The 49,227-nt window shown below is 40.9% G+C and carries 52 protein-coding genes and 1 pseudogene; 40 read left to right on the forward strand and 13 right to left on the reverse strand.

Annotated elements, in window-relative coordinates:
- Window positions 1-147 precede the first annotated feature (147 nt).
- Entirely contained in the window at window positions 148-1,083 is a 936-nt protein-coding gene (locus B5F71_RS04885; protein ID WP_087208135.1) for a RagB/SusD family nutrient uptake outer membrane protein, read from the reverse strand.
- 752 nt (window positions 1,084-1,835) lie between these two features.
- Between B5F71_RS04885 and B5F71_RS04895 the strand changes: the two genes are divergently transcribed.
- The 3 genes from B5F71_RS04895 (at window position 1,836) to B5F71_RS04905 (ending at window position 3,019) form a co-directional block, all read left to right on the forward strand.
- Window positions 1,836-2,021, forward strand: coding sequence for a hypothetical protein (locus B5F71_RS04895; protein WP_087208140.1), 186 nt, complete (start codon window positions 1,836-1,838; stop codon window positions 2,019-2,021).
- A 26-nt stretch (window positions 2,022-2,047) separates the two neighbouring features.
- Window positions 2,048-2,422 (forward strand): LytTR family DNA-binding domain-containing protein, encoded by a 375-nt coding sequence (locus B5F71_RS04900; RefSeq protein WP_087208142.1) that lies wholly within the window; start codon window positions 2,048-2,050, stop codon window positions 2,420-2,422.
- Window positions 2,423-2,503: 81 nt separating this feature from the next.
- Window positions 2,504-3,019 (forward strand): methylated-DNA--[protein]-cysteine S-methyltransferase, encoded by a 516-nt coding sequence (locus B5F71_RS04905; protein ID WP_087208144.1) that lies wholly within the window; start codon window positions 2,504-2,506, stop codon window positions 3,017-3,019.
- A 109-nt stretch (window positions 3,020-3,128) separates the two neighbouring features.
- Here B5F71_RS04905 and B5F71_RS04910 read toward each other — a convergent pair whose 3' ends face one another.
- A complete protein-coding gene (locus tag B5F71_RS04910) occupies window positions 3,129-4,871 on the reverse strand; it encodes a phospho-sugar mutase (protein WP_087208221.1) in 1,743 nt (580 codons plus the stop codon).
- 407 nt (window positions 4,872-5,278) lie between these two features.
- Between B5F71_RS04910 and B5F71_RS04915 the strand changes: the two genes are divergently transcribed.
- Window positions 5,279-6,943, forward strand: coding sequence for an AMP-binding protein (locus B5F71_RS04915; protein WP_087208146.1), 1,665 nt, complete (start codon window positions 5,279-5,281; stop codon window positions 6,941-6,943).
- A gap of 105 nt (window positions 6,944-7,048) precedes the next feature.
- On the opposite strand, the gene B5F71_RS04920 is transcribed toward B5F71_RS04915, so the two are convergent.
- Window positions 7,049-7,423, reverse strand: a complete 375-nt coding sequence (locus B5F71_RS04920; protein WP_022040898.1) for a DMT family protein — start codon at window positions 7,421-7,423, stop codon at window positions 7,049-7,051.
- Window positions 7,424-7,618: 195 nt separating this feature from the next.
- Complete coding sequence (locus B5F71_RS04925) at window positions 7,619-8,386, reverse strand: ATP-binding protein (RefSeq protein WP_087208148.1); 768 nt, start codon at window positions 8,384-8,386, stop codon at window positions 7,619-7,621.
- 358 nt (window positions 8,387-8,744) lie between these two features.
- Between B5F71_RS04925 and B5F71_RS04930 the strand changes: the two genes are divergently transcribed.
- The 12 genes from B5F71_RS04930 to B5F71_RS04985 all read left to right on the forward strand — a co-directional run bounded on the left by B5F71_RS04930 (window position 8,745) and on the right by B5F71_RS04985 (window position 19,378).
- A complete protein-coding gene (locus tag B5F71_RS04930; RefSeq protein WP_087208150.1) occupies window positions 8,745-10,169 on the forward strand; it encodes a tetratricopeptide repeat protein in 1,425 nt (474 codons plus the stop codon).
- Between the two features lie 41 nt (window positions 10,170-10,210).
- A complete protein-coding gene (locus B5F71_RS04935; RefSeq protein WP_013616589.1) occupies window positions 10,211-10,681 on the forward strand; it encodes an NfeD family protein in 471 nt (156 codons plus the stop codon).
- 29 nt (window positions 10,682-10,710) lie between these two features.
- Window positions 10,711-11,715, forward strand: coding sequence for a flotillin-like protein FloA (gene floA / locus B5F71_RS04940; protein WP_087208222.1), 1,005 nt, complete (start codon window positions 10,711-10,713; stop codon window positions 11,713-11,715).
- 114 nt (window positions 11,716-11,829) lie between these two features.
- Window positions 11,830-12,714, forward strand: a complete 885-nt coding sequence (locus B5F71_RS04945) for a nucleoside phosphorylase (protein ID WP_087208152.1) — start codon at window positions 11,830-11,832, stop codon at window positions 12,712-12,714.
- 19 nt (window positions 12,715-12,733) lie between these two features.
- Entirely contained in the window at window positions 12,734-13,240 is a 507-nt protein-coding gene (locus B5F71_RS04950; protein ID WP_087208154.1) for a GAF domain-containing protein, read from the forward strand.
- Complete coding sequence (gene mnmE, locus B5F71_RS04955) at window positions 13,237-14,613, forward strand: tRNA uridine-5-carboxymethylaminomethyl(34) synthesis GTPase MnmE (protein ID WP_087208156.1); 1,377 nt, start codon at window positions 13,237-13,239, stop codon at window positions 14,611-14,613. Before B5F71_RS04950 ends, mnmE begins: the two co-directional genes overlap by 4 nt.
- Window positions 14,614-14,864: 251 nt before the next feature.
- Complete coding sequence (locus tag B5F71_RS04960; protein WP_087208157.1) at window positions 14,865-15,770, forward strand: helix-turn-helix domain-containing protein; 906 nt, start codon at window positions 14,865-14,867, stop codon at window positions 15,768-15,770.
- A gap of 99 nt (window positions 15,771-15,869) precedes the next feature.
- Window positions 15,870-16,976 carry a site-specific integrase gene (locus B5F71_RS04965; RefSeq protein WP_087208160.1) on the forward strand — a complete coding sequence of 369 codons (1,107 nt, stop codon included), beginning with the start codon at window positions 15,870-15,872 and terminating at the stop codon, window positions 16,974-16,976.
- A 133-nt stretch (window positions 16,977-17,109) separates the two neighbouring features.
- The gene (locus B5F71_RS04970) at window positions 17,110-17,409 is read left to right on the forward strand and encodes a glutaredoxin-related protein (protein WP_087208162.1); all 300 of its coding nucleotides are present in this window, start codon (window positions 17,110-17,112) and stop codon (window positions 17,407-17,409) included.
- A gap of 2 nt (window positions 17,410-17,411) precedes the next feature.
- A complete protein-coding gene (locus tag B5F71_RS04975) occupies window positions 17,412-18,002 on the forward strand; it encodes a YqiA/YcfP family alpha/beta fold hydrolase (RefSeq protein WP_087208164.1) in 591 nt (196 codons plus the stop codon).
- 257 nt (window positions 18,003-18,259) lie between these two features.
- Window positions 18,260-18,943, forward strand: a complete 684-nt coding sequence (locus B5F71_RS04980; protein WP_087208166.1) for a hypothetical protein — start codon at window positions 18,260-18,262, stop codon at window positions 18,941-18,943.
- A 66-nt stretch (window positions 18,944-19,009) separates the two neighbouring features.
- Window positions 19,010-19,378: a helix-turn-helix domain-containing protein gene (locus B5F71_RS04985; protein ID WP_087208168.1), complete on the forward strand. Its 369-nt coding sequence runs from the start codon at window positions 19,010-19,012 to the stop codon at window positions 19,376-19,378.
- A gap of 194 nt (window positions 19,379-19,572) precedes the next feature.
- Here the strand turns inward: B5F71_RS04985 and B5F71_RS04990 are convergent, their stop codons facing one another.
- From B5F71_RS04990 to B5F71_RS05010, 5 genes are all read right to left on the reverse strand, one after another.
- Window positions 19,573-20,388 (reverse strand): hypothetical protein, encoded by an 816-nt coding sequence (locus B5F71_RS04990; RefSeq protein ID WP_087208170.1) that lies wholly within the window; start codon window positions 20,386-20,388, stop codon window positions 19,573-19,575.
- A gap of 153 nt (window positions 20,389-20,541) precedes the next feature.
- Window positions 20,542-21,585 carry an N-6 DNA methylase gene (locus B5F71_RS04995; RefSeq protein WP_087208172.1) on the reverse strand — a complete coding sequence of 348 codons (1,044 nt, stop codon included), beginning with the start codon at window positions 21,583-21,585 and terminating at the stop codon, window positions 20,542-20,544.
- A gap of 1 nt (window position 21,586) precedes the next feature.
- A complete protein-coding gene (locus tag B5F71_RS05000) occupies window positions 21,587-22,531 on the reverse strand; it encodes a hypothetical protein (protein ID WP_087208174.1) in 945 nt (314 codons plus the stop codon).
- On the reverse strand, window positions 22,524-24,407 hold the full coding sequence (locus tag B5F71_RS05005; protein ID WP_143269849.1) for a hypothetical protein: 1,884 nt from the start codon (window positions 24,405-24,407) through the stop codon (window positions 22,524-22,526). Before B5F71_RS05005 ends, B5F71_RS05000 begins: the two co-directional genes overlap by 8 nt.
- Window positions 24,408-24,422: 15 nt before the next feature.
- Window positions 24,423-25,316, reverse strand: a complete 894-nt coding sequence (locus B5F71_RS05010; RefSeq protein ID WP_087208178.1) for a hypothetical protein — start codon at window positions 25,314-25,316, stop codon at window positions 24,423-24,425.
- 339 nt (window positions 25,317-25,655) lie between these two features.
- On the opposite strand from B5F71_RS05010, the gene B5F71_RS05015 reads away from it, so the two are divergent.
- The 18 genes and pseudogenes from B5F71_RS05015 (at window position 25,656) to B5F71_RS05095 (ending at window position 40,850) form a co-directional block, all read left to right on the forward strand.
- Window positions 25,656-26,885 (forward strand): site-specific integrase, encoded by a 1,230-nt coding sequence (locus B5F71_RS05015; protein ID WP_087208180.1) that lies wholly within the window; start codon window positions 25,656-25,658, stop codon window positions 26,883-26,885.
- The gene (locus B5F71_RS05020) at window positions 26,882-27,253 is read left to right on the forward strand and encodes a hypothetical protein (protein WP_087208182.1); all 372 of its coding nucleotides are present in this window, start codon (window positions 26,882-26,884) and stop codon (window positions 27,251-27,253) included. The genes B5F71_RS05015 and B5F71_RS05020 overlap by 4 nt, the downstream gene beginning before the upstream one ends.
- A 727-nt stretch (window positions 27,254-27,980) precedes the next feature.
- The gene (locus tag B5F71_RS20960; protein WP_241148557.1) at window positions 27,981-28,148 is read left to right on the forward strand and encodes a hypothetical protein; all 168 of its coding nucleotides are present in this window, start codon (window positions 27,981-27,983) and stop codon (window positions 28,146-28,148) included.
- A gap of 153 nt (window positions 28,149-28,301) precedes the next feature.
- Window positions 28,302-29,606: a MobV family relaxase gene (gene mobV / locus B5F71_RS05030; protein WP_087208184.1), complete on the forward strand. Its 1,305-nt coding sequence runs from the start codon at window positions 28,302-28,304 to the stop codon at window positions 29,604-29,606.
- A gap of 130 nt (window positions 29,607-29,736) precedes the next feature.
- Entirely contained in the window at window positions 29,737-31,059 is a 1,323-nt protein-coding gene (locus B5F71_RS05035) for a hypothetical protein (protein WP_087208186.1), read from the forward strand.
- On the forward strand, window positions 31,060-31,671 hold the full coding sequence (locus B5F71_RS05040) for a hypothetical protein (RefSeq protein ID WP_087208188.1): 612 nt from the start codon (window positions 31,060-31,062) through the stop codon (window positions 31,669-31,671). It begins immediately after the preceding gene.
- A 17-nt stretch (window positions 31,672-31,688) separates the two neighbouring features.
- The gene (locus B5F71_RS05045) at window positions 31,689-32,528 is read left to right on the forward strand and encodes an agmatine deiminase family protein (RefSeq protein WP_087208190.1); all 840 of its coding nucleotides are present in this window, start codon (window positions 31,689-31,691) and stop codon (window positions 32,526-32,528) included.
- A 465-nt stretch (window positions 32,529-32,993) separates the two neighbouring features.
- Window positions 32,994-34,163 carry a hypothetical protein gene (locus B5F71_RS05050; RefSeq protein ID WP_087208191.1) on the forward strand — a complete coding sequence of 390 codons (1,170 nt, stop codon included), beginning with the start codon at window positions 32,994-32,996 and terminating at the stop codon, window positions 34,161-34,163.
- A 3-nt stretch (window positions 34,164-34,166) separates the two neighbouring features.
- Window positions 34,167-35,048: a hypothetical protein gene (locus tag B5F71_RS05055; protein ID WP_087208193.1), complete on the forward strand. Its 882-nt coding sequence runs from the start codon at window positions 34,167-34,169 to the stop codon at window positions 35,046-35,048.
- Window positions 35,049-35,104: 56 nt separating this feature from the next.
- Complete coding sequence (locus tag B5F71_RS05060) at window positions 35,105-35,722, forward strand: DUF4313 domain-containing protein (protein ID WP_241148558.1); 618 nt, start codon at window positions 35,105-35,107, stop codon at window positions 35,720-35,722.
- A 15-nt stretch (window positions 35,723-35,737) separates the two neighbouring features.
- The gene (locus B5F71_RS20655; RefSeq protein ID WP_164488568.1) at window positions 35,738-35,893 is read left to right on the forward strand and encodes a hypothetical protein; all 156 of its coding nucleotides are present in this window, start codon (window positions 35,738-35,740) and stop codon (window positions 35,891-35,893) included.
- Window positions 35,894-35,908: 15 nt separating this feature from the next.
- The gene (locus B5F71_RS05065) at window positions 35,909-36,253 is read left to right on the forward strand and encodes a hypothetical protein (RefSeq protein ID WP_009121407.1); all 345 of its coding nucleotides are present in this window, start codon (window positions 35,909-35,911) and stop codon (window positions 36,251-36,253) included.
- 18 nt (window positions 36,254-36,271) lie between these two features.
- A complete protein-coding gene (locus B5F71_RS05070; RefSeq protein WP_087208196.1) occupies window positions 36,272-37,249 on the forward strand; it encodes a hypothetical protein in 978 nt (325 codons plus the stop codon).
- A gap of 33 nt (window positions 37,250-37,282) precedes the next feature.
- Window positions 37,283-37,576: pseudogene (locus B5F71_RS05075) on the forward strand (DUF4120 family protein).
- A 204-nt stretch (window positions 37,577-37,780) separates the two neighbouring features.
- Entirely contained in the window at window positions 37,781-38,164 is a 384-nt protein-coding gene (locus tag B5F71_RS05080; protein WP_087208198.1) for a helix-turn-helix domain-containing protein, read from the forward strand.
- Window positions 38,165-38,189: 25 nt separating this feature from the next.
- On the forward strand, window positions 38,190-39,191 hold the full coding sequence (locus B5F71_RS05085; protein WP_087208200.1) for an NADP-dependent oxidoreductase: 1,002 nt from the start codon (window positions 38,190-38,192) through the stop codon (window positions 39,189-39,191).
- A gap of 14 nt (window positions 39,192-39,205) precedes the next feature.
- Window positions 39,206-40,048: a nitroreductase family protein gene (locus B5F71_RS05090; protein ID WP_087208224.1), complete on the forward strand. Its 843-nt coding sequence runs from the start codon at window positions 39,206-39,208 to the stop codon at window positions 40,046-40,048.
- A gap of 40 nt (window positions 40,049-40,088) precedes the next feature.
- On the forward strand, window positions 40,089-40,850 hold the full coding sequence (locus B5F71_RS05095) for an EFR1 family ferrodoxin (protein WP_087208202.1): 762 nt from the start codon (window positions 40,089-40,091) through the stop codon (window positions 40,848-40,850).
- A gap of 125 nt (window positions 40,851-40,975) precedes the next feature.
- Here the strand turns inward: B5F71_RS05095 and B5F71_RS05100 are convergent, their stop codons facing one another.
- Window positions 40,976-41,386, reverse strand: a complete 411-nt coding sequence (locus B5F71_RS05100; RefSeq protein ID WP_087208204.1) for a cupin domain-containing protein — start codon at window positions 41,384-41,386, stop codon at window positions 40,976-40,978.
- A gap of 142 nt (window positions 41,387-41,528) precedes the next feature.
- Here B5F71_RS05100 and B5F71_RS05105 point away from each other — a divergent pair, with 142 nt between their 5' ends.
- A complete protein-coding gene (locus B5F71_RS05105) occupies window positions 41,529-41,900 on the forward strand; it encodes a helix-turn-helix domain-containing protein (RefSeq protein WP_087208226.1) in 372 nt (123 codons plus the stop codon).
- Window positions 41,901-42,026: 126 nt separating this feature from the next.
- On the opposite strand, the gene B5F71_RS05110 is transcribed toward B5F71_RS05105, so the two are convergent.
- Window positions 42,027-42,497: a GNAT family N-acetyltransferase gene (locus B5F71_RS05110; RefSeq protein WP_087208206.1), complete on the reverse strand. Its 471-nt coding sequence runs from the start codon at window positions 42,495-42,497 to the stop codon at window positions 42,027-42,029.
- Window positions 42,498-42,674: 177 nt separating this feature from the next.
- Entirely contained in the window at window positions 42,675-43,031 is a 357-nt protein-coding gene (locus B5F71_RS05115; RefSeq protein ID WP_087208208.1) for a TIGR04076 family protein, read from the reverse strand.
- Window positions 43,032-43,524: 493 nt separating this feature from the next.
- Here B5F71_RS05115 and B5F71_RS05125 point away from each other — a divergent pair, with 493 nt between their 5' ends.
- From B5F71_RS05125 to B5F71_RS05145, 5 genes are read left to right on the forward strand one after another with little or no spacing between them, the layout of a single operon-like run.
- Window positions 43,525-44,463, forward strand: a complete 939-nt coding sequence (locus tag B5F71_RS05125; protein WP_087208210.1) for a hypothetical protein — start codon at window positions 43,525-43,527, stop codon at window positions 44,461-44,463.
- Window positions 44,460-44,729, forward strand: coding sequence for a hypothetical protein (locus B5F71_RS05130; RefSeq protein ID WP_087208212.1), 270 nt, complete (start codon window positions 44,460-44,462; stop codon window positions 44,727-44,729). Before B5F71_RS05125 ends, B5F71_RS05130 begins: the two co-directional genes overlap by 4 nt.
- A complete protein-coding gene (locus B5F71_RS05135) occupies window positions 44,726-45,538 on the forward strand; it encodes a DUF4121 family protein (RefSeq protein WP_087208214.1) in 813 nt (270 codons plus the stop codon). The genes B5F71_RS05130 and B5F71_RS05135 overlap by 4 nt, the downstream gene beginning before the upstream one ends.
- A 21-nt stretch (window positions 45,539-45,559) precedes the next feature.
- On the forward strand, window positions 45,560-46,279 hold the full coding sequence (locus tag B5F71_RS05140) for an N-6 DNA methylase (protein ID WP_087208216.1): 720 nt from the start codon (window positions 45,560-45,562) through the stop codon (window positions 46,277-46,279).
- Window positions 46,280-46,305: 26 nt separating this feature from the next.
- The gene (locus B5F71_RS05145; RefSeq protein ID WP_087208217.1) at window positions 46,306-47,196 is read left to right on the forward strand and encodes a DUF932 domain-containing protein; all 891 of its coding nucleotides are present in this window, start codon (window positions 46,306-46,308) and stop codon (window positions 47,194-47,196) included.
- Window positions 47,197-47,373: 177 nt separating this feature from the next.
- Here B5F71_RS05145 and B5F71_RS05150 read toward each other — a convergent pair whose 3' ends face one another.
- On the reverse strand, window positions 47,374-49,071 hold the full coding sequence (locus tag B5F71_RS05150; protein WP_087208219.1) for an AIPR family protein: 1,698 nt from the start codon (window positions 49,069-49,071) through the stop codon (window positions 47,374-47,376).
- Window positions 49,072-49,227: the final 156 nt, after the last annotated feature.

The following is a 49,227-nucleotide window of genomic DNA, read 5'->3' on the forward strand; positions in this document are numbered from 1 at the left end:
CTGACGAAGAACAGGAGCGAAAAGGGCCAAAAAATCGCCCAAAGCACACACGAAAACGGATACATCAAGCCAAGAAAAACTTTTTGGAGAAATTCAAAACAGCTTCTTACTTTGTACATTCATGTTTTGGAATCTTTTTGATGTTTGTTACCAGCCTGGCAACTGCTCCAGATTAGGATTATTGTTCACATCATCTGTCGGCATGGGAACCCATGCACGGACACTGTTGAAATTGGTATAATATTTATATGAACGCTTCTTCACCCTTTGCAAGAAAGAATCATCACGTGAGATTCCCCAACGGCGTAAGTCAATCACCCGTTCACATTCGAAAGCGGTTTCTTTCATGTCTTCGATATCGAGAACAGCCATGAAGTCTTCGAGTGTCCCTATCTGGCTGTTTTCGAACGCAGCATATCCATAATCGTCATTGAAATCAACCGTCGAATTGTCTGTATCGGGGTTGGTATAGACAGATTCTACCTTATAATCTTGACGTTCGCCCAAATTACACAATCCGGCACGGTTACGCACTTCATTCAATACATTAACGGCTTCCGTTATGTCACCAGTCTGCGCAAGACATTCTGCATAATCCAGCATGATTTCCCCAAGACGGAAAATACGGTTATTAGTGCCTTCACTATTGTCGCTATTCACTTCCTGATAATCTTCATATTGAGCTGTGTATTTATTGATGTAAACACGGTCTTCTACCCAGTCGGCATAACTAAAACCCGGCTCGTCGGTAGTGACAGTCCCTCCGCTGGTACTGGTTCCTTCGGTAGCTGTCCATGTTTGCCACTGCACATGTTCGGGAAAGTCAGTGAAAATATCTGCATAAAAAAGTGATGCCGGTATACGTTCGTCCCATTCGCTGTCATTAATCGGATACTTAGCCTTCTCATTCTTGAAAGCATAAAGCAGCCACACTTCCGAATTGTAATCGCTCCACCCGAGTGGCCCTGCCGAATAAAACTTCCACCGCCACATGCTTTGCGAAGGAACAGTATACTCATTGTTGGTATAGTCGTAATAATTTTCCCATCCGTAAGTTGAAGCTTCATTTTGTATTTCGAAGATAGATTCGCTCTGCCACCGATAACAACCGTTTCATCCAACAGCACATTATCGTCTTCCAGTTTTACATTAACAACGTGCCGTCCGGATACAGCGACTTTTTGCGTTACCATACCGACATAAGAAAAAACAAGTACTGCGTCCGAAGGTACATTATTGATTACATAATTTCCGTCAAGATCTGTAATCATCCCAGACTCTGTACCTTCTACTAAAACCGAAGCACCGATAACCGGAGCATCATCAGCATCAGTCACACGGCCTTTGACCGTTATGCCCTGTCCCCATAGATGGGAAGCCACTATCAAAAACGCCAGCAATAAACCTAGCTTTCCAAAAGGAACCCGATACAGCAAATTCCTGAAACATCTGTTTTTATCCACATCTGTTTTCATGATAAATTAAAGGTTAAATAAAACGTCAAAAAAGATTGCAATACTTGCCTATAGCCCCGAATCTCAACAAGCAGGCTATACGCGGTTTCTGCCAAGCATCCAATACACAGCCGGACACATTGGAAGAATTTCACCACTACGAAATTAGATTACTTCAAACACTCGGCAAAAAACTATCAGCTAACCAAAGGATTCTCTCAATAAAAACATCGTTCTATACGCTAAAATGTCTATAAACCCCGATAGCTTGCAAAATTGGCTGAACAGTCTGTGAAATCGTCCAATTCGCCGATTATTTTTGCTGCAACATATCTTTTCTTTTATCTTTGTTTCATGCAATATTAAAAAGACGACAAGACTATGACTACTTTACAAAAACAACAATTTTTCGAGCATACAATTTACGCAACAATTGCCATACTGATTTTTGCTACTCCTATCATCAATGCCTTGTTGATGGCATATCAGACTAATGGAAAAACCGAGATTACCCGTCCTGCCATTGATATGTGGATTATTACCAGTCCCTTTTTTTCCTCTTCTTAATAAATAACTATGTACTGATTCCGGAGATGCAAAGCCTTTCACAAACCATTCCTGCAACTGCAGAAACAGAGAACGCCGAAACTCTTTTTGTAAAGAGCGATTACAAGGTTGTACGCATCAACATAGACAGCATCAACTACATTGAAAGCATGAGCGAATACATTCGAATCTATACCGACGAACGCGAGAAACCCGTTACTACCCTCTATAGCCTGCAACGGCTGGAGGCTCGTTTACTCGCTCATTTCATGCGAGTACATCGCTCATATATCGTCAATATGCAGAAAATCAAAGAAATTTCCAGATTCCGAATCTGCTTTTCACCCAAAGCACTGATTCCCGTAGGCGAGAATTACAAAGAAAAATTTATGGAGTACATCCGCAAGCATGGCATCTTATGATTCACTAAAAAACAGTCATAGCTTTCATTGGATGGTTGGGAAGAAAAACGTATCTTTGTTACAATAAAAAAACGATTTCGCATGAATGGATATCTATATAAATGCCTGTCTCCACTGGGTGACATAACCCTTGCCAGCAACGGTGAAGCGCTGACCGGATTATGGTTCGACGGACAAAAATATTTTGACCCTGCACTGACAGCTACCTACGTTGAAAAGGAGCTTCCTGTGTTTGTTGAGACTCTTGAATGGCTGGAACGATATTTCAACAGAGAACTTCCGGGTGTACCGCCTGCCCTTCAACCGCAAGGTTCCCCTTTCCGGCAAGCTGTGTGGAATATACTAAAAGAAATTCCTTACGGACAAACCGTCACTTACAAAGACATCGCACAAAAACTCGCCCGCCAAAAAGGTGTCGAGCATTTTTCGGAACAAGCTGTAGGTGGAGCTATCGGACATAATCCCATCAGCATTCTTATTCCCTGCCATCGGGTTATAGGAAGCAACGGAAATTTGACTGGTTACGCAGGCGGACTTTGGCGAAAAGAAAAATTACTGGAATTGGAAAGGGAACATTTCCTTTCCCGCAATGCCTGAGCCTGTTTCAGAAAGTGTTTTGAATTTTCAAGTAAATATCTGAAGACAAAAAAAACCAACTAATTCACACTTTAAATGTGAATTAGTTGGTAAGAATCTAAGCTACTGATCAGATATTCAACGATTTCTTCACAGCTTCTACTTTTTCAAGAGCAGCGGCTGTTTCGCGGGCATAACACTTCGGACAGCCCATTTCGCCCTTCACCTCCACGTAGAACTTAATTTTCGGTTCAGTGCCCGACGGACGAACAGATACCTTCGTACCATCTGCCGTGAAGAACTGAAGCACATTTGAGGTCTCAGGCATTTCAATATCGGTCACATTGCCCTTGTTATCGGTAGCCTTCAGCGTCTTGTAGTCTTTAGTCAAGGTCACTTCTGATCCACCCAATTCTTTCGGCGGACAAGCACGGAAGTTGTCCATCATCGCCTTGATTTCATCGGCACCGCTCTTACCCGGTTTCACTACATTTACGGTTACTTCTTTCGAGAATCCATATTCCAGATAAACTTCCATCAGGATGTCGTACAAAGTCTTTCCCTGGTCTTTTGCCCAAGCACAGATTTCAGCCAGTAACGAGCAGGCAGATACCGCGTCTTTATCGCGTACGAAATCTTCAGCAAGGAAACCGTAACTTTCTTCACCGCCACCGATGTATTGCTCTTTGCCTTCACGCAAACGAATTTCACGGGCAATCCATTTGAAACCGGTATAGCAATCTATCATCTTGATGTTATTCTTTTCTGCCACTTTACGGATAACTTCGGTAGTCACAATGGTCTTCACGATAAACTCGTTGCCTTTCATTTTGCCCATTGCGATACGGTTCTTGATGATGTAATACAAGAATATCAGGCAGGTCTGGTTACCGTTAATCAATACCCATTCACCTTTATCGTCCTTGCAAGCCATGCCTACACGGTCTGCGTCCGGATCGGAAGCCATCACGATATCGGCATCAATGCTCTTGGCAAGGTTAATGGCCATAGTCAAAGCTTCTGCATTTTCCGGATTCGGAGATACGACTGTCGGGAAATCGCCGCTCTTCACCATCTGTTCAGGAACACAATGCACGTTTTCGAAGCCCCACAGCTTTAATGATTGTGGAATCAGCATCATACCGGTTCCGTGCAACGGCGTATAAACAATCTTCAGGTCTTTCTGACGCTTGATTACTTCAGGATCGATAGATATGCCATGCACCTTTTCCAAATAAATATCATCGATGTCTTTGCCAATAATTTGAATCAGTTCTTTGTTGCCCTGGAACTTGATATCGGTTACCTTTACCTTGTTTACTTCATCGATAATGCCTGTATCGTGTGGAGCAAGCACTTGTGCACCGTCTTCCCAATATGCCTTGTAGCCATTATATTCTTTCGGATTGTGCGAAGCCGTAATATTGATACCGCTCTGACAACCCAAATGACGGATAGCAAACGATACTTCCGGCGTAGGACGCATATCATCAAAAAGATATACCTTAATGCCGTTTGCCGAGAAGATATCAGCTGAAATTTCGGCAAACTTACGGCTATTGTTGCGGCAATCGTGCCCCACTACTACTGCAATGTCTTTTTTCCCGGCAAAGCATTTGTTCAGGTAATTGGCCATACCTTGTGTAGCAGCACCTACTGTATAGATGTTCATACGATTTGAACCCGCACCCATGATGCCGCGCAGACCACCCGTACCGAATTCTAAATCTTTATAGAACGCATCGATAAGTCCGGTTTTGTCTGTGTCTTCAAGAATCCGTTTTACTTCGGCCTGTGTTTCTGCATCATAAGCAGGAGTCAACCAGCTCTGAGCCTTTTCTGTACAAAGTTTGATTAATGCTTCGTTTTCCATGATGTTATAAATATTATTAAAGTTAGTAATATGCATAATACATTTTGTACCCCAAAAATAAAAGATTCATTCTACATATCCTAATTTTAGGACATTTTTTTTAAAGCCATTTTTAACCAATCAATAGACTGTTGAAAAATAACCAATCTCCAATTGACCAAAAATCCTCCTCAAACGAACATAAGTGATACGACTGACTCACTTATGTGAAACGCCCGGGTTACTTATGTGAAACGGGGCACTCACTTATGTTCATCAAAAGGCATGCTTGACATCCAAATATAAACCAAAACAATGTGGAATGAGGCATTTATTTGGAAAAAGTTCGCAACACATACACTTATAAGCCTAATTTTTTATTACTTTTGCGCACAATTCACCAACTTCTGTGCAATTTTTTAAGAAAAATGGAGAACAAAGAAAGCTTGATACAATTAATAGAAGAAAGCATCCGCCGGAACTGGGACCGCGATGCAATGACCGACTACAAAGGTGCTACCTTGCAATACCGGGACGTGGCACGGAAAATAGAAAAGATGCACATCCTTTTCGAGTTTGCCGGCATTAAACCCTGCGACAAGATTGCCCTATGTGGACGAAACAGTGCCAATTGGACTGCTGTATTCCTGAGTATCATTACTTACGGTGCTGTGGCAGTACCTATCCTACACGAATTCAAGGCAGACAACGTACACAATATTGTCAACCATTCCGATGCCCGGATGATGTTCGTAGGCGACCAGGTGTGGGAAAATTTCAATGAGGCTGCTATGCCCAGGCTGGAAGGCATCATCGAATTGAAGAACTTTGACCTGGTGGTATCGCGCTCAAAACAATTGACCTACGCACGCGAGCATCTGAACGAAGAGTTCGGCAAGCGCTATCCATGCCGATTCCGTGCCGAGCACGTGTCTTACCGGCGTGAAGATCCGGAAGAACTGGCTGTCATCAACTATACTTCGGGTACTACCGGATACTCGAAAGGTGTGATGCTTCCATACCGGTGTTTTTTGTCGAATATTCAGCACATCCATCGCAAAGTGGGGCTGCAAGCCGGTGACAACGTTGTATCCATGCTCCCTTTAGGACACATCTTCGGACTTACCTTCGATTTCTTGTATGGAGTAACTGTCGGTGTGCACCTGTGGTTTCTTACCCGTATGCCCTCACCTAAAATCATAGCCGAGTCGTTTGCAGAAATACGTCCGCGTGTCATCGCCTGTGTACCCCTTATCGTAGAGAAAATATTTAAAAAGAACATCCTGCCCAAAGTAGACAACAAACTGGGCAAGTTGCTTTTGAAACTTCCCATCATCAGTGACAAGATAAAAGAACAGATACGCAATCAGGCAATGGAGGTATTTGGCAACAACTTCATCGAAATCGTTGTAGGAGGAGCTCCTTTCAATGCCGAAGTAGAAGCTTTCCTGCGCAAAATAAACTTCCCCTATACCATCGCCTATGGTATGACCGAAGCGGCACCGCTTATCTGTCATAGCCGGTGGGACGAAATCGAATACACTTCGTGTGGCAGGACTGTCAGCAATATGGAAACGAAAGTGCTCTCACCCGACCCCGGACACATTCCCGGAGAACTGGTATGTCGGGGACGCAATGTAATGTCCGGGTATTTCAAAAATCCTGAAGCCACCGCACAAACCATCGATGCCGAAGGCTGGTTGCACACAGGTGACATGGCAATAAAGGATGCCGAAGGAAATATCTTTATCAAAGGAAGATGTAAAAACATGCTGCTTACCGCTTCAGGACAAAACATCTACCCTGAAGAAATCGAAGCACGACTCAACAACATGCCTTATGTGGGTGAATCGCTGGTGCTTCTCTCGGGCGATAAGCTTATTGCGCTGGTCTATCCCGACCACGAAGATACTTTCGCACATGGGCTAAGCGCCATCCAACTGGAACAGCTGATGGAAGTGAACCGCAGCGAACTGAACAAGCAACTCCCCGCCTATTGCCAGATAACCCGCATCCGCCTCTATCCCGAAGAGTTCGAGAAAACGGCAAAAAAGAGTATCAAGCGATTCCTTTACCAAAACATCGAAAACTAATAAATAATTGCTTTTTTGTCTGGAAGGACCTTACACATATTCCCGACGCCATCTGTGTGCCTCAGAATGCATAGACAGATGGCGCCGGATACATACAAATACTCTCTACTTCTTGAACACAAAGTATACTGCAAGGATCAGACAGACAAAAGCAGCAAAATGGTTCCATTTCAACTCCATCTTAAAAGCTATCATCGAAAACACGGTGAATACGGAAAGCGTTATTACTTCCTGTATCACTTTAAGCTGCATAATGTCGAACGGTCCGCCACTATCGCGAAATCCTAAGCGATTGGCAGGTACCTGCAGGCAGTATTCGAAAAAAGCGATTGCCCAACTAAAAGCTATAACACCTATCAGCGGTAAAGAAGCAAACCAACTGAACTCTTCGCGCATCTTCAGATGCCCATACCAGGCAAATGTCATGAAGATGTTCGAAAAAACCAACAATACAATCGAATAAATTCCTTGTGTAAACATTTTGAACAATTAATAATTAACAATTAATAATTAATATCCGCATTTGCCTGATTGCCGTAGGGGCGTATTGCATACGCCCGGATGCATCAACTTATCCACGTGAACGCTTTCGGGCGTATGCGATACGCCCCTACAGTGGCTGTTTGCGGATTCAATAAAAATATCTCTGTGTCTCCGTGCCTCTGTGTTCAGATTTCAATTATTACTCCGCGTCTTTGCGCCTCTGCGTTCGGCATAAACCGGAAGCAAATCCGCTTGAACATTCGTCATGCTGTTCCAAAGACTATAACGGGCTTCGGGGTTCATACGCTCCAGTGTACGCAACACTTCCTTCATATTGGTACGGTGTGAATCTTTCTCATAAGGACAATTCTTCAACTGCTTATGATATTCACGGATGCGTGCCAACTCCGACAACTCTGCTTCGTGTACCAGACACAACGGACGAATAATCGTCATGTCAAACTTGCGCATCACCAGCCGCGGAGGCATTGTACTGAAAGCTCCCTGAAATGTCATATTCATTAAAAGAGTTTCCAGAATATCGTCCTGATGATGTCCTAGGGCAATTTTATTACACCCCTGTTCTTTTGCTATTGTAAACAAAGCTTTCCGCCTGTTCCACGAACAAAGGAAACAAGGTGACTTGCGAGTATCGGTCGAGGGGTCGAACGAAGTTTCATAGCTCACGAAAGGCACACCCAATCCTTCGGAGAATGTACGGAGGTAGTCCGTATCCGACTCATAGGCAATATTAGACATCACTACATGCGCCGCGATTACTGAAAAGCGAGGTTTATAGATGCGAGACCGCTTGGCTAGCAATTCCAGCAGAGCAAGCGAATCTTTTCCACCCGAAAGTCCCACCAGTATCTTATCGCCTTCATCTATCAACCCATATTCCACTACTCCTTTATTAAACCTCCGGTTGATGGTATGTATCAGTTTTTCTTCTTTTCCCATGTTTTTTTCATTCTTTGTGAACACAGAGGCACGGAGACACAGAGGGATATTTTATTTTTGAATATCCGCATTTCACCCAATTGCCATGTAGGGGCGTATCGCATACGCCCGAATACGTCAACTAATCCACGTGGGTGTCTTCAGGGCGTATGCGATACGCCCCTACATGGGATGTTTGCGGATATTCAAATTATTTTATGGTAAAACCGCAAATAAAATCTCCGTGCCTCTGCGCCTCTGTGTTCAAATCCGGGCACAAAAGTACATCAATTTAGCGACTCTAAAAAAAGAAATGGAAAATATGCTTCGAATTTCAAAGAAAGTTTGTACTTTTGAGAAAACAACACGAAGAATACACATGAACAGAAAAAAACATATGCTTGCCGCCCTGCTCCTTGCCCTGACGTGCGGAGGGACGGTGCACGCCCAAACTTTGAACCAGGCAAAAGAATGGTTTAACGAAGGCAAGTTTGCCGAAGCCAAGCCTGTATTCGAGAAACTGGTGAAACGTGCCCCTTCGAATGCCAATTACAATTTTTGGTACGGGGCATGTTGCTTCGAAACCGGAGAATTGGCGGAATCACAACCCTATCTTGAGAAAAGTGCAGCCCGGAAAGTGATTAACGCCTACCTCTATTTAGGCAAACTCTACTATACCCAATATCGCTTTGATGACGCGGTAGAGAACCTGGAAGAGCACATCATGTGGCTGGAAAAGAAAAAACAAGATACAGAAGAAGCTGAACGGATACTCTCGAAATGCCGGTTAGCGGCGCGTATGCTACGTGGTACGGGACGGGTGACCGTAATAGATAGTTTTGTTGTGGATAAAACCTCGTTTCTTTCTGCCTATAAACTGAGCAAAGCTTCGGGAAACATTGAAATGACCGATAACGGAGAGGGTGCCATCTATACCAATGAATGGGGAGACAAGACCCTCTTTCCGCAAACCGACGAGGAAGGAAAATTCCACCTCTATTCACGCATGAAACTTATTGACCGCTGGAGTGCCCCTCAGCCCTTGCAAGGGATAAACAAAAGCGGATACAGTCAGAATTTCCCGTTCCTCGATTCGGACGGCATCACCCTTTATTATGCAGCAGAGGACGAAGAAAGCCTGGGTGGCTACGACATTTTCATCACACGCTACGACTCGGACGACAACACGTACCTGCGCCCCGATAACATCGGCATGCCGTTCAACTCGCCGGCGAATGACTATATGTATGCCATCGACGAAGTGAACCGCCTCGGCTGGTTTGCTTCCGACCGCTACCAGCCCGAAGGTAAGGTATGCGTCTACGTGTTCGTCCCTAACGAATCGAAAGAAGTGTACGACTTTGAGACCTCCGCCCCTGAGGACATCATTGCCCTTGCCAGCCTGAAGGAAATAAAGAGAACGCAGACTAGCGATAATGTGGTGCGGAATGCCAGACAACGCCTGGCACAAGTGACGTATGCCGAAGATACGAAAAAGAAGAGTGGTGACTTTCGCTTTGTAGTGGATGACAATGCAGTCTATCACCGGCTTTCCGACTTCGTTTCGGAAGAAGCGCGCGAACAATTCCGCTCTTACCTCCAAAAGGAAAAAGACCTGAATGAGCTTCAGGCCTCGCTCGAAAACCTGCGCACCGCATATCATGAAAGCAACCAGGCGGGGAAAGACCAGCTTGCCCCCGGCATCCTGGACAAAGAGCGGCGCGTGAAAGAGCTGCAGGATGAAATCGCGGAACTGGAAACGGCTATACGGAATACGGAACTGGAGAAAACGAAAAGAAGGTGACAAGAGAACCCGTCACCTTGCCAACTAAAAAAACGACACTTATGGAAATACTTATCATCATCGCGCTTATCGTGGCAGGACTGATACTCTTCCTTATCGAAGTGTTCCTCGTGCCGGGCATTACCATCGCGGGCATCGCGTCGGCGTGCAGCCTGCTTTATGCCATTTATTACGCATTTAGCGGCATGGGCATGCAGGCAGGCTTTATCACCCTAGGCTGTACCGCGGCAGGCATCATCGGCATCACCGTATGGGTAATGCGCTCGAAAACGGTAGACCGGCTTTCGCTGAAGAAAGAGCTTGACTTCCGCCCCGAGCCATTGAAAGGGCTCGACATCCGCGTGGGCGACCGCGGGACGTCTGCCACGCGCCTCACGCTGATTGGGAACGCGGAAATCAACGGGCATCTCATCGAGGTACAATCCGCCGACGGGTTCATCGATGAAGGCACTTCCATCGAAGTGACCCGTATCGGTAACAATACGGTTTATGTAAAACGTGCCGGAAACTGATTTTTATTCACCTTTTAATATCTATGATTATGATTATCCCTCCCCTCTACTTGCAGATTATTGCCGTGATTGGAATTGTCATCATTTTGGCGATATTCTTTCATTACGTTCCCTTCTTCCTTTGGCTTTCCGCCAAAGTATCGGGCGTACGTGTATCATTGGTACAGCTTTTCCTGATGCGCATCCGTAACGTGCCTCCCCATGTCATCGTGCCCGCCATGATAGAAGCCCACAAGGCGGGGCTGAACACCATCACCCGTGACGAGCTGGAAGCCCACTACATGGCAGGCGGACACGTGGAGAAAGTGGTGCACGCGCTGGTATCGGCATCGAAAGCCAACATCGAGCTTTCCTTCCAGATGGCAACGGGCATCGACCTTGCCGGACGTGACGTATTCGAGGCGGTACAGATGTCGGTCAACCCGAAGGTGATTGACACGCCTCCTGTGACCGCCGTGGCAAAAGACGGCATCCAGCTCATCGCCAAAGCCCGCGTAACGGTGCGCGCCAACATCCGCCAGCTGGTGGGAGGCGCAGGCGAAGATACCGTCTTGGCACGCGTAGGCGAAGGCATCGTATCGAGCATCGGCTCGTCCGAGAATCATAAGTCGGTACTGGAAAACCCCGACTCTATCTCGAAGCTCGTGCTCCGCAAAGGGCTGGACGCCGGTACCGCTTTTGAAATCCTCTCTATTGATATAGCCGACATCGATATAGGCCGTAACATCGGGGCTGCCCTCCAAATGGACCAGGCAAACGCCGACAAGAACATCGCCCAAGCCAAAGCGGAAGAACGGCGTGCCATGGCGGTCGCGCTGGAGCAAGAAATGAAAGCCAAGGCGGAAGAGGCCCGTGCCAACGTGATTCAGGCAGAAGCCGAAGTGCCCAAGGCCATGGCAGACGCTTTCCGGAGCGGGAACCTCGGCATCATGGACTATTACCGCATGAAGAACATACAGGCGGATACCGACATGCGGAACAGCATCGCCCAGCCCGACCAGCATCCCGCGGGAGGCGAGCCGATAGGAAAATAGAATCTCACATTCTCACCACAGATTACACAGATTTTCAATTGATAAATGGAACGCAGAAACGCAAAAACGCGAAAGAAAAATCTGTGTAATCTGCGGTAAAAAAACACGACTACTATGCAAACGAAAACTTACTTTCCCCCATCCGAACTTATCATCAACGAAGACGGTTCGGTGTTTCATCTTCATGTGCGTCCCGAACAGATTGCCGACAAGGTGATACTGGTGGGCGATGCCGGACGGGTGAACCTGGTCGCTTCGCACTTCGACACGAAAGAGTGCGACATCCAGAGCCGCGAGTTTCATACCATCACCGGAACATACCAAGGCAAGCGTATCACCGTGGTCTCTACGGGTATCGGATGCGACAACATCGACATCGTGCTCAACGAACTGGACGCACTTGCCAACATCGACTTCGGGACACGTGAAGAGAAAGACAGCTTGCGCCAACTGGAACTGGTACGTATCGGCACGTGCGGAGGGCTTCAACCCTATACGCCCGCAGGTACTTTCGTCTGCTCGGAAATCTCCATCGGCTTCGATGGGCTGCTCAACTTTTACGAGGGGCGGAATGCCGTAAGCGACCTTCCCCTGGAACGCGCCTTGCTAAACCACCTGGGATGGACAGGAAACCTCTGCTCCCCCACTCCATACGCCGTGCATGCCAATCACGAATTAGTGGAACGCATCGCAAGAAACGATATGGTAAGAGGAATCACCGTGGCATGCGGCGGATTTTTCGGCCCTCAAGGCAGACGCTTGCGCATCCCTCTTGCCGACCCGCACCAGAACGAGAAAATAGAGAGTTTTGAGTACAAAGGACAGCATATTACCAACTACGAAATGGAAAGTTCCGCCATAGCCGGCCTCTCCCTTTTGCTTGGGCACAAAGCCACAACGGTATGCATGGTCATAGCCAACCGGGTAAAGCAAGAAGCCAATACGGGTTACAAGAACCAAATAGACGACCTTATCCGTGTCGTGCTTGAACGGATTTGATTTTTTATCCTTAATTACAATGGAAGCTAATTTCAAACAAGACCACATTACAGACAAAGCGGAACGCTACAAAACGTTTCTCCGCCAGTTTGCCCCCCTTATCGAGGGTGAAACACATGAAATAAGCGTACTCGCCAATACCTGTGCCGCCCTGAAGGAAGCCTTCGGTTTCTTCTGGGTAGGATTTTACTTGGTAGAAAACGATGAACTCGTATTAGGGCCTTTCCAAGGAAGCGTGGCGTGCTATCGCATCAAGAAAGGACGGGGCGTGTGCGGAACCGCCTGGGAACGGATGCAGACATTGGTTGTGCCCGACGTGGAACAATTCCCCGGACACATTGCCTGCAGTTCGCTCTCGCGTTCGGAAATCGTAGTGCCTCTTATTGTCCAAGGCGAAGTAAAAGGCGTGCTCGACATCGATTCAGACCTTCCGGCGGCTTTCGATGAAACCGATAAGCTGTACCTTGAACAAGCGGTCCGGATACTTGCCGGCACCTTATATAATCATAGCAAACCATCCATATGAACCAACAAGATACCATTTGTGCCATAGCCACTGCCCAAGGAGGAGCGATAGGCATCGTTCGCGTGTCCGGTCCCGATGCCGTGACATTAACCGACCGTATTTTCACCCCCATAGGCTCAACCGTCCCTCTGACGGAGCGCAAGCCCTACACCCTTGCCTTCGGGCATATCAAAAACAGCAAAGGAGAAATTATCGACGAAGTGCTGGTCTCTGTCTTCCGTGCCCCCCATTCCTATACGGGCGAAGATGCCACCGAAATTTCGTGCCATGGCTCGGCGTATATCCTCCAGCAAGTGATGCATTTGCTCATCGGGCAAGGATGCCGTACGGCAATGCCCGGCGAATATACCCAGCGCGCCTTCCTGAATGGGAAAATGGATTTGAGCCAGGCGGAGGCAGTAGCAGACCTTATCGCCTCTACGTCTGAAGCTACCCATCGCCTGGCCATGAATCAGATGCGCGGAGGTTTCAGCCGAGAACTGGCAAAGCTGCGCAACCAGCTCCTTCACCTCACTTCGCTTATGGAGCTGGAGCTGGATTTCTCCGACCATGAGGAACTGGAATTTGCCGACCGTACAGAATTGCAGGCTCTTGCCGCACAGATAGAACAGCTCATCTCTCATTTGGCTAACTCTTTTCATGCGGGCAACGCAATCAAGAATGGCATTCCTGTAGCCATCATAGGCGAGACCAATGCCGGCAAGTCTACATTGCTTAATGCCTTGGTAAAAGAAGAACGCGCCATAGTAAGTGACATCCACGGCACCACGCGCGACATTATTGAAGATACGATAAGCTTAAACGGAATCACTTTCCGTTTCATCGATACTGCCGGCATCCGCCAGACCCAAGACACGATAGAAGCATTAGGCATTGAGCGCAGCTTCCAAGCCATTGGCCGGGCACAAATCGTAATTCTCGTATGTGACAAATCACAAGGAGAATCAGCATTTCAAGCATTCTACCGGCAAGTGGCCGGCCGCCTTGAAGGCAAACAAGTCATCGTAGCCCTTAACAAATGTGACTTAGCGGACACTCCCACCTTCCTCTCTCCACAAGGAACAGTCATCGAGATATCCGCCAAGAAAGGACAAAACATCATCGCCCTGCAAGAAAAGCTGGTGGAATTTGCCGCTCTTCCAGACATCCGGACCGGAGATGTCATCGTGACGAACGCCCGCCACTATGAAGCCCTCATCCATGCCCTTGCGGCTATCCGGCGCGTGCAAGAAGGATTGTCCACAAACCTCTCCGGCGATTTCATCTCGCAAGACTTGCGCGAATGCATCTTTCATCTGAGTGATATTGTAGGAGATGTAACGACAGATGAAGTGCTTGGAAGTATTTTTGAGCATTTTTGCATCGGCAAGTAACTATCTGATTATCAATGAGTTAAATTGATCATAATCGATTGATATGGCGCTCTTTACGGGGCGCCTTTTTTGTTGCTCTACTGTCAATATTAGTCATTTATAAGCTTTGTACATCATCTTTTTGTACCGTTTTTGTACCACGAAGCAAAATTCCGGCATTTTACGCTGGACAGATTGTGGAGTGAGTTTACACCATTTTACAGAATTTTACGGGATTATACAGATTATTGGGTGAAATAAAGCGAAATAAAATGAAAAGTAGAATTGAAATTAAAAGAATTTGTGCCTGGTGCGGTAAAGAATTTATTGCCTACAAAACGACGACAAATTGTTGTTCCCATAAGTGTGGAAACGCATTATATAAGAAACGTAAGCGTGATGCAGCAATAATTGCCAATAATAATTTAACTGAAAAAATTGTTACAGAAAAACCTATTGAGAAGATTAAAGACAAACCTTTTCTGACTATTACAGAAACTGCAATTTATCTTGGAGTAACAAGACCAACAATATATGGTTACCTTAAACGAGGCGATCTAAAAGCAACACGTATAGGAACTAAATTTCTTTTAAGCAAAGATGACATAAACAATATGTTTAATCATCCTGCAGATTTTAAGTTGCCACCTAAGGAAAAACAAGCAATCACAGAATTTTATACTACAGCTGAAATTATAGAAAAATTCAATGTTAGCGAATCATGGATATTTGTGATGGCTAAGAAAAATAAAATTCCCAAAACGTTCAATCGTGGTAAGACTTACTGGAGTAAAAAGCATATTGATACTTATTTTTCCTCAAAGGCTCCAGATGCAAATATAACAGAGTGGTACAGTGTACAAGAGGTACAGGACAAATTTCAAATGAGTCTTAATGCTATATACTCTTTTGTTTATAAAAATGCCATTCCGAAAAAGAAGGTTGGTATTACTGTATACTATTCAAAAAAGCACTTTGATATAGCAAAGGGAATACGTCAAGCCGAAGAACCCAAATACTATACAGTTCGAGAGGCTATGGAAAAATTCAAAATAACAAGAGACCAGCTATACCATTATACCAAGTATCATCAAATTCCCAAGATTAAGAAGGGAAAGTATACTCTTATATCCAAACCTGAGCTCGATAATTTGTTCGAAGATCCTATCATTGAATAATCCTGGTATAAGTTATTTTCCGGTGTGAGTATTCACCAAGAAAACACCAGTTTAATTTGTACCGATAATAATAATTTATCAACCAAAAACATTAATCTTATGGCACTTACATGTACTAACGTAACATTGAGACAAAGAGTTATCAGTAACGGCAGAATTTCTCTCTACCTGGACTATTATCCGGCTATTCGCAATCCGTACACAATGAAAATGAGTCGCAGGGAATATCTTGGCATTTATATCTATGCCCGTCCTAAAAATGAGATTGAACGTGATTTCAACAATGAAATGCTGAGTAAGGCTGAAGCCATTCGTTGTATCAGAGTACAGGCAATCGTCAATGAAGAATTTGGATTTCTTGACAAGCACAAAATGAAAGCTGACTTCCTTGCCTATTTTCGTGAAAAAGCAAAACTGAAGTATCACAAATGGGACTGCGTTTACCAGCATTTTGAAAAGTTTGTAAACGGCTATTGCACTTTCGGTGATGTTACGGTGGAGCTTTGCCAGAAGTTTAGGCAGTATCTACTGAACTGTAAACAGATCCGTCATCCTAATATCAATGTTTCTAGGAATTCGGCAGCTGGCTATTTTTCGACTTTCCGTGCATTACTGAAAATAGCTTATCAAGAGAAGATGCTACGTGAAAATCTGAATGACTTCATAGACAAGATTGAATGGAAAGAAGTCAAAAAGCAGTATCTCACATTAGCAGAAGTTAAGAAACTGGCCGCTACACCATGCAAGATTCCTGTACTGAAACAAGCTTCATTATTCTCCTGTATGACCGGTCTTCGTATCAGCGATATTTTACAGCTTACATGGGATAATATTGAAGTCGGTCCTGACAATGGTTATTACATCAGAATTTGTACGGAAAAGACAGAAACTGAAGCCACTCTCCCCATTAGTAACGAAGCATTGGAACTATGTGGTATCCCTGGTTCAGGCCGCGTATTCAAAGGACTGACCAGAGCTATGACGAATCAGCCTCTCAAGCAATGGATTTCGGAAGCCGGAATCAAAAAACACATAACCTTCCACTGTTTCCGTCATTCGTACGCCGTCATACAAATCTCTTTAGGCACAGATATTTATACAGTATCGAAAATGCTTACTCACAAAAATGTTTCGACCACACAGATTTATGCTGATTTGGTCAATTCGAAAAAACGAGAGACAGCGAATAAGATTTCGTTGAAATAATATAACTCTTATCTTATCTATAACAGGTTATATCTGATAAATCTATCGGATATGACCTGTTTTTATGTTTGCTTTATCTGACAGAATCGCTATCTTTGAAGAAAATTGAGTCTTTAAATGAATAACTACAGCTATGATAAAAATATATGGAATGGAAACTTGTCCGGATTGTACGTATGTAGAAGAACAAGTAAAAGGTAATAACCAATATGAGGTCATCGATATTGGTCAACACGTAAGAGATTTGAAAGCATTCTTGAGATTACGGGATCATCATCCAGCCTTTAATGAAGCCAAAATTGTTGGAGCCGTTGGAATTCCTTGCTTTGTATTGGAAGACGGTACAGTTACTTTGAATCCAGAAGATGCCGGATTACGTTCACGTCCTATTAATGAAGGAGCAACATGTAATATTGACGGAAGCGGTTGTTGATTATGGCACAGAAAATTCTTTTCCTTCATGGTTTCTTTGCATCAGGTACATGTATCCCAGCTCTTGCCTTGAAAGAATATTTCAGCGGTAAGGCAACAGTCTTGAGTCCAGACTTACCCCTGCATCCACAGGAAGCTATCGACTTTATCCAAAGATTGTGCAACCAAGAACAACCTGATATATTGGTAGGAAACAGTAATGGCTCGTTTTTGGCACAGATAGTAGCATCTAAAAACAATATCCCTGCTTTACTCGGAAATCCTCATTTCGAAATGACACGCTTCCTGATGGAACGTATTGGTCCGCATGAATACAAATCACCACGAGCTAACGGAAATCAGCAGCTTGTCATTAACCAAACATTGATTGATGAATTCGCAGTACTTCAACAGCATCAATGGGATAATTGTCAGGTAGCTAACCAAGAAAATATATGGGGAATATTTGGTGAGAATGACCATCTAGCACACTATGAGCCTTTATTTTTAATGCATTATAAATATTCATACCACTTTCCTGGCGGTCATACTCCAACAGCTGAAGAAGTACAAAAATATTATGCGCCATTAGCGGAACAATTATTGGAATTATAACGTAACTTATCATATAATATAGAAAGGATACCACTTTTGTTTATTATATGATAAGTTATAAATTCAAGTCTTATATTCAATCCCATAAATTAATCCGCCCCTATTCCATCTGAACACTTCTTACTTTCCCAATAATAATCAAACTATTTATGACAATTAGTGACGTTTGTTGAAGTCTGATGTCACTCTTGTCATTTTCTGATAATACATAATCAATAAACATTACCTTTGCTCACGAACAGTTAAACATACGGCTTATGTATTTGAAGAAATTTGAATATTTTATTTTAGATTCTAGTGTAGCTGGAACATTACTTCTTATGGCACTTGCTATACGCATTGAAGCAATCAATGCAGGCTTTGATCAGTTCAGCTCAAATATTATTTTTATATCGGTCTTTATAATATCTACAGGATTATATATATCAATGCAAATTGCATTATACGAGATAATTATATATTTATGTCATCATAGCAATTTTTTGTCCATCCATGAACATCTTAATGATTCTGTGATTGCACCAGAACAAGCATTTATGGAATATGAAAAACTCCGTTCGAATACTATTACAGAACAGAAACGTACGAACGATAAAAAGCTAGAGTTAGTACATACGTACATTCATCAAACAATGGCTGCCTATACAAGCCAAGAAAATCTGCAGCGCCTCTGTGCTTATATTTCAGATTTCTTTCAGGATAAAACTGCTATCGATATTATTCCTATAAAAGTAGATCCAAAATTGAAAGCTATAGATGTTATGCATTTGGGTTGGAACATAGGTAAAGCATTAGGTAAACGACGTTCATATACAGCAGAATTCATTAAAAAAGTATTTGCTGATACCATGAAAGAAAATGAAATCAACACGATAATCAAAAAAATGTCTCACTCAGAAACAGAATGCCTGATTAAATTAAATCCACATATAATTCAATAAATCAGACTTTATATTCATAAATACTGCATCAACAAGTATTAATCCTCAAAAGCAAAAACAGATAGTATGACAAAAGAACCTATCACATTCGACAAGCTTCCGCAGGCTGTAAGCTATTTAACAGAACAAGTAGAGAAAATTTACCAATTAGTTGAAACCCTACAACCACAGAAACTTGATCATCAGCATCAACTAATTGACATAGATAAGGCTAGCATACTTATCCAAAAATCAAAACCGACAATCTATAGACTTGCTCGTACAGGTCTCATCCCAACCTATAAACGTGGTAAAAAATTATATTTCTATGAGGACGAACTCCTTAAATGGATAGAGGCTGGCAAAAAACAAAGCCAACCTCTATCCTATCAGGAACAATCCGCACAAATACTTCGTGGGATGAAACGTAAACCTAGAAATGGAGTTAATATATAAATCTATTAAAAAACAGTAAACATAGAACAATTAATAATATTCCATATGGAAATAGTTTTAAAATAGTAATCAAATATTCAAACGAACTTAATTTGTGTAATATGATATAAAATATTATATTTGTACCGCTATTGTAGTTCAATTAGTAGAACACCTGCATTTGTTTGCAGGAGATGGGGGTGCAAGGCCCCTCTTTATTTTTTCATATCGTTAGGCTGTTCTTGAGCACCAAATTTTCTTTTCATAGAATAGCCATCACATATTTCAAAGTTTTCATTGACCCATGATACAAAATTTAAATTAAGTCCCCTTCTATAAAATAATTCCTGCCCAGAAAAAAAACGAGATTTTTCAAATATAACACCAAAATCTTTTCCTGTCTTATTATTAAACAATCCGACTAATTGAGGAGCACCTCCACACGTTACAATACTAGATTTAGAAGTAGACAACCAATGACAAAAACTTTGAAATATTAATCTAGAGGTTTGGACAGAATTACTTTTTCTTATATATTCTTCATACACTTCTAAATATGAATTAGTTCCACTTCCTAATATAAAAACTTTATCAGATTTATTTGGCAATTTATAAAATTTTGAGATCCATCCATTTTTTCTGTCCCAATGAAAATTAGATGCTAAAAACTCATATCTATTAATACGTGTGATATGTACAAAATCAATAGTCCCATTAACTTGTCTTAATGGATAATTCCTAAATGAATTCTGAATCTCACTTAAAATTATTGTAGCTTTTTCTTCATTAGTTTCGGTTCCCAAAAATAACAACTTATTTCTATCTTTATCTGCAATTTTATGTAAAGTTATGATAGGGAATAGTACATCACCACAATATGCTATTAGATCTGGCGAATTTTTAAGAGCTAAAATCTTCTTTCCACAATCATATTTTTGCTGAGAATCCCAAGTCAATCTACTATCAGAAGCAATATAAAAACTATCTACCTTTTTATTATCAATCCCAACCCAACCAACTAAAAGTGTCATAAATTAAAGCCTAATATAAAATTTGAACTTACTGTTACAAACATAAAAATACATTATATAAAAATGCAAGAGTTCCTTCTCCAACATCATAATATAATAACTATTATTGCCAAACTTTAAAGCTTCCATTCATAAAAAGACATTTCATAATATTCATTTCTTATTGAACAAACCTTTTATCTTTTCAATGGTAGTATACCTAGCCCCAGTTCCTTTATATAGGGTGATGAATATAGGCCAATTTTTTAGAATATGTGTACGTATTTGTTTTGCAATTTCCATGGTTGGTGTGCAAATAACAATTATACAATCAGAGAGTACGTAAGTATAGAGACCATCCAATAATGCAACTTTACCAGGATTTGGATTACATACTCTAGGAATAACAACTCCATATCCATTAACAGTTTGTTTTCCTTCAGGAAGTACACGCCGTAATTTTACAAGTTTCCCATTTTGAATATTAGTTGTATGTATTAAACGTAATGCCTTATTTGAATTACTATATGAAATATTTTGCATACGAAAACAACCACGTACTATATCATTAACAATAAAATGAGAAAAATCTGTTATAACACTTTTCTTAACTATTTCTTTCTTCTGGTGACCAATATAAACCAAAGCTATATTAGGAGAACAGCTATTACCAAAGTTAACGCGATCTGGTTCTTCCAATATACAAGCATTGTATCGAGACTGAAGGCATTGCCATGCCCTTCTGTCTTTTTGGGAATAAACACAACTTATAGGAAGAATGGCATACATACCACCTGTTGCTGAGAGATACTTAATAGCCCTCATTACAAACATCATAGCAGTACTAACTTTATAACTTTCTCCCTGAAATTCAATATGTTCAACTATACTCCCTTTACACGTAAAGGGAGGATTAAACATTATCAAATCAAAACAAATATCTCTTAAAAATGGCAATTTATCTATCGAAGCATCATTACGGAAATCACACACACCAAGTGTCCAATCAACATTTTCTTTAGCGATTTTATCTATAGCATCTTTTGAAATATCCGTACCATAAAGTTGTATGTTAGTAAATTTATTTCGTACAGCTTTCAATAAATCACCATCACCAACACAAAAATCCACAACATTTTTCACATCCTTTTCAGTTACGTAGCTTACTAATCTTTCCGCTAAAGGCATTGGTGTATAAAATGAATCAGGCCCCTTCATGTTAATTCTCTTCAAAAAGCTTAGTCACATTACACACCACTACTTTACCTATACCATCAGTTCGATGTACACTACGTATAGGATTATCATATACAATCTCAACTTTATTAGGATGCTTTATAGAATATAATATTGCACCAATTGCATGTGGCTTTGTCCCTATTGGAGCTATTACCATTTCCGGATTCCGATTATCATAACTTAAGCGTCTCAACATCATATAAATATCTACAATTGAATTTGCTTCTGCATATTTTATATTTTGCCAGCTACCTGTATTTTTTATTTGATTACGATTGCCCCACATTGCAATGTATGGATAGTCCAACTTATAACCAGGTACACCTAAAACTGGTATGATTTTATCCCTATCTGGGTTTTGGTCTTGAATAATAAATGAAAATCTACCACCTTCAAATCCCAATAATACAACAAATAGTGGAGATTCACTGTGGGGAAGAAGATTAGACAATCCAGGCAAAGGATTTATCCCTTCTACAGTTTCACAAAGATCTTTATGGATTCCTATTTTACGAAACTCCTCTAACTTATAGATAGATGGTTCTGCGTAAACTATTCGCATTTCAATGCTTCGTTCCATTGCATATTTCATCAATGGAGCAGCTACACGGCAACTTAAACCTGTAACTTCAATATATATAATATAATCTTTATATGGGGATAATAAGCTATTTATTTGATTAATACTATGTAATGATATAATCAAATTCTCTTTATTTACGATAGAAATTGTATCATTTGCATTATTGAAAACTATTTCTATAAATTCTGTTTGTAAATTATGTCTCGCTAATTCTTGAGCACAAAAAACACTACGATCTTCAGGATCATGGGCATATATATACAGAGATTTTGGTTCTAGAATTACCTTATTCAAATCATACCATTCATCTATATATATGTAGTCTCTATTTATTTTAGTCATTATTATTTTCAAAATTATTTAAATCAAACAATGTTAATTGGGTTGGAACAGAATTTACTTCTTCTTCTGAAACATCCCTTCGTAATAGCATTCTTGCAACAGTCTCATTAGGAGTGTCAATACAACCTAAAAATTCCGCGTCCGTTAGTGTCATTTTACGTTTCTTACGAAAACTATAATCAAAATAAGGAGCAAAAATAGGATGGAGTTGATACTGAAAATCCTTCAAACTCTTCATTCCAGATAACTTATTTGATGGCATTCTAACAAGTGCCAAATTCATAATACCAAGATTTAGCATTTCACGAGACCTATCACTTATCTCACCATCAAAGTCAAATTGGTTTATCTCTGGAGCAGTTTTATTCCCGTCCTTTGCCAATCGTTTAAATATCGTACCAAGCGATTGCACTAGTTGCGTTAATTGTAAACCAATCATACAAGATCCTTCTAATTCTGTTAAATTTTTCCAACCTACATTTTTAGCAGCTATCGTTTGATGTTCTACTGAGACTGAATCTTTCACATCATTTCCATTCTCTATATGCAAATTATATGACTGATTGACTAATGCCATTAAATAACGGATATTTCCATTAGCTAACTTAACAAAAGTATTCCAACCCGCATAATATTTTGAAATCTTTAAATATTTTCCTTTGTTTAATTTAAACAAAAGACTATACTTGTAATTATTATAACGCTGATTCCAATCGTCTTGATTATTTACATAATTATCTATGACATCCTTCAATGGTTCATTATGTATTTCTGCCCAATATGCAATTAAATATTTATATAATGGATGGATATTCAAATCCATTTTGTTTTTACTTTCTATTTCTACAAAAGATTTATAAAGTGAAGTCTTTTTTACATTTAGTTTTTCAGCTTCTTCCTCAATAGAAATACTTACAAGTGATTTTCTAATGTCATATTCCTCGTTTCCATCATTTATCAATTTCCGAAGACGAAGATTACATACGTTACTAGCAAATTCTTCAAATCTATCAGCTGTTTGAGCATCAGTAAAGAATTCTTCTATATTAGTTAACTTATAATCTGCAGGGTCATTAAGCGATTCCATTTTGTTATGAGTTGTTTTTATACGCCATCCCATTTCCCTTACACCAATTTTTATCGTATAGGACTCTGGAACATGCTTTATAAGCGTATTAACACACTCTTGTTGATAATCTGTGAAATTTTCATATTCATCTATCAATAAATAGTACACTTTATTTTTAAATTGCCTTAGTTTTTGAGTTTGTTGTGCAACTATTTCAATAGGAACTCCAGCCATTGACAATTTAGGCATATTACCATCTGCTATATTGTTTATTTCTGCTTGGAATTCATACATTGCAGTTTCAACAAGATTCAACAACTCCTTGAAATTATTTATATGTGCATTTAAATGCAATGAGGAAGCTATCAATTGACATGCATATTTAGATAAATCTTCATCATCTGATTTAATTGTTTTGTGCCATTCTAAGAAGTGAAGCATCTCCCAACAAATAATCAAGTTAAAATAATGTTCAAAGATGGCTTTCCACTCATTCTCATCTAGTCCTTTTCCACAAAATGCACGAACATGGTTTGTATTGGCACGATAATATATACCGATAAAATTATTCTTGTCAAACTTTTTTATATCAGAGTTAAGGATTTCATATTGACCAAGATACGATAATCCACGTAAAACTGTTGTTTTACCAGTTCCGCGACCTCCTTGCAAAACACCAGGGTAATTACTTTTTAATATTGTAAAATAATAAGGCTCTGTGAAGAACTTGAATATATCTTTTTTTAACCATTCAGCTTTATAACTGCCGAATAATTGATCCAATTTTTCTTGTATATTTATGTCCATAATTTTTTGTATCAATTAATATCTTGAGTAAACTCTGTTCATCAATGGTTTCCAATCACCTGTTTCCCAATAGAAAATAGGTGGACAAGCATCTGGTATTCCATGCTCAAAAGCCAAAGCAAGTCCTTGTTCACGATAGCCTTTTACGTCATTAACATGCCCCCCATTTGTAAATGGGATATTTAACATTTTACTTTTTTCAAATATTAAATCCATAGCTTTATTGTATAATTTAACATCACCTCCCCAACATAGGGAATTCTGTTCAAATATAGAATATTGTTTGTTTAATAAATGAATATAAGTAAGACCTAGTCCATCACATTCAGAAATAATGCTGTTATAGCCTTTATAATTAACTATCAAAGGTGCATATATAACTTTGTGTTTTTTTATAAAAGCTAATTGCTGTAGAGTCCACCCTTTATATCGTTGTTTACACCATGCAACATAAGTCTGATGACCGGAACCCACAAAATCATCTACAAGTATCACATTCTGATTAGAACTATTCACCAATATTTCTTGAAGTTCATTAAATCCAATGATTCGTTCTTCTGGAATTCCAAGTTTATCTCTTAATTTTCGATTAAAAACATATCCGCTATCAGTTGGTTTCATTTCTTCACCAGGGATAAAACTATACCAACAATTATTTTTAAAATCATCATCTGTCCATTTTCCTATTTGCCGTTTGAAATAATAACCACATTTTCCTATTACAATAGCTAACATCTGATTAATCATACTATCAGGTATATATATAAAAAAATCCAAGATGCGTTGAGCAATATCTAACTCTTCATCATTAGTAAAATTTTCTAACCATTGTTTATAATTTAGGGTATCTGCCAATGGCCATAACTGTGTATCGCGGAAATACTTATATCTTTCAATATTTATTCTCATATTTTAATCAAAAAAGCATAGTTATTAATAGAACTGTTTTTATACTCGTAAAACGTATAAAATACAAAATTACAGAAAATCTCTGGAATATCCGCCGAATTGCAGCAGATTAACGCAACAGGATTTGATAATTAGGGAGTTAGAGGAAAAATGCAGAAGTTGGGCAGACAGTTGAAAACCGTCTTAAAGCAGATTAAAGCAAAAGAACGGTTTCCTAATCATTACCCGATGAAAGTGCAGATTTAACAGTCCCTGTTTCATTTTGCGGCGTTCTGCGCAGCTTTGCTTATCAATAGGTAACTCGTTGATTTATAGTTTTGCAACCAAAAAGAAACGAGTATGGCAAGAAGCACATTCAAGGTGCTGTTCTACGTGAATGGCAGTAAGGAAAAGAACGGAATTGTCCCCATCATGGGACGGGTTACAATCAACGGAACGGTAGCACAGTTCAGCTGCAAGCGGACTATCCCGAAAGAGCTTTGGGATGCCAAAGGGAACAAGGCAAAGGGCAAGAGTATGGAAGCGAGGGAGATTAATCTTGCACTTGACAACATCAAGGCTCAAATCATCAAGCACTACCAGCGCATATCCGACCGTGAGGCGTTTGTGACGGCAGAAATGGTTCGCAATGCCTATCAGGGATTGGGCGGTGAGTATGAAACATTGCTCGGTGCTTTCGACAAGGAAAATGAAGTGTTCAAGAAGCGTGTCGGAAAAGACAGGGTCAGGGCTACCTATATGGCAAGGGTGCGGGCAAGAAACCATGTGGCAGCATTCATCAGGTCACATTACAAGCGGAACGACATCTCCATGCCTGAACTTACGCCCGACTTCATCAAGGAGTTCGCCGTGTTCCTTTCCAACGAAGCCGGACTGCACAACGGTTCGATATGGGAAAACTGCATGTGGCTGAAAGGTGTGGTGATGCGGGCACATTTCAACGGACATATACCGAGAAATCCGTTTGCCCAGTTCCATATAAGCCCGAACACGAAAGAGCGTGAATATCTGACGGAGAATGAGCTGAAAACATTGATGGAATTTCAGTTCAAAGACCCCAAGAACTCCTATCTCCGTGATATTTTTGTTTTCGCCAGTTTTACCGCCCTCTCATTCGTGGATATAAAGGAATTAAGCAACAACCAGATTGTGGAAGTGAACGGTGAGAAATGGATTATTTCCAAACGACACAAGACGGGTGTACCGTTTCAGGTGAAGCTGCTGGATATTCCCTTGCAGATAATCGAGCGTTACAAGGCTTTTCAGGAAAACAATCTTGTATTCCCCAATCTCAACTATTGGTCAATATGCAAGCGTATGGGAAAGATGATAAAGGAATACGGCATCACCAAGAAAATCAGCTTTCATTGCTCAAGGCATGGGTTTGCGACCCTGGCTCTCAGCAAAGGGATGCCAATTGAGAGCGTCAGCCGTATTCTGGGGCATACGAACATTGAGACCACGCAAATCTATGCGAAGATAACCGTGCAGAAATTGGATAATGACCTCACGATGCTGGGCGACAAGCTGAGCAAATCATTCGGGAACGTGAAAATGGCAGGGATATGAAACGGGAAATAATCACAACGGACAGCTATGGTAGAATTACCATACCATCTGATACAGGCAATATATGGATGAATGAAATGGAGCTGGTAGAGCTGTTCGGGGTAATCGCCCCGACGCTCCGTGCCGCCATTCGTGCCGTGTACAAGTGTGGAGTTTTGAATCCTCTTGAAGCTGAAAAACGTATCAAGCTGCCCAACGGCTATTATGCGGACATGTATGCCTTGCCGATGGTGGTGGCACTCGCTTTTCGCATTGACACGTCAGGTGCCGCAACGGTTCGCAATGCACTGCTGGAAAGATTGTGCCGACGAAAAGAAAAACAAGTCCTGCTGGTGTCAGTGAATAATAGAATGCCGAATAAATGTTAGAATGAACTTTTTATGTTCAGTCATTTGATGATTAACGGTTTAATCTGACGTAGTGACGACATGAAGTCATTAAATCCGTAAATCAGTGCGTCAGTCAATCTGTAATTATCTGCAACATCCAGTCCCCGAAGACGTGCATATTCCACGACTTCGGGCTTTTTTATCTCCTTTTATCTGAAAGAGCCACCCGTTTATACTGCATTTTCTTTTGGCATGACCTATTTTGCGCCGTTCCGCATAGATTTGCGTATCAAGATTTTACCGACACTTCCGTAGCTTTGCAACCATGTTTAACCCGTTGCCGACAGAATGTAGGCAGCACTAAAACCTGTATCAAGAACATGAAGAAAAAAAGGAATCATTTGCGTAGGTACAATTCTCTACAAGATTGTGAATCGGGATTGTCATTATTCGCCGATAAGAGGAATAGGACGTTACTACACGGTAAACAAAATACAGCTGGAAAAATTCTGATATTTTGATGAGATGATGAAAGTATATATAAAAATAAAGAGAAACAGCAATTTACGTCTTCATCAACCTTTCAACAAGAGAATCGGGCTGATGAAAAGAGAAAGAACACACCGCACTCTACATCACTTTTCTTTTAGTGAGCGGTTTGATGAAACGATGATGAACATATATCATTTTGGTTATCAGTTTATTATCCTGTCAACACATCAATTCATCGGATTTTCATCCGCCAACAAGTTTGCGGGACAAATGGATGGAAGGAAATGCCACTATCCGCAAGCTGGTCGGTCGGACATCCGACCTGCCTGTTGTCCGACCAGCCGACAAGGGAAGGCGTATCATATCAATGAAAAGAAAAGAGCTGCCTATACAGCTGGTACTCTCACAGGCTTTTGAGAACAGAAAAGCCATAGCTCATTAGGGCATTTTCTTTACGCAGTGCAGGCACAGCTAAAAATGCCCCAATGAGCCAACGGGGTTACACCCCTCTGGACACCCCCGTTTGCCATGCGGCATGACCGCAGCTGAGGAAACCAACAAACCAAATTGTCAAACTTGAAAACGAAAAACAAGCATGGGATATATAAGCATTCAAATCAACAAAGCGAAAGGCTCGGCTGACACGGGCGCATCCGACCACATAGAACGTAAGACCATACCCAAGAACGCAGACCCTACACGTACACATCTCAACCGTGAACTGGTGGAGTTCCCTGATGGAGTGTCCGACCGTACCGAAGCGATAAGCCACCGTATCCGTACGGCAGGCATCAAACGTAAGATAACCCCCGACCAAGTGCGGGCAATTAGAATCGTGCTTTCGGGTACGCACGAGGATATGATGAAAATACAGGACGAGGGCAGACTTGACGAATGGTGTGATGACAACCTGCAATGGCTGCACTATACCTTCGGCAAGGAAAATACAGTTTCGGCAGTCCTGCACATGGATGAGCACACACCGCATATTCATGCCACGGTCGTACCAATAGTAACAGGAGAGCGAAGGAAAGCCAAGAAAAAGCAGACGGATGGTAAACGCTCGTACCGCAAGAAAGCCAATACCGTGCGTCTGTGTGCTGACGATGTATTGACACGTGAGAAGCTGGTAACATATCACGATAGTTATGCAAAAGCAATGGAGAAATATGGCTTGCAACGTGGTGTGCGTGGCTCGGAAGCACGGCATACGACAACCGCCCAATACTACCGTGATTTGAAACGACAGACGGGTGAACTTGAAGCCAATGTGCAACAGTTACAGACTGAGCAGCAACAGGCAGAGCAACAGCTTGACAAGGTAAGGCAGGAAGTCAAGTCGGAGAAACTGGAAGCAGCCAAGACGGAAGCGAAAGCCGCATTCGTGGCAAAAGTCGGTTCTCTTTTCGGTGGTGGTAAACTGAAAGAGTTTGAACATAGAAATGAAGATTTGCAAAAGCGCATACAGGAACTTGAAGAAGAAGCCATACAACGAGAAGAACAACATGCCAAGCAGATACAGGAAATGAAAAATGCTTACGAACAGCAGCACCGAAAACTGTCGGAATTTACGGATTTTGTCAAACGCTACTTCCCTTATGTGGAAAAGCTGATACCTACTATCAAGTTTTTGCGTGATACTCTGAATTTTGGCGATGGGCTAATCAAAAAGCTGTGCATGTTCAAGGATGTCACCATTAAAGGCGAACTCTATTCTACAGAGTTCCGACAGCACTTTAAGACTGATGGCTCAGTTTGTTCACTTATAGAAACCTCAGATGGAAAATTTGACCTCAAAATAGATGGCGTTTCACATGTAAGTTGGTTCAGACGCAAGAAATACGAGTTTATGAAAGCATTGGGATTACCGAAACAGGAACAACAGAGTAAAAAACTATAATTCAGGAAAAGCCTTAATAATCATATTTATTAGGCAGATTATTATGACTTTATATTACTTTTGTATCTGAAAGATTGATTTTACTTAGAGATATTTATATTTTGTCTACTTTAAACATAAAAGAAATAACATGAACTATCTTATTGGGAAACAAAAAATATATGAAAGTGCTTTCTATCCTTACGGTGATGGTATAATTACTCTTCCTCATCGTATACGAGCATATATAGATTCAAGTTCTGATGAGTTCAGTCACTTGACTATAGAAAATAAATTATGTGATTTAGGTTTTGCTGTAACAAGAGGTATAAATTTATATACAGAAATTAAGAAGGATATAAGTGAACATGCAAAAGACGTTCAATATCGAAGTTATGAAGATAATATAAAGAGCTCGTTGTTTTCTTATATAGATTATTTGAGAGAAATGGAAACTCTTTTAACGGAAACCCTTTTAGAGCAGAAAGATATTGATTTAATGCAGCTTGTAGATTTATTGGTTGAAGAAATTTTACTTCGTTATAACGAATATCCGGATGTAAATTCTAACGAATATACTATAATCTTTAGAAGTATTCCATTAGATTATACCGCAATAATAAATCGTTTTAATATAAAGTCCTCAGAAGAAAAACAATCATGTCATAATTATTTATTGACAGCCCAAGAATCAATAAGCAAGGCTGTTATGAACAAGGACTATGTTCTATATCTAAATCGTTGGAAAGAATTATTGCCCAAGTTATCTGGGTATGACCTTTATTTTGCGGATGATTTGGTGTTTCCTGGTGATGAAGAATACGTGTATGCGTATAATGAAAAACAAAAAGATAACCCCACTAGACAGTTGGTTTTATGTGTTCCTCCTGAGCCATGGAGTGGAAATATCCTTAATTCCAAACTTGTAATCCTTTCTTTGAATCCTGGATATGTAGAGCACCTGAATAAGAATCTTGCAAATATGTTCAAACCTCAGATGGCTGAAGAAATCATGGAGGACAAAAGAAAGGTTTTGTCAATGGAAGGAACTAAATTTGACTATTACGAGCCAACAAGAATATTGGGTGACTATTATTGGAGAAAGAAAATACTTCCTTTAGGAACAGCCGTATATGGAGAACAGGAAAAGGAAAATATTTTTAATCATGTTTCCTTATGTCAGTATTTTGCTTACACTTCGCTGGTATCTCCAGCTATTAAGAATTTATTTCCATCTCAGAAATTTACAAAAATGGTGTTGCTCTATTTGGCTACCTCTGCAAAAGAAGTAAAGTTTCTTGTGATGAGGCACGAAGCCCAATGGAAAACATTAATGGGAGAAGGTCTATGGAATTATTTATATGATAACAATAGACTGCTGGTTAGTAAAAATTATGCTAATCAATCCCTTACGGAGAAGAACATCGGCATTGAAAATTATAGGATTATTGTTGAACACTTAAGGAATAATTAAATGAATCACTTAAAAAGATTACAAAATGCTCTTGAACGGTTTGCTCCAGCTAATACTGTTAGTGGACTGACAAAGCAATTTGAGGACATTGCCCAAATTGTATTTAATGGACGTTATGTCGTAAATGGAGAATACGAGATATATCCAATTGATATTGAGTTCTATTTTCATGATGAAGAGAATAAAAGTATAATTGAACCTCAAATGTACCATGTAGGAGATGTTCCCTATTTCCCGGTAGGAGCGATTTGTCCCAATAGGTCTGGTGTTGACATGACTTTTGAGCGTGAAGGAAAATATCGTGCATCATTTCTTATTCGAGGGTATACTTATAAATCCTTGGTTAATAATGATGAAAAGACTTTTACAAATAAGGCTTCTCAAAAATTGAAAGAAGGAGAAATAGATAAATTCAAGCCACAATATTTATGGGAAGATTTGTTTGGTAATGCCTCAATTTTCGAGAAAGGGTTGTCGATTGTCTGGATGGATAATGAAGATTTTAATAAAGTTCGTATTATGTCTTCCGCCAGAATAAATGTAAAAAAAATAAAAGGGGAAGCAACTGACCGTATGTGGCGTTTTACTAATCTTGACGCAGATCAGCAATGAAAATCTTAAAATCAACTATGGACTATGTGTTTTTTTCGGAGAATCTGAAAAGATATTATCCGAAAGTGTACAATGAATTGACTGAAATATTGTCAAAGCATGATGTGCATTACGGCGTATTGAAAGGAACAGCCGATTATTGGTGTAGAGATTATATGCCAGTACAAGTAGATGGTAATTCTTTTGTTCAGTTTAAATATCATCCTGACTATCTGGAAGGACTTCGCGATTATGAAACATCAACAGAAACTTCCATTAAGCTGGCTAAAACGATATTACCAAGTTCTTCAATATGTGTTTCTCCCATTGTAGCAGACGGTGGTAACTTTACCTTTGGAAGCATAAAAAAAGGTAGAGGATACACCGCTGTTGTTATAATGACGGAGAAAATATTTATTGAGAACCCTGATATGGATAGAAAATATCTTGTTTCTCTAATGGAAAAGTTATTTCCAAATCATAAGTTCTTATTTTTGCCTTGGGATAGAAGTGACGTTTGTGGTCATACAGATGGAATTTTACATGCTGTTGGCAGTAATAAAGTACTGGTGAATCTGAAAGTTTACCCTGATGATATTGCCGCTAAGATGAGAAGTCAATTAGAATCATACTTTAAAGTCATCGATTTAGAGCTAAGTGATTATCATAATATGAGTTGGGCTTATATAAATATGATTCATACTCAAAATGTAATAATTGTCCCAGGTGTAGGACGTTCTACAGATGAAGAAGCTTTGAAACATATAAAAAAACTGTTTCCAGAGTATGATGGTAGAATTTATCAAGTGCAGATGCAATCTATAGTTAAAAGAGGGGGAGGAGCTTTAAATTGCCTTTCATGGTCTTTTACTATATAAGCAAACTGAAATAATGCGCTAAAATAAGTTTCTCATATCTCTATTTTTTTCTAAATTTGCAAAAGGAAAAGAGTTACTTGAAAAGTAATATAACGCAGACCACAGCAATTGGGACGGTTGCCAAATCGTTACCCCAAAACAAGGTAATTCTTCTAACTCATTTAATTTCAAATAGCTATATTCCTTATACAGATTTACGGAAAATATTGTATAACAGATAATTTTACTTGCGCTTATCTAAAAAAAACACTATTTCATTTCTTACAGCAAATATCGCCCTTTGCCACTGACTGTGCAAGGCGGCCCTGTCGGGCTGGTTGGCTGGAAAAAAAATCATCCTCGCTTCGCTCCGGTATTTTTTTCCGCCAAGCCTTGCACCGGTCATTGGCAAAGAACAGCCGGGCCAGTAAGAAATTGAAATACTGGCTCCACGGAGCCGGTCATGTCTAATTTAAATAAAAGAATATGACTGAAGAAGTTGGAAAGAAGGTATGTGAAGATACAGTAGCAGACCTCATGAAGGACAAGACCGGAAAACAGACGGTTATCACGTTGACAAGAAAGAATGCTTACCGAGTGAAGAAAATCAGAGAACAAGGGACGGATGACGAATCCGTCCTTTTTCATTTCCGTAAACGCTGTACGGGAATGGGCTCCTATGTACACACCATCGAAACGGCAGACGGGGAAACAGAACTGCATCCAAATGAATTTGAAAAATGGGAAGCTGTGGAATTTCTGTATCCCGGCTATCTGGAAGACCTGCTTGATGCTGCATACAACGCATACAGATGGAGTTCCTTCGAACCTGAAGCAAGGGCGGAAACAGACATCATGCAATATGAAAAACAACTTGTAGAGGATCTGAAACAGATTCCGGAAGAAAAGCAGAACGAGTATGTCAGTGCATACCATAGTAAGTTCTCCGCCCTGTTGGGTAGTCTCTCACGATGTGCCAGTCCGATGGTGACAGGACCTGCCAAGTTCAACTGCCAACGCAACAACAAGGCACTAGACGCATACCAGAACAGATTTGATGAATTTCACGACTGGCGCAACCGCTTCAAGTCTGCCATGGAAAGAATGAAAGAGGCTGCCAAACCGGAAGAACAGAAGCAGGAAGAGGTATGGAACCGACTGAAGCGTGACATTGCAAGCAGCGCACGGACTATTCATGATATTGATACCGGTAAAGCAAGAGGATACAGCCGTGCCCTGTTCGTCAGCAGTATCCTTAATAAGGTAAGCACCTATGCGGGAAAAGGAGAAGTGGAAATCGTACAGAAAGCAGTGGACTTCATTACAGACTTCAATGCGCAATGCAAGAAACCGGTTATCACTTCGCGGAACCGTTTCTTCCAACTGCCGGAAATGGCACGCCAGGCCAGACTGAAACTTCAGGAAATCAGAGAACGGGAAAACCGTGAACTGAAATTTGAAGGCGGAATGCTGGTATGGAACTATGAGGTAGACCGCCTTCAAATCCTGTTTGACAGTATTCCGGATGACCAGAGGCGCAAGGAACTGAAATCATACGGTTTCAAATGGTCGCCGAGATACCAGGCATGGCAACGGCAGCTTACACAGAATGCCGTATATGCAGTCAAAAGAGTGTTGAACCTTCAAAACCTATAAGACATGAAAGACCGATTGAAATATGTAATCGATTCCCGTTACTTCGACGGAACATGCCTGACGAGTATGAGTGACGGATTCCACAATGATTATGGTGGAGAAACAATCGAAGAACTGCGCATACGGGAAAACAATCCCTATCTGAAAGCCGTAACACCTTCTGATATGGACAAGAAGCTGCGGCTATACAATCAGTCCCTGTCCGAACCGTTCAAGGAAATCACCGAAGAAGACTACTATGACCTGCTGGATGTACTGCCACCCTTGCGCATGAGACAAAACTCGTTCTTTGTGGGAGAACCGTATTACGGAAATATGTACTCTTTCTGCTTTACCCGTCAAGGAAGATATTTCAAGGGCCTACGCTCCGTACTTACTCCGCAATCCGAACTGGACAGTCAGATAGACCGTCACATGGAAATCATCAACCGGAAAGCCGTGATCTCAAAAGAGGAAACAAGCAAAACGGTCACAACCGGAACCAGACTCATTCCCTATTATTTTTCACTGGACGGAAAACAGCCCGTATTCATCTGCAACCTTGTCATCCAATCAGATTCCAGACAAGCAAGGACGGACATGGCGAATACCCTGAAAAGTCTTCGCCGGAACCATTATCAGTTCTATAAAGGAAAAGGACATTACGAAACTCCGGACGAGCTGATAGACCATGTATCAGGAAAGAAGCTCACCCTTGTTTCCGACGGACATTTCTTTCAATATCCTCCCGGCAGGGAATCCGCAACTTTCATCGGACACATCAAGGAGACATCAGAGGAATTTCTTTTCCGAATCTATGACCGTGAATATTTCCTGTATCTTCTAAAAAGATTGAGGACAGTGAAAAAGGAATCCGCACAGGAACAAATAAATATCAAATCATAACATTCGGGGAATGCGGTAGAATGACTGCCGTATTCCCTCATAAAAACAATACAAGTATGAACAAATCGAACACTCTATACTGGAAAACAGCTACAGATCCGGCTGAGCGCATTGAGGTCAGACTCGTCCTTAACAGTTATATCGACAATGACAATCTGTATGTAGGACTTGAATCCCGGTCTAAGGAGAATCCGGAATGCTGGGAATCATACACGGACATCACCGTCAACCTCAATTCCCTTTCCCCGTTCCATGCCTATGTGGACAACCGGGACTGCAACAGACATGTACATGATTTCCTGACCAGTAACAGAATAGCGGAACCTGCCGGATTTGAATATCAGGGATTCAGAATGTTCCGCTTCAATCCTGACAGGTTGAAGGCACTCGCACCCGAACAGTTCAAGACAATCAGCGCCAAACTGCCACCACAGGATGACATGATAAAGGACATCATCTATCAGGAAAGACGTTTCCCTTTGAGAACTGTTCAAGACATTCACGGAATATATCTTGTTTCAAGCAAGGAACTGGAAGAATCTCTGATCGAAGGAGTACGGAACCTGGATGCTGCGGCAAATGAACTGCTGGATGGCATCTGCCTGTTCTGCTCCACACAGGAACTGCGCTATCTTACGGATGCAGAACTGATAGAAACAATCTACGCACAATAAAAAGGAGGAAAAAATATGAAAACCGGAGACATTGTATTTCTGAGACGTCCCTATAAGGGATACCGTGCCGTCGAACTGATGGAAAGACTGGAATACCGCTGGCTGGTCAGGATTGTCGAGAGCGGTCTTGAACTGGAGGTATATGAAGATGAACTTATATCAGAATTTTAATACGGACAAAGTGTTATGGAAAAATATCAGTTTGCATTCCATTCGGAAATAATCGGCTATACCTCTCCTCATATCGGCGAGGTCAGAAAAGCCATACACAGAAAAGTGGAAAAGGAAAAGTCTGCTGCCATAAAGAATGATATTGAGCTGCACATGTACAAGGTGCATGACGGCATACCGGTTCTCCTTAACACCTGCTACCTGTACGATGAAAAGGGATGTATGGTACACGGAAGTATCAAGGGAACCAAGGATTATCTGCTTGAGACATGGAGATACCATACAAACAGACATTCCAAAGGTTTCAGTTCCACAAGAATCAGGCCCTGCACGACAAGCAGGGCTTTTTCGTTTGTATAACTCTTAAAATCAGGAATCATGAACCAGACATTACAACTTACAGACTATATTCCACAGTATGTAAGCCTCTACTACGTGGACTATCGGGATGATCTTAATGAGCATGAAGACATCCAGGAGGAATGCATCCGTTCCAATAATATGGAAAAACTCTATGAAAAGGCATACGAATGGTATGAGGAACAGGAAAGTTCAAACATGCACGACTATCTGGAGGAGACAAGAAAGAATATGGAAACGGACAATTTAGCCGGAGAGTTTGAAGAGCATGAAGATGAAATCAGGGAGCTTATCTATGACCGGAACGATTCTGACCCGGTAAAGGACCTGATACGCAACTCGTCCGTCACTAATTTCTTCTATTCGCTCGGAGTGGAAATCAGCGGATATCTGACCGGTTGTTCACTGCGGGGAGAATCAGTCGCCATGGCCTGCCATAAGGTACGCCGCGCACTGTATCTGAAAAAGGGGCAGTTTGACGAGAAGATTGAAGAACTGGTAGAGAATGCCACATACGGCGGAGAACTGCGCATCTACTTCAACGCCATGTTTGACAGGCTCATCAGTAAAGACCCTGAGAACGATTTCAAGAGCATCCGTTTCCACGGGAATGTAGTGGTGGCCATTGCCGACAGCCGGAACGGTTCCGGACATCATGTACGGATTCCGCTGGACATCACTTTCCCTTTCCGAAGGGAGAACCTGTTTGTCGATTCACAAGTACACTATTCCTATGCCAATGAAGTCTGCGGCATGACCAATGACTGGTGTGATTCCACAAAATGGGAAACGGGCATGATACCTTTTACCGGATCTGTCCGAAAAAGCCGGATGGCTGAATACAAGAAACAGGAAGCCGCTTATGAGCAGACATTCCGAGACGGGAAATGCACCTTCGGTGACATGAACTACAAACGCCACCGTGACGTGCGGTATTCGAATGAATATCCTGCCGGATGCAGATGCCCTCATTGCGGTACTTTCTGGATTGACTGAAAAAACATTTACCAACCAATAAATTCAAACGATATGAAAATCTGCTGTTCACAAGAGCATTACGACAAGGTCGTACAGTATGCAAAATCAATCAATGACAAGACCCTGGAAAACTGTCTTGAACGTCTAAAATAATGGGAGAAGAACGAGAACCGTCCATGCGAAATCGAACTCTATTACGACCATGCGCCTTATTCGTTCGGATTCTGCGAACGTTATCCGGACGGGAATACAGGCATTGTCGGAGGACTGCTGTATCATGGAAATCCGGACGAGTCCTTTGCCGTCACCATGGAACGTTTCCACGGATGGAGCATACATACATAGGAAAATTATTTGAATAAAGACACAAGTGTATTGTCCAATATTTCAAATGGATCATAAATAATAATAAGAGGTAAAAACAACAGAAAATCTATAATCATATACGATTTATCCATTGTATTGCCAATTAGTATAAAAAATATACTTAGTAATTAAAGTGAATTTTTTATCTTTGTCCACCGAAATTTATTAGATACAATATAATTCATGAAAAGAACAACCATACAAGACGCCATGTTCCCCGGTTGTCCCGTGAGGAACATACTGGCAAGATTATGTGACAAATGGACATTGCTTGTTATTTATATCCTGGACAGATCAGGCAAGGATAGCATGCGTTTTACAGAATTGAAACAGAAAATGCCGGATATATCACAAAGAATGCTGTCAATGACACTCCGTACACTGGAAGAAGACGGATATGTTACAAGAACAATATTCTCAGAGATACCGCCAAGAGTGGAATACGCTCTGACGGAAAGAGCAAAATCACTGAAGCCTATCCTCGATTCATTACTCCAATGGTCTGTCGATAATATGGATGATATTATGAGTGACCGCAAAAAAACAGCTTCTATTAATGATAGATAGTTTTATTTTAATAATAACATAAAAAATGAAAGCAGCACAAATCAAGAAATACACAAAGGAAATCAAGGTTTCCGTAAATGAAGTTTTTATTCCCGAGCCCAATGAAAATGAAGTTATTATAAAGGTTATGGCTGCCGCTGTAAATCCTTTGGATATTCTTCAACTGACAGGTAGTGTCAGACTGATACAGGATTACAGAATGCCTCTGACATTGGGTAATGAGTGTTCCGGTATAGTAGAAAAGACGGGTAATAACGTAAAAGACTTTCGTGCAGGTGACCGTGTATATACACGACTTCCAATAAACAGGATAGGTGCCTTTGCTGAATATGTTGCAGTTGACCATGAAGCTCTGGCTAAAATGCCGTCAGGTTATGACTTTGTTGTCGCTGCCACTATACCATTAGCCGGACTGACAGCCTATCAGGGACTTGTTGAAGAACTTGAGGTCCAGGCGGAAAAGACACTGCTGATAACAGGTGCGTCCGGCAGTTTCGGACAAGTTGCCGTACCCATAGCAAAGTCAATGGGGCTTCATGTTATAGTGACCGGAAACACTCGTTCAAAGGATAAACTTCTAAAAATGGGTGCCGACCAATATATAGACTATAAGAAGGAAAATTATTGGGAAATCCTATCCTATGTGGATTATGTAATTGATACTTTGGGATCAAATGAATTTGAGCATGAGTTGTCTGTCCTGAAAAAAGGAGGACGGCTGCTCAGCTTGAGAACTGCTCCAAACAGGATGTTTGCAAAAAGGAACGGTTTTTCATGGCTGAAGAGAGTCCTGTTTACGCTTGCCGGAAGTAAGTATGATTCAGCCGCCCGCAAACAAGGTAAAGAATATCGCTTTATGTTCGTCCGTTCAAGTGGTGACCAGCTTAAACGGGTAACGGAGATCGTGGAAAAATACCATATCATGCCTGATATTGAATCAAGAACATTCTCACTGTCTCAGGTAAATGAAGCACTTGAACTTATGGCTAATGGAAAACTGAACGGAAAGATTATCATTAAAATGTAATGGAGGATATAAGAATGTGCAAAAAATTACCTATACCAATAGTTGAAACAATCAAGAAACGTTGTAGTGTACGTACTTACCAGGACAAGGAGCTTGAACCTGATGTAAGAGAAATGCTTCAAAGCTATATGGATAATCTTGAAAACCCTTTTGGAATGCAGGTGAAGAAATATATCATCGATAAGAAACTGGCTTCAGAAGGTGAAAAACTTGGTACATACGGAGTGATAAAAGGAGCAAGTACTTTTATGGGTATTTCTGTTCCGGATAAAGATCTGGCCCATGTAGCTGCCGGATACGAATTTGAGAATCTTATTCTGGAGGCTACGGCATTGGGATTGGGTACAGTCTGGCTGGCGGCAACATTCAACAGGGAAGGCTTTGCTTCTGCAATGGGAGTCCCTAAAGACGAACTGTTTCCGGCCATTTCACCTGTCGGATATCCGGCTGCAAAGCGCAGTCTGACTGAATCGCTGATGAGGACTGCCATGCGCTCTTCCAGCCGAAAGGAATGGAATACATTATTCTATCTGGACAATTTTCAGACTCCCCTTCACAAAGACGAATCAGGAGATTACGCCGAACCTTTGGAAATGCTCAGACTGGCTCCGTCTGATAAGAACACACAACCCTGGCGCGTGTTGAAGGCGAGCAACAGTTATCATTTCTTTGTAACATACAAGTCAGGGATTTCAAGAGGTGAGGAAATCATCAAAAGGGTTGATGCCGGCATTGCTTTGTCACATTTCCATCAGACAGTTCTTGAGCTTGGTCTGAAAGGATGTTTTAAGCAGACGGAACCTGAAAATATCGAACTGCCCCAGAATACTTATTATATTACCTCTTGGCATGCTTAGTAAAAAAAGAATATAGATTAAAATAAAGGAGATATAAGAAATGAAGATATATGAAATAACTTTCAGTCCGACTGGTGGAACAAAGAAAGTAGCTGATTCTCTGTCTAATGAGTTGGGCCGTGACATAACAGGCGTTGACCTGTCAGACAATAATGAAGATTTACATGAATTCTCATTGAAAAATGAGGATATAGCCATAATAGCCGTTCCATCTTATAGTGGTAGAGTACCTGCTACAGCAGCAGAGCGTATTTCAAGAATTCAGGGTAATGGAGCAAAAGCAATCATAGTCTGCGTTTATGGTAACCGTGCATACGAGGATACTTTGGTCGAACTTCAGGATATTGTACAAAAGAATGGATTTTTAGTCGTAGCAGCAGTAGCAGCCATTGCAGAACATTCAATAGCACACAAATACGCTAAGGACAGACCGGACAAGGATGATAACAGGCTATTGAAGGAGTTTGCTGCGAAGATAAATGAGAAACTGAAGAAAAAGGACTTTTCAACCCCTGAAATACCTGGCAACAGACCTTACAGGAAAGCTGGTAATGCCGGAATAGTGCCTAAGCCAACAAAGGCATGTACCCAGTGCGGTCTTTGTGCCTCCAGATGTCCTGTCGGTGCTATTGACAAGAACAATCCTGCAAAAGTGAACAGGAAGGCTTGTATCTCATGTATGCGATGCGTTTCAGTATGTCCGCATCAGGCCAGAAAGATAAACGGCTTGCTTCTTGCAATCGTAAACATGATGCTGAAGAAGGCTTGTAGTATAAGAAAAGAATGTGAGCTGTATATCTGAAATATAGCTTAAGTACACCTCTGAAAGTTATTGACATACATCTGAGGCAAATAAAAATCCCTAACAATGATATACTATTAATTTTATCATTGTCAGGGATTCCAATTTATGCGGTAATCGCCATTTTACAAAAGATTCTCACGTTCTGTTATCTCAGCATCCGTCATCGTATAGCCTTCCAGGCTTCCATCTTTTGCCTGAATACAGATATAAGTCATCGGTTCAGCTGAAGTGCATTTTAAGTTACGGTCACATCCTGGTGATACACGTATGACTGATCCTTCTCCAATCTCGAAAACGTCATCATTTACCTGAAATTTCCCTGTCCCTGACAGGATAATGTAGTTTTCCTCATTGGCCTTATGGTTATGAAAGAAAGGTACTAACATCCCAGTCTGTAATGTACCCAATGAGATCTCGCATGAAGTAGCCTCTGTAGCTTCTTTTACAAACTGCTTTCCTTCAAATCCCTTGATGCAACCTATTGTTGCGTGAGCATACTTTTCGCCCTTGTTCATAATTTTAATGTTGCTCATATTTTCTGTTTTTATAAAGTTGATTAACTTTGCATTATAAACTTACTATCATTTTGATAGTACAAAGCTAATGTTTTTTGTATTGATAAACAAGAAGTTACAAAAATGTAACCCACTTACTTTAAGGTAATTATTATTGGAAATGAACAGTTTACAACTACAAGAAAATCTCAAAAAATATACTCATATAGAGGATTGCCCTATACGTAATGTCCTGTCACGGTTCTCCAGTAAATGGGCCATGCTCATATTATGTGTACTTTCTGAAAATGAGGCTACACGCTTCAATACTATAAGTAAGGCAATTCCGGATATATCGCCTAAAGTACTGACCGAGACATTAAAGAATCTTGAAGCTGACGGACTGGTTAAAAGAAAGCTATATGCTGAAATACCACCAAGAGTCGAATATTCATTGACAGATGTGGGCCAAAGTCTGATTCCCATACTGAACAGCCTCATATCCTGGGCATTAGATAATTATGCATATATATCAAGGCGTAAGAAAAAATAAGTATTGATAAACACAGATTCCAGTATCAGTTAAAGAAGATGTACAGATATGTGCCTGACTGTTCTTTATATTAGTATATGATAATGGTATCAATATCTATCTGGTAATACCTCTGAATATGTTTATTTATAGTATCTCTGTTTTCAATATTAATTCCATTTCATTGCTTTTACTGATAAAGCCTAGAGAAGAATACAGATGTTTGCCATATTTACTACTATTTAGCCATAGTTTTTTTATATTATGCCCGTTGGCATATCTGATAATTTCTTGCAATAACAATTTAGCCAGCCCTTTTTTTCTAAATTCAGGGCTGGTAAACACATTCAAGATATATCCCTCTTTCCCATTTAAATTTTCCTGGTATGGAATGCGGCTAAACAAACATAAGGATGCAATGGATATTATATCGTTATTGTTGACTACTCCGTAGCATATAAGGCTTTTATTTATATTGGAAAGGAAATATTCTTTTGTCGATTTCTCTAAATTTTGAAGATTTGTTTTAGTAGAAATTTCTCCTAATTCCCGCAATAAGCAGATTCTCAGATCCCAAAATTGATTTACATCTTTTTGATCCAAAGTTATGATATTCATAAATCTGTATTTACTTTTATTTTTTCAATCTTTTATTCGTCACGTAATCGGAAAAGTTACAGGTGTACTCGGATAATATCATCACCCGGCAGATTATATTGCCCACGAATCAATAGAGAGGTGTATCCATTTTGATGCCCATTGCCTTGACTTTCTATTCTATCTTATCACTGCAAACTACTTATCGTTTTCTTTGACTGGTGTATAATCTAAGGAGGATTCTTCATCTGTAGCCTCCAATTTAAAGATTACAGGTCGTAAACCATCATTACAACTGCATATAGCTACACCTGGTTTCTTTATCCAGTCTCCGAAGTAGAAAGTTTCCTTTGAAGCACCATGAGCCAAAGCAAATACATACTGATAGATTGCTTTCCATGCTTCATCGCAAAAACCATCAGGCTTTGCATAGTCAGCGTAAAAAACCTGTCCTTCTTTCAACATCGGACATTTGCTCAATCCATCTACTCCGTATTCTTTGGCCAGATCCTCTATTATAGTTTTCCTTAATACGGTTATTTTTACTTTTCTCATACTGATATTATTTTAGTTTGTACGTAGTATTTAAGTCAGTATTCATTTGATTCTGCCATAAAATCAAATGAAAATCGGAATATTTTTAGATGTGTAAAACCATCCCAGTTGAATAACTGTGTTCCGTTTACCTCTCATCCAACTTACTTATGGCTTTTACAAATTCTTTAAATGGTTTGAATGATAGGCTTATGTTGTTTTTACTATATAGCAACATAAAAAATTCCGTTTGCAAATGTAATCATTTCCAAGCTATCACAAAAAATATCACGCATCCTCATTTCTTGCTGCAAAAATAGCTGTTTGCCGCGCAACTCCCGCAAGGCGGCCCTGCCGGGCTGGTTGTCTGGAAAAAAATCATCCTCGCTTCGCTCCGGTATTTTTTTCCGCCAAGCCTTGCAGGGATGCGGACAAACAGACAACAGGGACAACAAGAAATAAGAATGCCTGTACCTTACAGGCAGACAATGTATAACAATAAATATCAGAAGTCATGATTACAGACCAGAAGACACAGAACAGGCTTCACGCGGATACCGGAACGGAACTGTTCTCCATCAGACAAAGGAAGGAAGCCGTCACAAGGATGCTGGACATTCTGAAAGAGACTCCGGAATACCTGCAGGTTATGAACCATATACCGGCTTATGCCATGAATGACGATACGTCAGAATGGTGGAATTCCGAAGAATCGGAAAATTTCATGAACTCACTCCTGGAAGTGATGGAAAGCTATACTCCGGACGGATACAGGTTCGGACCGAAATCCGGCACGACTGACCTTTACGGCTACTGGGAAAGCAAGACCGGACGGACAACCCTCTTCCATCTGCTTTTCAGTCTGGAAAGCGGATATGAATGGGGAAAAGGTCTTTCCCATGAGAAAACGGACGCATTCTACAAGGAAATAAAAGAGAAATTTCATGGAGAGGGATTCGACACGGACAGAACCGGCTGTACATCACAGGCCATGTATCTTGTAAAAGGAAAAACACGCCTGTACGTGCATCCGATGGAAATAAGAGGCTACTGTGAAACACTGCATATTCCACAGATTACAGCCATACTGAAAAAAGGAGGCCGTACATTCCGTCTTGTAAAGGATACGATAGCGGAAGAGGTGTATTCCTTCACCGATGAAGAAGAAATGGAATATTATCGTGCCAGATACGGAACGTGCATCCACCGGAATATACTGGATGCCTTCAGTAACCACCGGGCAGGGAAAGAGGACATACTTTCCATGATGGCATCACGGATAAATGTGGCGACGACATCACATCTTCACGGTATCGGATATGATTCGCCTGCATACAGGTTTGTTCATGAGGCATACGACAGACTGGTAAACAACGGAAAGCTGAAGGAGAATGTCCGGGAAATCGGTTGCTGCAACATCATAATGGCCATTTCAAATACCAACGCAATATGAGACTGAATTACAATGACATGCTGCTTCTGGCAATATGGGAATACAACAGGAGACAGGACGAGGATCTGACGCTGGAACTGTTTCAGGAAACATTCGGACAGGTTCTCGGCGCACATTTCCATGACAAATGGGTGCATTATTACAACAGGAACTTGCTGATGATGGCCGCCTATTTCAGGGGTGAAGAAGAAAACGGCCAGAAATTCTGTGATATGATCACCCGACAGGTTGAACGCTATACACAAAACAGGAGGAGAACAGGATGAATACAAAGATACGATATGACCTTGACAGTCTTGAACTGGCAAACGGTGACTTCGGGTATCCCATTACAGAAAAGGAAGTACGGAAAGTGAACCGTATGCTGGAACTGATGGAGAATGTCCGAAGCAGGCAGATGTGCCCGACAGAAGGAGACTGCGTGGAATTTGTCTCACGTTCTGGTGACTATTTCGGAAAAGCTCATATAGAACGGATAACAGGAAAATATGCGGATATATGCCTGATACCGGAAACGGTATTCTGTTTCGATGACATGGGAAAAGCCGCCTATGATACCACCGGAAGTCCCTGGACGCAGGTCAATATCCGGAACATGAAACCCGCAGGTTCTGAAATCCGCATATTCAGAACATGGGGATTCGGGAAACGCAGCAATACGGGCAGTCTAAGGTTCGATGCTCCGGTCAGGAAATGGGAATACAGAGAACCGAATCCGTTGTATGACGGTTACACCACCCGTAACTGGTCCCGCTATCATATCATGAAACACCGGGACAGGGAAAGGACAGGCGAATACACCTTCCGCAGCGATTCATTCACGCTGTACAGCCGGAGCGAGCTGGACGAGCTGGCCGCAATCCTGAAAGGCAGACTCTACAAGGGAATCCTGCCTGACTCTCTTGTACTTTGGGGGTACCGCATGGATATTAAGGAAATATCACGTGAGCAGTGGAACGGTATGGGACAGCACGGACAAATCCGCATGAAATTCATGGGATACGGTCCCGTCAGAATACACACGGACAATGAAAACCATACCGTAACAGTATACAGAATCAACGACTGTATATAACCAATTATAAAATTAAGGAATATGGCACGATATGAAATCTCCAACGAAGTCAAGCCGCTCGACAGGCTTATCACAGGCTTTGCCTCCTCATGTGGCTATGAAATACAGACCGTATTCAACGACCTGCTGCGTTTCATCATCCACGGCTTCTCTCCGGGAGCACCGCCAATAAGCAACTGGAAATACAAGCGTCAGCAAAATGCCTCGTTCATGGAAATGACAGCCGAATGGACACGTATCATGCAGAAACAAATCGGCAGGTCGGGCTGGTTCGACGCTTTCGGTGAACTCCACATGGCTTACTGCTCAAAACCGGGACAGCAGGCAATCGGACAGTTCTTCACGCCGTCACATATCTGTGAACTCATGGTCATGTGCGCGGCAGGTAAAAAAGAGACCGGACAGAGGATGGGAGATCCCACATGCGGCAGTGGAAGACTCCTGCTGGCATACCATGCGCACAATCCGGGAAACTATCTGGTCGGGGAAGACATCAGCCGGACCTGCTGCATGATGACCGTATGCAACATGCTTGTCCACGGATGTGTCGGGGAAGTAATCTGTCATGATAGTCTCCAGCCGAAGGCATTCACCGACGGATGGAAAGTCAACCAGGCTCTGCCCTTGACGGGAATACCTTCTATAAGACGCATGAAGGAAGAGGAATACAGGAATCCTCTTCCGGAAAATATCGGACGCTTCAAAGAGGCAGTCCGTATCATCAACCTATTGGACAAATAATTACCAACCTTTTAAAAAATATAATTATGGAAGCTTTAGCAACATTGAACAATCAGAGACAGTTTGATTTCCAGAACAACGGAATCGAAGTAATGGACCTTGAAACACTACAGCGTACCTACAAGGAGAACGACATCTACAGCAATCCGGTCAGGGGTATCTACCACTACCAGGTCATCCAGCGCATGACGGACATCTGCCGCCGTCACAACCTGAACTATGAGGTGGAGGAAATCTTCGCCGCCCAGAACAAGAACCGGACACAGCCCGGAGTGGTCATCCTGCCGCAGGTGGAACAGACCTATGGAGAGAAGGCGGTAGAAGCACATGTACTGCGCAGAATATTCACCACCATCCGTATTCTGAACGGAGATACCGACGAACTGACAACCACACTCGTGGTAGCCTACCATCAGGACGGTATCCAGGCGGCAATAGGTCCCTGCGTACGTATCTGCCACAATCAGTGTATCCTTTCACCCGAACGAAGCGTTGCCAACTACGGCAAGGACAAGGTGACTACCGAGGAACTGTTCGGGAAGGTGGATGACTGGATGCGCAATTTTGAACGTGACATGGATGCGGACAGAAGCCAAATCCAAAGGCTCAAGGAAAAGGTGTTGACACCCGGTGAATTGTACATGATCATCGGTATGCTGACGGCTCTGCGTGTATCCCATGACAGTGCAGACAAAAGACTGGCATCACAGGTGGACACCTATCCGCTCAACCAGGGACAGATTTCCGTGTTTACGGAAGAACTGCTCAAACTCTCACTTGAACAGCCACGCATTACAGCGTGGGATGTCTACAATGTAGCGACAGAAATCTATAAACCGGGAAAGACTGATTTTCCTGCCATGATTCCACAAAATGGAGCAATGGCCGATTTCCTGCTTTCGTATAACCAGAATTAGAACCTGAAACCGAATACGACAGGCCCGATTCCGTCACCAGCGGAATCGGGCTTTGTAAATACTATATTGAATGTAAAAAGCTAAAAGTAAATCGATAATTAAAAGAACTTATATCTATGAACTCATAATAGTTTCAGAATTCAATATAAAACAATCTCTTATAATTTTTTATATACTCTATATATTGCCTTCAGCAAAACCCAAAAGTACATCAATTTCATTTACAAAAGTAGAACTTTTAGCTACGCGGCCATTACCTCCTAATTCTTTATATCTTTTATAGATAATATCTTTAGTATCATTTATATCTTTATCGGTTATATCATCTATTTCAAGGTCCATAATGTCCTTATCAGATATTTTTGTTTTCTTTAATTTTTGTACCATAACTCCATATATTAAATAGAAAAGGACATCACTCTTTTCTGCAGTAGTCCAATCTGAAGTTTTACGAATATTATTCTGAATAACTTTACCAATTTTACCAACCTTATAAAACACAGATAAATCTTTTATGTTATTATATAGTTTATTATATGTTTCTTCATCTGCTAATAATGTTGAAGGACGGGCACGTGCAAAATCAGGTTTTCTCAGTAAAATACTTATAAGACATTGAGCTAGAAAAGAAACGCTTATTATATCTGAAACATTTTTCTTTTGATTCTTATAGTAATTCTTTCTTCTATCATAATACAAACCTCTTGATTTGCAATACATTTCTATTTGCAAATGTATAGGATCTGTTACTCTTAAAGAAGACTTTGGTATATTTGTTTGATTATTTGTTGCAAAGATGATATCATCACGCACTTCTTCAGAAGTTGGAACAATAAATCTTACTAATACATTTCTCTTTTCATCTTTCAATCTCTCAATATTCTCTGAAAAATAATTATATATTTCATTAGATGTTTGGAGACCATTAACTATTTCCGGATTATCTACAGATAATTTTTTACTTGTTATTAGTGTGATCTTATCTGATAGAATTGTTATTCCGTTATTAAACCACCAAAAATCCTCTTTATTTTTATTCCTCAGAGTATCTGCAATACATGAGTTAACACTATTATTTCCTTGATAATCTCGAACATTTGATTCAAAAATGCCCTTTCTAAGTTGTTTCGAAGAATCCGTAATAAATTTATAGAATTCAGCAATATTAATTAAAGTAACATATTCATTTGTGTTACCTAATGTTATTGCTTGGTCTGCTAAATCAACCAATATGCTCATATCTGGTTCACTGCTATATAAATTCATGAGCATATCTGAATCTACAAAACTAAGTGAAACCATAGCATTAGGATATAAATTATTTATAACCTGCTTTAACTCTTTACTTTGTTCTTTGACATTAGGATGGACTTCTGTACCTAAAGTGACGTAATAGAACTTAATGTATATCTTTGGTTGCTTAGTTATAAGTTTTGTTATAGTGTCTCTAAACAACATGAACATATCACGTACACCTTCACAATATCTCTTTTCATAATTAGCAATATCTTTTGACATATCCATAAGATTTTGTGATACAGTCTTCCACTTCATTATAGCATCCTCTTTAAATTTGTCTGTCTTTTTGGATTGTATTATAATAAATTCTAAAGATGAGCCTTTTGTACAAGTTAGAGTACCAAGTTGATCTGGTGTAATAATCTCATTATTTAAGAAAAGATAAGCAGCATCGCATCCGCCATCATTTCCTCCTCCGATTATACCATTTTCGATTTCTTCTGAACTTAGTTCATAATCCTTCAATACCTGACAGGCTGAAAAATATTCAAAAAATGTACTCTCATTATTGAATCCATTTGATTCTTTGAATTCCTGATTTATAATTTCATTTAGTAATATCTGATTATTAGTCATAACAAATTAAAATTAAAGATTTAATTAACTGATACAAAAATAAAAAGATTCAAGTTTCGCAAGTTCAACTTGCAGCTTTTAATCTATAAATGTCGCAAATATGTTTCATATCTTCCTCCCTGTTGATGATAGCCTGATAGATATCTTCGTCAGTCA

The sequence above is a fragment of the Bacteroides sp. An269 genome (assembly GCF_002159755.1).
Lineage (GTDB): Bacteria > Bacteroidota > Bacteroidia > Bacteroidales > Bacteroidaceae > Phocaeicola > Phocaeicola intestinalis.

What these genes read in the sequence shown, in the direction of transcription:
- B5F71_RS04915 (WP_087208146.1), top strand. Translation starts at nt 5,279, where the DNA reads ATGGAGAACAAAGAAAGCTTGATACAATTAATAGAAGAAAGCATCCGC.
- B5F71_RS04970 (WP_087208162.1), top strand. Translation starts at nt 17,110, where the DNA reads ATGATAAAAATATATGGAATGGAAACTTGTCCGGATTGTACGTATGTA.
- B5F71_RS04920 (WP_022040898.1), bottom strand. Translation starts at nt 7,423, where the DNA reads ATGTTTACACAAGGAATTTATTCGATTGTATTGTTGGTTTTTTCGAAC.
- B5F71_RS05085 (WP_087208200.1), top strand. Translation starts at nt 38,190, where the DNA reads ATGAAAGCAGCACAAATCAAGAAATACACAAAGGAAATCAAGGTTTCC.
- B5F71_RS05055 (WP_087208193.1), top strand. Translation starts at nt 34,167, where the DNA reads ATGAAAGACCGATTGAAATATGTAATCGATTCCCGTTACTTCGACGGA.
- B5F71_RS05100 (WP_087208204.1), bottom strand. Translation starts at nt 41,386, where the DNA reads ATGAGCAACATTAAAATTATGAACAAGGGCGAAAAGTATGCTCACGCA.
- B5F71_RS05015 (WP_087208180.1), top strand. Translation starts at nt 25,656, where the DNA reads ATGGCAAGAAGCACATTCAAGGTGCTGTTCTACGTGAATGGCAGTAAG.
- B5F71_RS05045 (WP_087208190.1), top strand. Translation starts at nt 31,689, where the DNA reads ATGGACTATGTGTTTTTTTCGGAGAATCTGAAAAGATATTATCCGAAA.
- B5F71_RS05035 (WP_087208186.1), top strand. Translation starts at nt 29,737, where the DNA reads ATGAACTATCTTATTGGGAAACAAAAAATATATGAAAGTGCTTTCTAT.
- B5F71_RS05050 (WP_087208191.1), top strand. Translation starts at nt 32,994, where the DNA reads ATGACTGAAGAAGTTGGAAAGAAGGTATGTGAAGATACAGTAGCAGAC.
- B5F71_RS05070 (WP_087208196.1), top strand. Translation starts at nt 36,272, where the DNA reads ATGAACCAGACATTACAACTTACAGACTATATTCCACAGTATGTAAGC.
- B5F71_RS04935 (WP_013616589.1), top strand. Translation starts at nt 10,211, where the DNA reads ATGGAAATACTTATCATCATCGCGCTTATCGTGGCAGGACTGATACTC.
- B5F71_RS05065 (WP_009121407.1), top strand. Translation starts at nt 35,909, where the DNA reads ATGGAAAAATATCAGTTTGCATTCCATTCGGAAATAATCGGCTATACC.
- B5F71_RS05000 (WP_087208174.1), bottom strand. Translation starts at nt 22,531, where the DNA reads ATGACTAAAATAAATAGAGACTACATATATATAGATGAATGGTATGAT.
- B5F71_RS05115 (WP_087208208.1), bottom strand. Translation starts at nt 43,031, where the DNA reads ATGAGAAAAGTAAAAATAACCGTATTAAGGAAAACTATAATAGAGGAT.
- B5F71_RS05140 (WP_087208216.1), top strand. Translation starts at nt 45,560, where the DNA reads ATGGCACGATATGAAATCTCCAACGAAGTCAAGCCGCTCGACAGGCTT.
- B5F71_RS04925 (WP_087208148.1), bottom strand. Translation starts at nt 8,386, where the DNA reads ATGGGAAAAGAAGAAAAACTGATACATACCATCAACCGGAGGTTTAAT.
- B5F71_RS04965 (WP_087208160.1), top strand. Translation starts at nt 15,870, where the DNA reads ATGGCACTTACATGTACTAACGTAACATTGAGACAAAGAGTTATCAGT.
- B5F71_RS05135 (WP_087208214.1), top strand. Translation starts at nt 44,726, where the DNA reads ATGAATACAAAGATACGATATGACCTTGACAGTCTTGAACTGGCAAAC.
- B5F71_RS05105 (WP_087208226.1), top strand. Translation starts at nt 41,529, where the DNA reads ATGAACAGTTTACAACTACAAGAAAATCTCAAAAAATATACTCATATA.
- B5F71_RS20655 (WP_164488568.1), top strand. Translation starts at nt 35,738, where the DNA reads ATGAAAACCGGAGACATTGTATTTCTGAGACGTCCCTATAAGGGATAC.
- B5F71_RS05110 (WP_087208206.1), bottom strand. Translation starts at nt 42,497, where the DNA reads ATGAATATCATAACTTTGGATCAAAAAGATGTAAATCAATTTTGGGAT.
- B5F71_RS05020 (WP_087208182.1), top strand. Translation starts at nt 26,882, where the DNA reads ATGAAACGGGAAATAATCACAACGGACAGCTATGGTAGAATTACCATA.
- B5F71_RS05005 (WP_143269849.1), bottom strand. Translation starts at nt 24,407, where the DNA reads ATGGACATAAATATACAAGAAAAATTGGATCAATTATTCGGCAGTTAT.
- B5F71_RS04950 (WP_087208154.1), top strand. Translation starts at nt 12,734, where the DNA reads ATGGAAGCTAATTTCAAACAAGACCACATTACAGACAAAGCGGAACGC.
- mnmE (WP_087208156.1), top strand. Translation starts at nt 13,237, where the DNA reads ATGAACCAACAAGATACCATTTGTGCCATAGCCACTGCCCAAGGAGGA.
- B5F71_RS04930 (WP_087208150.1), top strand. Translation starts at nt 8,745, where the DNA reads ATGAACAGAAAAAAACATATGCTTGCCGCCCTGCTCCTTGCCCTGACG.
- B5F71_RS05090 (WP_087208224.1), top strand. Translation starts at nt 39,206, where the DNA reads ATGTGCAAAAAATTACCTATACCAATAGTTGAAACAATCAAGAAACGT.
- B5F71_RS04910 (WP_087208221.1), bottom strand. Translation starts at nt 4,871, where the DNA reads ATGGAAAACGAAGCATTAATCAAACTTTGTACAGAAAAGGCTCAGAGC.
- B5F71_RS04980 (WP_087208166.1), top strand. Translation starts at nt 18,260, where the DNA reads ATGTATTTGAAGAAATTTGAATATTTTATTTTAGATTCTAGTGTAGCT.
- B5F71_RS04960 (WP_087208157.1), top strand. Translation starts at nt 14,865, where the DNA reads ATGAAAAGTAGAATTGAAATTAAAAGAATTTGTGCCTGGTGCGGTAAA.
- B5F71_RS04985 (WP_087208168.1), top strand. Translation starts at nt 19,010, where the DNA reads ATGACAAAAGAACCTATCACATTCGACAAGCTTCCGCAGGCTGTAAGC.
- B5F71_RS05145 (WP_087208217.1), top strand. Translation starts at nt 46,306, where the DNA reads ATGGAAGCTTTAGCAACATTGAACAATCAGAGACAGTTTGATTTCCAG.
- B5F71_RS04895 (WP_087208140.1), top strand. Translation starts at nt 1,836, where the DNA reads ATGACTACTTTACAAAAACAACAATTTTTCGAGCATACAATTTACGCA.
- B5F71_RS05150 (WP_087208219.1), bottom strand. Translation starts at nt 49,071, where the DNA reads ATGACTAATAATCAGATATTACTAAATGAAATTATAAATCAGGAATTC.
- B5F71_RS04900 (WP_087208142.1), top strand. Translation starts at nt 2,048, where the DNA reads ATGCAAAGCCTTTCACAAACCATTCCTGCAACTGCAGAAACAGAGAAC.
- B5F71_RS04975 (WP_087208164.1), top strand. Translation starts at nt 17,412, where the DNA reads ATGGCACAGAAAATTCTTTTCCTTCATGGTTTCTTTGCATCAGGTACA.
- B5F71_RS04990 (WP_087208170.1), bottom strand. Translation starts at nt 20,388, where the DNA reads ATGACACTTTTAGTTGGTTGGGTTGGGATTGATAATAAAAAGGTAGAT.
- B5F71_RS04905 (WP_087208144.1), top strand. Translation starts at nt 2,504, where the DNA reads ATGAATGGATATCTATATAAATGCCTGTCTCCACTGGGTGACATAACC.
- B5F71_RS05040 (WP_087208188.1), top strand. Translation starts at nt 31,060, where the DNA reads ATGAATCACTTAAAAAGATTACAAAATGCTCTTGAACGGTTTGCTCCA.
- B5F71_RS05060 (WP_241148558.1), top strand. Translation starts at nt 35,105, where the DNA reads ATGAACAAATCGAACACTCTATACTGGAAAACAGCTACAGATCCGGCT.
- floA (WP_087208222.1), top strand. Translation starts at nt 10,711, where the DNA reads ATGATTATCCCTCCCCTCTACTTGCAGATTATTGCCGTGATTGGAATT.
- B5F71_RS04945 (WP_087208152.1), top strand. Translation starts at nt 11,830, where the DNA reads ATGCAAACGAAAACTTACTTTCCCCCATCCGAACTTATCATCAACGAA.
- B5F71_RS05095 (WP_087208202.1), top strand. Translation starts at nt 40,089, where the DNA reads ATGAAGATATATGAAATAACTTTCAGTCCGACTGGTGGAACAAAGAAA.
- B5F71_RS05130 (WP_087208212.1), top strand. Translation starts at nt 44,460, where the DNA reads ATGAGACTGAATTACAATGACATGCTGCTTCTGGCAATATGGGAATAC.
- B5F71_RS04995 (WP_087208172.1), bottom strand. Translation starts at nt 21,585, where the DNA reads ATGAAGGGGCCTGATTCATTTTATACACCAATGCCTTTAGCGGAAAGA.
- B5F71_RS20960 (WP_241148557.1), top strand. Translation starts at nt 27,981, where the DNA reads ATGGAAGGAAATGCCACTATCCGCAAGCTGGTCGGTCGGACATCCGAC.
- mobV (WP_087208184.1), top strand. Translation starts at nt 28,302, where the DNA reads ATGGGATATATAAGCATTCAAATCAACAAAGCGAAAGGCTCGGCTGAC.
- B5F71_RS05125 (WP_087208210.1), top strand. Translation starts at nt 43,525, where the DNA reads ATGATTACAGACCAGAAGACACAGAACAGGCTTCACGCGGATACCGGA.
- B5F71_RS05080 (WP_087208198.1), top strand. Translation starts at nt 37,781, where the DNA reads ATGAAAAGAACAACCATACAAGACGCCATGTTCCCCGGTTGTCCCGTG.
- B5F71_RS05010 (WP_087208178.1), bottom strand. Translation starts at nt 25,316, where the DNA reads ATGAGAATAAATATTGAAAGATATAAGTATTTCCGCGATACACAGTTA.